We start from the raw sequence: 56,033 nt of genomic DNA, 5'->3' as shown, positions 1-56,033 counted from the left end.
GAACCGCTGTGAGATAGTCTTCACTCATCCCCATACTTAATTCCGTACATGGGGCATGGCGGAGGTTTTTTTCTGCAATTTGCGTCCGCAAAGCACTCAGCTGCGTGAAAATTTCTGTGCATTCTTCCTCACTCGCCCCGTGCGGTGCCATGGTCATCAAACCCACCACCTTAATACGCGGGTAAGCGGCCAGCTGGTCGATAAAGTCCGCCACTCGAGCGGGCGCTAAGCCAGATTTGGAGGCTTCCCCTGAAATATTAACTTGGACAAAACAAGCCACCGTGTGGTTAGCCCGCTTATTAATCTCCTTGGCTATTTTTTGCCGGCTTAGGGCATGGTAGTATGTAATATCATTAATAACCTCTTTTACTTTCCGCGATTGCAAGGGGCCGATCAAATGCCAAATCACATCATCCGGCATGGCTGCTTTTTTCTTCTCGAGCCCTTGAACATAATTTTCCGCAAAGTGGCGCTGGCCAGCCTCATACAAGGCCATGGCTTCACTCACCTCATGGTACTTGGAAACACAAATCAGCGTGACCTTAGAAGAAGACCGCGCTGACTGTTTTTGTGCTTCTTCAATCGCCCCTTGCACTTGGCGCAGGGAGTTTGAAGCTAATTTTGCCATGTTTTACCGACGACGCTTTCTGAAGAAAGGCGGAGTATCTAATTCATCATCATTATTATGCTTGTAGCTCCGGTCTTCATAATTCGTCTCGTTGGCTCCCGAAGGCCCTTGGCCCGCTGACCAATCTTCATAAGGATCAGTTTCTACTGGGCGGCTAGGCCGTTGTTCAACTTGCTTGCTTTCAAATTGCTCGGGACGATTGGTGTACGTCTTGCTTTCTTCAGGAGCCTTGTTAAAGGCCGAAGGACGATTGGCTTTCCGTTTTTCACGACGACGTTCTTCGTCAATCCCCGTAGCAATAACAGTCACAATCACTTCGTCTTCCAGATCTTCATTAATAGTGGTCCCGAAAATAATATTCACTTCGGTCGAGGAAGCAGCAGCCACAATATCAGCCGCATCTTGCGCTTCGAAAAGGGTTAAATCCTCTCCACCGGCAATATTTAAGAGAATTTGCTCGGCCCCATCAATAGAGACTTCAAGTAAAGGCGAAGAGATAGCTTTCTTCGTGGCTTCCACGGTCCGGTCTTCTCCTTGGCCAGAGCCAATCCCCATCAAGGCCGTCCCTTGGTCTTGCATGACCGTTCGCACATCAGCAAAGTCCAAGTTCACAAAACCTGGGGAAGTGATCAAGTCGGAGATCCCTTGCACCCCTTGGCGTAAGACATTGTCTGCTTCGCCAAAGGCTTCCCGCATCGGCGTCTTCTTGTCGACAATTTCTAGCAAGCGGTTGTTGGAAATGGTCACCAAAGTATCCACATGTTCCTTCAAGGCAGCAATCCCTTCCGCTGCTTGCCGGCCACGTTTTGGCCCTTCAAAGGTAAAGGGACGGGTAATGACACCCACCGTAAGGGCACCAAGTTCTTCCTTAGCAATTTGGGCGACAATCGGTGCTGCCCCCGTGCCTGTGCCCCCGCCCATACCAGCGGTCACGAAAATAAGGTCAGCCCCTTCCAAAGCTTCGCGAATTTGGTCTTCGCTCTCTTCAGCCGCCTTACGTCCGACTTCGGGTTGCGCACCAGCCCCTAGGCCGCGTGTGACTTTAGGCCCGAGATGGATCTTGGTATCAGCCGTTGAGTGTTCCAAGGCTTGGGTGTCTGTATTAGCAACAATAAATTGGACACCGGAGACTCCTTCGCGAATCATCCGGTTAACCGCGTTATTCCCACCGCCACCAACACCAATGACCTTAATGTTTGCGCCGTGGATGTAGTCATCTTGCTTGTCAAAATTCAAATCCATGATTTTCCTCCCTGAAATAATCTTTTGAAACTAATTAAAGATGTCCTTGAAAAAATTACTGATGCGTTCAGAGAAGGAGCCTTGCCCTCTCGAATCATCTTTTGCCTGCTGATCTTTTTTGGGTTGGGTTGTTTTTGCCGTTGGTTTAACGGTGGTCGTCTGAGCCGTTTTTGCCTCCGTTGTTTTTTCGACTTGGGGCTCAGGACGCGTCACCGGACGACGGTAGGCACTCTCATCATACCGCTCGCGACTGGAATTGTCATAAGCATTTCCCTTAGTGATGCGGTAAACATCTTCCAGTTCATGAGTATACTGAATCAAGCCAATCGCCGTGGTGAAGATAGGATTTCTCAAGCCCACGTAATCAGGCGTGTAGAAACGAACATCCGTATTAAATATTTCTTGGGCCAATTCTTCCATACGGGGTAAGGCCGCTGCCCCACCGGTGATGACCACACCACCCGGTAAAGCAAAAGCTTCGACTTGGTCCAAAGAACGCTTTAAGGTTTCTAGAATTTGGACACAGCGGGCTTCAATAATCTCAGAGAGATAGTGTTCATCGACGGGGACCGGTTCCTTTTTGCCAATGACATCGACCGGCACCATTTCCTCTTCGCTGGTATTTTTTGAGCTGGCAAAGCCATATTCCAGTTTTAAGCGCTCAGCATTTTCCATGGTGGTATTTAAAACCGTGGAGATATCCTTCGTGACATATTCCCCACCTTCCAAATCTGTGGTGAAGAATTTTAATTCCTGTTCATGAATCACACTGGCACTCGATTGCCCACCCCCGAGGTCGAGGAGAATTGTCCCAAACTGCCGTTCTGATTTCGATAAGGCGGTCGCACCCATGGCTAGGGGGGCTACCACTAAGTCCGCAATATTTAAACCGGCTTCCATAACGCTCCGCTTAATATTGTGAATGATGGTTTTCGCCCCGGTGGCCATATTGGCATACAACTCCAAGCGTACCCCCAACATGTTTCTGGGATCATGAATATCTCCATAGCCGTCGATAATAAATTCTTCAGGCACAATCGAGATAATTTCTCGCTCTTGCGACACCGCTTTAATTTGTGCGGCTTTAAGCACTTGTTCAACATCATAATCCGTAATTTTACCATCTTCGCCAGATACAGCGACCACGCCGTAACAAGGGTCAATATGGACCTGATTGGCAGGCACACCGACAATCACATTGGAAATCTGGCAGTTGGATTTTCGCTCTGCTTGTTCAACCGCCCGCTTGATGGCCGTTACCGTTTTATCGATATCAACAATGACACCCCGGCTAACTCCTTCCGAGGGTTCATTTCCCACACCAATAATGTTCATTTTGTCGTTAACATATTCCGCAACAACAACTTTGATCGAAGTGGTTCCAATATCTAAGCTCGCATAGACTGTTGGTCGTCCCATATGCTTGAAACCTCCATTTTAATCCTATTTTATTTGCAAGATATCGCTTATATTCTATCATAAAAGGATGGATAACAAAAGGCATTCCTAACCTTCCTTAGACTTGCAAATTTATGGTATCAATAAATGACCCTAAGGCGCAACTGTAAGCTTTTTTGTTAGTGTCAAGCAATGCTCGGTCAATCATAAAGAACTCTATCTCGTATCTAATTATTCAAAAGTCACTTCGTTTTTGTGCTAAAGGACGCTGCGTTGAAAAGCAGTGGCACCGGCTTACGCTTCATAGAAGCTTACGCCTGACCGTCCTATTCTGGCTCTATGTCGTTGGATAGGCCTCGCTACGCTCACCCTATCAGCACTCCGAGAGCCAGATATACGGACGGCCTGCTAACACTGCTAACGCAGGTCTTTAGCACGCACTCCGTGTCTTTTGGCGAAGTAGCTAACAAAATGTATGGTATAATTTCCCGACCATACTGCTTGACACTTCACTTGGAATCGTGCCCTGATGGGCACCACAAGAACTTTGTTGCGGCCTGTGACTTAGTATTGCCCTAACAAGCCCTGGATATTCGGGTATAAATGGGCTTGTATTAGCTTCAATATCTGATCGAACAGCTTCTTCAAAACAATGATTAGATTGAGCGGTGATAATGGCAGCCATCGCTGCTGCGCCTTGACGGGTCCAATTTCGTCCTTGCTTTTTCATGCGATAAGTATAAAGCCGATGGCCTGCTTCACAAACGCCACCGGAAAAATGGTTCGGTAAGCCTCGCTGCTCTGCTGGTTTAATGAGTAACCAATTCCGTTGAAGATAAGCTCTTAGAGCTTCAATTTCAGCCAAAAACTCCTGATGATGGTGCCAGCGACTTTCACAGGTCTCCAAAGTAACTTGAACTCCTTCGAAATCATAAGCCTTCACTTTTTTAATGACCAATTGACGTATTTTATGATCAAAAAATAGGCGCGTTCTGATTTTTTGAATGACATGAAATTTATCGCAGAAATGTTCATGCCGAAGGCATACCCCAATCATCTCGTTAAAATCTTCCTCCGTATAACCACTGCCACCATCCGAATTAGAAATCACAATCGTTTGATGTAAATCATAGTAGGAGTTAAGAAATCGGCTAACTTTTTCTCGAAGGGCTGCACTAGATTGAACAGAAGAAAAATAATGAGCTTGAATAAGTTGATGCCGCGAAGTGGATCGATCGACGCCTTCATAGAGAGTCACACGGTGTAGTTGAAGATGTTTTGTCCTTTTCCCTTTTTTCTTCTTCTTAGTGATCAGCACACCATCCCCTTCAATGTACAGAAAAGGAACGGATCGTTTTTGAGAGTAAGCCAGTTCCTTCTCTTCTGCTTTTTTATTCTCAAAGCTTAAAATTTTTTGCCCAATTTCTTGAACAATATGATGTGCGGTCTGATGCGAAATACTAAAAGGCATTAAAGCATTGAAGGCTTCTGCAGTCGCACGAAAAGTTTGCTTCGTACAAAGCTGGGCAATTTTTTCTTTGACCTGAGAAGAAAGATGACTTCTTGCTTCTAGGCCTAAACACAAATCTAGGGGAAGAAAGCTAGAGTGACCTTCTTTTTTCATCCGACAGCGTCTAAAAGTGACGGCACCAAACATAAAACATAGTGTGCGTGGTTCATAGCGAGCAATTTTCCAGCCTTCGGCTTGGTATCTTTGAATTAATTGCTGATCAAGTTGAGTGAAAACCGCTGCAAGACATTCACAGCAAAAATTGCTTAATATCGGATAAACAATATCTTCAAAGTCACCTAAAGATGAGCAATTTTCCGTCTTTTTTAGAATATCTGTGATAATATCATTCATGAGGACATCTTCTTTCTTTTTTTTGATCAACTTAAAGATAGATGTCCTTTTTTTATTTTTCAAGTCTTACCGAGCATAATTTTACACTAAGCTTTTTTACTGGCCTCAGAAAATAAGAAAAACCCAGTTAGTCTGGGTTTTCAGGAGTCTCATTCTCTTTAGGTTGAAGCGTTTCGTCTCTGTCCGCTTCATCCTCTTCCTTTTCCTCCGGCTTGGCGGCCTTTTGGGGTTCTAAAGCTTCCCTTTCGACTTCAGGATCTTGACCCAAGGCTTTCTGCTCGGCTCGATAAGCCTCTTTTTCCTTGCGACTGGCAAAAGGATCGGTCAAAGGTGTTTTCTCAGTAAAGTAAATGCCTGCATCCATATCAATGATGCCTGTCTTGCCATCGAGATCTCGCACCACCGCCTCATAGTACTTCAAATTCTCGCCAATGTGACCTTGGAGGCCGGTCACAATATTACCATCCTTCATCCGACAAGCCAGCCGCTCGGGATAGTCTTGGCTTTCCACGTTTTCTACACTGGCGATTTGCCCTAGGAGACCTTGGGGCAGGCCTCGAAATTGTTGCACCATATCGAGTACTTCCTGGTCACTAAAGCCAATAAATAGAGGGCGATTATCGGGCTGATGAGGGGTGGAACGGTTTAGGATTTGCTGCTCTTCCATGACTGGGTAGAAAAAGTCTTCCTTTTTCACGTAGCCAATCACTTCTTGCTCTTGCACCGTAATCAAAAGGTCGTTGTGCTCATTTAACTTAAAGCTTACCGCCTTAATCTCGGGAAAGGTGTTTTGCAAGCGCCGGGCGGCGACATTTTCTAAACTTTTAGCATAATTTTTACTCATGCCCGGACGAACTTCCGCTACCTGCTTAATGGCCTTAGCGTCGATCACTTCCTGGCCCTTGACAGCGATCGTTTGCACCCGATTCCAAGAGGACAGGAAAAATAAAGCGACTAGGCCTAAGGCGATGAAGGGCAAACTGCATAAAATAAAGAAGGCCTTTCGTTTTGAGGACGAATTTCTTGGGGCGGTTGCTTTTTTCTTCAGCTTATGGGGCCACCAAGTTCTTTTTCTCGGCTTTTTTTTCTCGGCAGTTTTTTGCGGCTGCTCTAAGACTTCAGTTGCCTTAGGCTCCGGGTTAGAAGTGGGTTTATTTTTATTTTTTGCCTTTCTAGCATGCTGGCGTCGGGCTTTTTCCCAATCCATAACTTCCCTCCTCTAATCAATTAGCTGCCTGATTTCTTGGTAAATGCGATCGCCCGCATCGGGAACGCCTAAAGCCTGGCTGGCCTGGGCTAATTCCTGCCGGTAAGCATCATCCGTCATAATATAATCGATCCGCTCCAATAGGGCTTTGGCGGTTAAATCAGCTTCGATCAGCATTTCGGCGGCCCCATGGTTAACCAGACTTTGGGCATTTTTTTCCTGGTGATTGGCCGTCACATTGGGGCTAGGAATCAAAATACTGGGCGTGCCCAAAGCTTCAAGTTCCGTTAAAGTCGTCGCCCCACTCCGGCAAACCACTAAATCAACGGTTTTAAAGTGAGCGGGCATGTCTGGAATATAAGCCACCGCCCGAATATTGTCATACTCATCCAAGCCAGGATAGGCGATTTTAAATTCCTCAAAATAGCGATTGCCGGTGGCCAGTAAGACTTGATAGGGCTTGGTCGCAAAGTCAGGTAGCAGCTCTAACAGGGTTTCATTAATTTTTTGCGCCCCCCGACTGCCCCCAAAAATAAGAACTGTTTTTTTATCGGGATCAAAACCATAACGTGTCAAATCGACGGTCTCTTCTTCACGAGCGACTTCTTGGGCGCGGGGATTGCCGGTAAAAACTACTTTATTTTGGAAGCGGCCAAAACTAGCCTGGCTTTCTGGAAAGCAAACACAAATCCGGTCCACGAAGCGACTCAAAAACTGATTCGTCAAGCCCGCAATGGAATTTTGCTCGTGAATCACGGAGGGAATCCCTAAGCGACTGGCTGCATACAAAACAGGGCCACAAACATAGCCGCCCGTCCCTACGACGACATCCGGCTGAAAGTCTTTGAGAAGTTGCTGGGTACGTCGCACACTCTCCCACATGTAATAAGCGGTTTTGACATTATACCAGGACAGCGAGCGTTTAAGGCCTTGGATTCGAATGGTTTTAAAAGGTAGGCCAGCTTCAGGCACCAGCCGACTTTCCAAGCCTTTTTCCGTCCCAATATAGAGAAATTCGGCTTGGGGCTCCCGGGCTTGAATCACACGAGCTAGGGCAAGGGCTGGGTAGATATGGCCGCCCGTCCCCCCACCGGTTAAGACCACGCGCATTATTTTCCCTCCTCAGTTTGCCGCTTGACGGCGACCATGGCACTCATAAAATGCTCGCCACGCTCTTCAAAATTGAGGTATTGGTCCCAACTCGCACAAGCAGGTGAAAGTAGGATAATATCCCCCGGCTCACTCACAGCGTAAGCTAACGCGACAGCTTCGTCCATATCATCCGCTTTTTTAACATGTTGAATGCCCTCTTCTTCGGCTAGGGCCATAAATTGCGGGGCCTCTTCACCCATGGCAATGCAAGCTTTGACGTGTTTTAAGTAGGGAGCTAGGGGTCTAGGATCCGTGCCCCGGTCTTTACCACCACAAAGCCAAATCGTGGGAGCCTGGAAACTGCTTAAAGCCGTTTGGCAGGCCCGATTATTCGTGGCCTTGGAATCATTGTAGAATTGCCGGCCCAAAACTTCGCCCACAAACTGAATTCGATGCGGCACCCCATGGAAATTATGCATGCCTGTTCGGATGGCCTCTTTGGAAACCCCTAATAGCGAAGCGACGGCGACGGCCACCAGGGCATTAGCTAAATTGTGGTGGCCGGGCAAAAAGAGGTCATCCCGATGCACGACCGCTTCTTCCTGCCACATGAGTTCCTGTGTTTTAGCTTGAAACCAAGCGCCAGGAATATGTTCTTCCTGAATGGAAAAAGGAATGACCTGGGCATTTGTTTGTTCTCGGCGTGCCCATAAAACAGGATCATCTTGGTTTAGCAGGAGAAAATCTTTGGGGATTTGTTGGGCAGTAATTTTCCATTTAGCCGCCAAATAAGCCTCTTCAGTATGATGGAAATCCATATGCGTCGGTGTAAAGTTGGTAAGGGCGGCAATATGAGGGCGGAAACGCTCAGTCCCCAGCAGTTGGAAGCTCGAAAGCTCTAAAACAACAACATCGTCAGGGGCATTGCCGTCACAAACATCGAGGGCGGGGATACCAATATTCCCCCCTAATTTCACCTGGCCGGGTAAGTGTTCATCGGCAGCGAGAATTTCGGCAATAAGGGAAGTGGTGGTGGTTTTCCCATTGGAACCCGTCACGCCGACCAAGGTGCCGCGATTGATCCAACTGGCCAATTCAATATCCGTAAAGACGGGCAGGCCCTTAGCCTCGGCGGCTTGCACCAAGGGATTGTCATAGGGAATGCCTGGGTTTTTCACCATGAAAACAAAATCTTCATCCAACAGGTCCAAGGGATGAAAACCTGTAATAACACGTACCCCTTCTTCCACTAAGGCTTGGGCCCCTTTATTTTCTGCCATTGGCTTATAATCATTGACAGTCACTAAAGCCCCATGCTTTTGTAAATGCCGGGCAACACTCAGCCCGGTTTTAGCTAGGCCTAGGACTAATACTTTTTTATTTTTTAATTGTGCAAAACCCTCACACATGGTAAGCCTCCTAGATTAATAACAGCCCGAGCAAAGCAACTAGCGCTTGCACGCCCCAAAATGTTAGGACAACTCGCCATTCCGACCAACCAAGCATTTCGAAATGATGGTGAATTGGGCTCATTTTAAATATTCTTTTTCCTGTTGTTTGAAATACTGCTACTTGAATAATAACACTTAATGTTTCAACAATATAGAGGAAACCAAATAAAAGTAGAGACCAGGGTCGCTGTAGAAGAATTGAAACGAAGGCCAGGGCAGCGCCAATGGCTAAGGAACCAACATCACCCATGAAAATTTTAGCCGGCTTCACATTAAAGAGTAAGAAACCGAGTAAGCTAGCCAGCATGCCAGCACAAAAAATAGCGACCCCCAGCTGTCCTTGCTTTAGGGCCAAGAGAAAGTAAGCAAAAAAACTGATACTGCCTAAACCTGTGGCCAAGCCATCCAAGCCGTCGGTCAGGTTGTAAGCGTTGGAGAAGCCCACTAGCCAAACGACATTAAATAAGAAAAGAAGTAAGGGTTGGGTGAAGGTCCACTGGCTAAAAAATGGTAGAGATGTCGGTACGCACAAGACCACTAAGAGGAGGGACATTAAGGCAGCAGCCAAAATTTGCAAAAGAAACTTTTGCTTTGAAGTCAGCCCTTCATTTTGCTTCTTAAAAATTTTAATAAAGTCATCACTAAAACCAATTCCTGCAAAGAGTAAGAGGACGAGCATTAAGAGCCAGGCTTCACCCCACCAGCTCCGTTTCATGATGCTGGTTAACAATAAACTTAAAAAGGAAACAGCCACCATGACCGCCCCACCCATCGTAGGAGTACCGGCCTTTTGCTCATGCCAGGCTGGCCCCTCCCCGCGAATGGCTTGGCCAAACTGCTGGCTGTGCATGTAACGGATGAAAATCGGGAGGGTCAGTGTCGTAATGACATAACATAAGATGGCATGAATAAACATGGCTATTTCCTTTCATATCTTGATGCTTTTTTAGATTAAGGTTGCTGTAACTGTAAAACCAAATGGCTATCTTTATTGAGCTTTTGGCCGGGAGCAAGACTTTGGCCAACCACGAGGCCTTCCCCATCAATTTTTAGGTCTACCCCCAACAGACGTCCTAAGTCCTCAGCCTCCGCCCGGTTCAGGCCTGTGAAATCAGGCACTTGCAGGCCGCCCTCTGTTTTTAAATAGACCGTGCCTTGTGGAGAAATTTCAGCGGCCTTTTTAGGCCACTGGGCTTGTACTTGGCCACCCGATCCAAGAACAACCACATTAGTAAGCCCCGTCTTTGCCAGGTATTGCTGGGCATAGCCGACATTATTCCCGACCATATCCGGCATGGCTTTTGGCTCTTGGGCTTGCTCGTCTTCGCTATAAGCTAAGGCGCGTCTCAGCAAAGGAATGAAAACTTCCGCCAGCATTTGATGGGGGCCAACCCCTGCGGGTGCTTCTTTAGGTTTTTCCATGGTTAAGTATAGCACATAACGCGGCGCGTCTGCCGGCGCAAAGCCAACCACGGAGTATTGGTAATTCAAGCCCCCGTGCAAGTAGGAATTCGTTTTCGGATCAAAAATTTCTGCGGTTCCTGTTTTCACCGCCAGCTCTTGGCCATCTATCGCATACATGGTCCCCGTCCCGTGCTCGTCTTCCACCACACGTCGGAGGTAGGCCCTCGTTTTAGCAGCCGTTTCTGGGGAAATGACGCGGCCACGCTCTTCGTGCGGACGCTCGACCACTTCCTTATCCTTATTTTCATAACGGTCAATCAAACGTAAGGCATGCACCACCCCCTGGTCCCCCACCGCGGTAAAGGCCTGCATCATTTGCCAAGGCGAGACCCGCAAGCCTTGCCCAAAGCCGGTGCTAACTTTATCCAATTCATAGTCATAGCTCAGGGAGCCAGCTGTTTCATTTCCTAGGCCAGCTTGTGGTTTTTGGAAGAGACCAAAATTAATCATGTATTCCTTCCATTTATCATAGCCAATTTTACCAACCAGCTGGACAAAAAGCACATTACTGGAACGCGCCACGCCATCTAACTCGCTGATCGTCCCCCAGCCCACGCGGTTATAGTCTCTAATTACGCCGCCACCAATAGAGATGGCTCCGGATTGGTACAGGTTATTGGGATCAAAAACGCCTTCTTCAATCGCCGCTGCTAGGGTTAAAACTTTCATGGTCGAACCCGGTTCATAGGAATCTTCCACCAGCAGATTTTTCCACATGGCGTCCAGGCCCTCCCGCGTTTGCGGGTTGAAGGTTGGCCGCTGGCTAGCGGCTACAATATCTCCAGTCCTAGGATCCACGAGCATGGCCGTCATATTTTCCGGTTCATACGCCTCACAAGTTTGCGTTAGTAAGTTTTCCATATAGGCTTGCAATTTGCTATTTAACGTCAAATAAAGAGCCCGCCCATCTTTGGCTGATGTGCTGGCTTCCCCTTCTTTTTGGTCTTTATCTGCTAAATGTTTTTCAGCTTTAAAGCCATTTTGACCGGCTAAAAGCTCATCCTGACTCTTCTCTAGGCCTAATTGCCCCACCAAGCGACTGTCCAAGGGCTCATTGGCGGTTTGATATTGGGCATAGCCGAGTAAATGCGAAGCAAAGACCCCATTGGGATACGTCCGCCCCGGCTGTTTTTGGAATTGAATGCCAGGGAGTTTCAAGTCTTTAATAGCTTGCATCTCGGCATAAGTCAAAGCTGCCCCAGCATTTCCAAATTCGACTTGATTCACATGAGGCGTTTTTAAGATTTCTAAAATTTTCTTTTCCTTAAGGGGCAGATGCTTGGCCAATTGCTTAGCCACTTGCTTACGATTCGAGTCATTGACGTAGTCATTCTTATCGCTCGCCCAGCGATTTGTTAAAACAGCATAAAGGGAATAAGAGTTGGCATCGAGGGCCAAAGCTTTACCGTCTTGATCGTAGATAGCCCCGCGTTTGGCATTTAAAATACTAGAGCTTTGGTAGAAGGCCTGCGTATTATTAGCTAAATGCACGCCATCCGCTTGCCCCAGCAACATGACCTGGCCCAGACGCAGGAGGAAAACGATAAAAATACCTAAAGTTAAATATAAGAGCCAATGAAAGACGCGCTGACGATTTTGCCGAGCTTCCTGACTCCTTCTCATGATTCCACGTTCCTTAAATTATCTTCGTCTAATTTTAAGCCTTTTTCCTTAGCAATAGCATTGATACGTTCATACTGGCTCAATTCATTGACTTCTTGCTCTTTATTGCTGCGATCAGTCTTCAATTGGCTCACTTCTGCTTCTAAGTGGCTCAGTTCCTGGCTTTTGGCCAGATGATCCGCGCGAATGTACGTCAACCCCCCTAAGAGGGCTAAAATAATTAAGCTCGCCAGCATTAACGGGGCAAAACGTAAATAACGTTTCAAAGTTTGCCCAGTCACTTTGGGCTTGGGTAAGACGTGTAGGGGGAATTGGGTTTCTGTCGGGAAAGGTACTGCTTTTTCCTCAGCAGCACTGTGGTAAGTTTGATGCGTCGGCTTCGTCATAAACGATAACTCCCTTCCGATGACTATGACTCTTTTGGCAAACGTTCGAGGACCCGCAGACGGGCACTGCGCGCCCGCCTATTTTTGGCAATTTCTTCTGCACTGGGACGGATCGCTTTACGAGGTTGCATCCGAAAAGCCGCTTGGGGCAGATCGCCTGGAGCAACCGGCAGATTCTTAGGAACTCGGGGCGGCCGACTCCAAGCTTTAAAACGTCGGGCCACCAGGCTATCCTCCAAAGAATGGAAGGTAATGCAAGCGATGCGTCCGCCGGGACGTAGTAAATCGGCTGCTCCAGCTAGCGAAGTTTCTAAGACAGAAAACTCCTGGTTGACGGCAATCCGAATCGCCTGGAAAGTTTGCTTGGCCGGATGCCCTCCCGTCCGCCGGGCTGCCGCTGGAATCGCCTCCTTAATAATCGCCACCAATTGAAATGTGGTTTCGATAGGGGCCTGCTGGCGGTTTTTTTCAATGGCCCGGGCAATGCCCTTAGCAAAACGCTCCTCGCCGTAGTCGCGAATAATATGATAGAGCTCTTGAAAAGACCACGTATTCACAACGTCTCGCGCCGAAAGCGCTTGGTCCTGATTCATGCGCATATCCAGGGGAGCGTCGTAACGGTAGCTAAAGCCCCGGCCTGCTTGGTCAAATTGCGGCGAGGAAACGCCCAAATCATAGAGCACCCCAGCAACTTCCGAAAACCCTAAGCCTTGGAGCACCTGTTTAATTTGGGAAAAATTTTCTTCGACTAAGAGCAGTTTGCCCTGCTTGATTTCTGTTTTAAAACGTTCTTTAGCGTTGTTGATGGCCCACTGGTCTTGATCAAAAGCAATGAGCTGGCCTTTTTCATCTAGCCGATCCAAAAGCTGGCGACTATGACCGCCTCCGCCTAGGGTACAATCCACATAAGTACCCCGAGGATCAACTTTTAACGCTTTTATACTCTCTTCCAATAAGACACTCTCATGCTGAAAAGTGGCCATGTCGGACTCCTTTATAAACCTAAATCCAAGAGTTCTTCAGCCAAGCCTTCCACACCATCATCAAATTCCTGGGCGAGGGCTTGCCAGCGCTCTTGGCTCCAAATTTCAATACGATCATTCATGCCAATAATTTGGCAGTCTTTTTTTAAGGCAGCAAAAGTAATGAGGGTCTGGGGAATATTAACCCGTCCTTGCTTATCAATGGCCACTAAGGCCGCGGCAGAATAGAAAAAGCGCAGGTAGAAACGCGCTTCCTTTTTCGCGAGGGGCAAAGCCTTTAAGCGAGCCTCAGCCGCTTCCCAAGCGGGCCGGGAATAGCCAGTAATACAGCCATCCAAGCCGCGGGTTAATACAAATTCAGTTCCCAGCCCATCACGAAATTTGGCCGGAACAATCAGCCGACCTTTTTGATCTAAGCTATGCGCATATTCGCCAATGAGCATGGGACACCTCCTTTTCCCCCATTTAATGTCTATTCTACCATATCCCCCCACTATCCTCCACACCTTCCCACGAAGAAAAAATAAAAAAGCCACCCATTAAGGTGACTTTAAAAAATATTTTGAAGCGCCTTATTTAAGCACTTGCACTAACCGCCTGATCACGAGGGCATAATAGCCAACGAAGGTTAAAATAAAGGTAAAATTAGATAAATAACGGCCAAAAATGGGCCATTGCAAGTCGCCGCCCTTGCGGAAGCGGATCGCCAAAAGGCTCAAGCCAATAATACTGATGAGTAAGCCCACATAAGGCAAGGCGGAGTAACCCAAGATCCATAAAGACAAGTAATGCAGGCAGGCCCAAAGAATGGGATGGATCACATCGACCACGGCCAAATGCATGTGTTTATTGACTTTCAGATACGGATGACCGTAGCGATTGACCAGTAAAATACTGGCGACCGGTAAGATATAGAGCAGTAATTCAAACCAAGAAAATTTTATCATACGAGCCTCCCCTGCCATTAAGCCATGCCAGCTTCATGCAAAAAAAAGCCAGCATTAACTGGCTTTTTCCTATTCAGCATCACTCTCGTCACCCATCACATTTTGGCCATTGTAGTAGCCACATGCGGGGCAAACGTGATGTGCTTTACGAAGTTCACCACAATTAGGGCATTCGTTCATGCCTGGAACTTCTAATTTAAAATGCGTACGACGTTTACGTTTTCTTGCTTTGGAAGTTTTTCTCTTTGGAACTGCCATGCTTACACCTCCTAGACTTAGACTTTATTCTTCATCCTCATCATCTTGGATAAGTAAAGTTTTTAGTTTTGCCATTCGGGGATCAATTTGCTCTTCAACATCAGCCTGCTCCTGCTCCCACATCTCTTCGGTCAACACTTGCCAATCATCGCCGGCTGGCAATTCATTCGTCCTAGCCTCTTTTGGGCTTAGACGTTGGACCGGTTTATTTAAGATAATTTGGTCGACAATTGCAGGCCGTAAATCGAGTTCATCACCTTCAAGGCTGAGATGCAAAGTTTCCTTTTCATCAACGAACTCATCCGCTCGTGTTAATAAATAGCGTTCATTTAACGAACAGGCAATGTCAACCCAGACCGGCTCTAGTGACCGAGTCGAGGGCAATTGTAGGGCAGTTGTGATTTGGCACTGCACAAGGATGGAATCGTACTCGTAAAGGAGCACACCTTCGAGCTTGACAGGATGTGCGGCCAAAATTTCTTCATCACGCTGCTTTAAGTTATCTTCCAAATCGATGGTTTGCAGAAGGACGATAGGCTCCTCGGCCATACTCTTCAGTTCATGCAAGGACCATTTCATTTTCTATCACCTTTAGCAAATTTTTCTCCTGAAGCAACAACAGAAATTATATCGTGTTCCCTGACTTTTGTCAATCATCTTTCTTGTTTTTGCGAGCTTTTGCCCTAAGTTTCCGACTTTTCTGCCTTGGAAAAATAAGGGATACGGCCCACCAATTGGGAGGTGGCGCGGGGCGCTAGGAATTCTTCATATAAACGCTCCGCTTGAACCACTGCTGGCCAGCGCTCACTTTCCGACCGTTGCCAGCGACTGATCACTGGCAAAGCCTGCCGCTGCCGCAAATACTTGCGGCCACGTGGTGAGGCCCCCAGCAATAAAAATGGTGGCTTTTCTTGTTCTAATTGCCTCATGTCCCGATCTTTTCGCTGGAGGAAAAGTTGTAATAAAGTCCGCTCGAGTCGACTTTTTGGCCAATTTTTGTTTCGCACGGCTTGGATAAAGGCTTCATAAGACGTTTCGGCTTGGGCTTTTTCCTGCAGGCGGTAGGCGATGCCGCCCTCAAATAAATAAGTCTGGGCCAATTCTCTCGGCGTTTGACTCAGCAGCACATAACGCAAGTAGGGATAGGCCTTTTTTAAACTCGCCCCGGTATTTTGCGTTTTTAACTGGTGTAGGGTTTTTTTGGGGACATAAGGAGCCAGGGTTGACCAAGGGGCTGCTTGGCGAATTTCCTTTCGCAACCAACTGCCAGAGGCAAAGCCGTCACGGCCACCCTGAGTGCGATGACTGGCCTTAAAACGCGGGATGGGATAATAGGGCCAAGCAAGGCCCTGCTCTTCCGCAGCCAAAACATAGCGGAAAGCCAAGAGATTGTTACTTTTCTGGGCAAAATCCAACTCAAGGCCCGCTAAGTCAGCTTCCTGCTGGCAAAGTTCTTGGTAAAAAGCAAAACGAGCTTCGGCATAACTTTGGTAGGGCCTCCCTTTCTGCCAAGCCCGCCAAGCCTTATTGACAAACGCTTGGTGCTGGCTAAGCCAGCGGGCAAATTGAATATATGAAGTGAACGTGGCCGCCTCCGTACCAAAAGCTAAGCCCTGCACCCCTAACTGGTGTAAGAGGGAAACACTCCCCCAGGCAAAGCGATTAGCCGGCTGGGTCGCCCACCAAACAGGTAATTCAAACACTAAATCACAGCCAAAATCAATGGCCACCTCGGCCCGCGCCCATTTGTCTAAAATCGCCGGCTCGCCTCTTTGCGTGAAGTTACCACTCATGACGGCCACCAAAATGTCCGCCTGACTAGCTCGCCGGGCCTCCTTAAGAAAATAGGCATGGCCATGATGAAAAGGATGCCATTCACTCACCAGGCCTAAAGCTTTCATTCCCCTGCCCCTAACTTAGCCAGGGATTAACATTGACAAGTGGGGCCTCATGCCATAATTTTTCCAGCTGATAAGTTTCTCTTTCTTTAGCTAAGAATAAATGCACAATGACATCATAGCAATCCAAGAGCACCCAGTGGCCCTCACCTTTACCCTCTTCATTTTTTAGGGCAAAACCTGCTTTTTCCACAGTTTCGGTAATGGCATCAGCCACAGCTTGGAGTTGCCGTTCGTTTTGGGCCGTCATGATAACGAAATAGTCAGCCAAGGCCGACAATTCTTGGACATTCAAGGCGACAATATCGCTTGCTAAACGATCATCACCCGCGCGAACAATACATTCTAATAAAGCTTCACTCTGATTATTTTTTGCGGTCATTCCTGTTCCTTTCTTTACTAAACCAAGCATTATAGGTTTTAAATGTTTGGGGATGAATTTCTTTTTCCTGATCGAGCAAAAATTTGAGACTGGCCTTCAATTTATAGCCAACCGCTTCATCTAAAGAGCGCCTAGCGGCCTCACGAGCAGCGTGAACTTCCGGAAAATTCCGGCTGGGCTCAATAAAATCAGCCACAAAAAGAATTTTCCCCAAGGGTGTGAATTTTTCAGTGCCTAGGGTATGCCACCAAACTGCTCCCTTAATTTCAGGGTCGGTGAGGCCCCACGCCAACTCGGCGAGTAAAACTGCCAAGGGCCCATGCCAAAAAGCGCTAGGCTGACTTTCCCAAGCCGGATCATAGGCGGGATGAGCGCGAAAAGAATAGAGTTTTTCTCTAGGCATTTCCTTCGCATAATCATGCAGAAGGGCTGCCGTACGGGCCGCTACCACGGAGTAACCTTCCCTCTCGGCGAGGCGAACACTCACTTCCTCAACCCCTAAAATATGTTTAAAGCGCGCGGAGCTAACCTGGGCTTCTAGTTTTTTCAAGAATTCCTTCCGACTTAAAGTCAGGCATAAATCAGTCAAGGTAGAGCCCCTCCTCCTTAATATACTGGCGCACGGCTTCAGGCACTTGGTAGCGAATGGAGCGACCGGCTTGCACTTGCTGACGGATAGCCGTAGAACTGATTTCAATTTGCGGGGTATCCACCATCATCACAGGGTAGGGGGTCTGAACCTGGTAGCCGGGACGTTTGGCCCCTACAAATTGCACTAATTGCATTAAATCATCAATCCGATACCAGTGAGGCAGGTCATTCACCATGTCCCCCCCAATAATAAAATAGTAGGCCGTATCCGGATGCAAGGTCGTCAAAATATCCATCGTTTCATAAGTATAGCTCGTCCCCTGCCGTTCAAGTTCCAGTGTCTCCAGCAAAAAATGGTCGTCATCAGCCAAAGCTAGCTCCAGCATTTTTAGCCGATGCTTGGCTGCTAATTGTGGCTTAGCCTCGCTATGAGGCGACTGGTAAGTCGGCATAAAGGCGACTTCATCCAGGCCCAATTTATCAAGCACCTGTTCGGCTAAAAGCAAATGTCCCCAATGAATCGGGTTAAAGGCGCCACCTAAAAGGCCTACGCGCCGTTTTTTATCGGTAGCGACCTTTAATGTTTCCGTCGTCGTGACCGCTTGTCCCTTCATGCCTATCCCTCTTTTAGTTGCTTGGTGATTTTTTGGTTCTTCTGATCTTCGGCTGGCATATAGAGGACAATGGTATGGCCAATGACCTGCACCGGAGCCATCGGCGAATTTGCCCGCAGCTCAATAGCTAACTCCTCGGCCGTAGCCTCACAATTATTTAAAACACTGACTTTGATCAGTTCTTGGCGGTTGCAAGCTTTGTAGAGTGAATCTAAAACGGCCTCCGTCAAGCCTTGCTTCCCAATCTGTGCCACGGGTTTTAAGGGATGGGCCATTTTTCTCAACATTTTAAGTTTACGATTATTGAGTTTCACCATTTAAATCATCCTTTTTCTCAATGTGACATTAACATTTTCCGGAGTATCTAAGCTGATCACGGCTGGGCCTTTGACACTGATCCAGCCCAAGCCGGCCAGCACCACATCTTGATTTCCGGTGAGTTTCCACTCGCGGTGCTTCATTTTAACCCCAGCCTTAGGGACAAGCGGCAGCAAGTCATTGGCGTGTTGCTGGTAAAATTCTGACGCGCCCACCGTTTTCCGGCGATGCAAGTAAACCTCTTCACTCATGTAGAAGGTAAAGCTATTCTCCTCCCCATGGAGGTAGTCCATTTGGGCTAGGCCATCGATAAAAATCGTCTGCCCCACAGCTAATTGATAGGTTTTTGGTTTTAGACGTTTTTTAACTTCTAAAGCCGAGAGCACCTCATCTGAAACCACAGCTAACATGCTGCCCGCCTTCAACAGACCCGGAGTATCAACCAAGCGCCCCCCATTCGCCAAGGGAAATTCCAAGAGGTCTAAGGTCGTGCCGGGAAAATAGCTCGTGGTAAGGATTTCCTGGCCCAAGCCAGCAGACTGGAGCATTTGGTTCAGCAAGGTTGATTTGCCGACATTGGTCGTTCCGACCACATAAACATCCTGGCCCTTGCGGTAGTGCTCTAATTTTTCCTGAAGTTTCGCTAAGCCTTCCCCTTGCTTGGCACTCACCAGGCACAAGTCCAGCGGCCGTAAGCCCTCTGCTTCCGCCTCCTCGATTAAGCGTTGCTTCAAGCGTTCGCGTTTCACGTCTGCAGGCAAGAGGTCCACCTTATTGACGGCCACCAGCAAGGGCTTATCCCCCACAAAGCGCCCTAAACTTCCTAAGAGGCTTTGGCTCAAGTCGAAGAGATCCACGACCAGTAAAATTAAAGCCCGCTTTTTGCTAATCCCTGTTAAGATATCCCGAAAGTCTGCGGCTGTCACTTGAACTTTTTGATGTTCATTGTAGTGGCGCATGCGAAAGCAGCGTTGGCAGTAAATGTCATCCTCATCCACATTCCGCTTTGCTAGGGCTTGAGGGGGAATAAAGCCCGCCCCTTCTGGGTTTTCGGTTTGAATGGCCGCCCCACAGCCGATGCAAATTAAATCTTCCTCTAATTTAGTCAAGTTGATCCCTCCAGTCCCAATGTAATTTTTCCCTTGCACAATATTCTAAAAATAATTTCTCCAGTCGGCGATTCACACGCGTCCATTTCCCATCCGAAGCCACCACGGGCTTCACTAAAATACTTCTCAGGCCAAAGCGACTCGCCCCTAAAATATCCGTAAAGAGCTGGTCGCCCACCAAAACGGCTTCTTCTTTCTTGCAAGCAAGTTTTTCAAGCGCCTGCCGGTAGCCTTTGCGGCGCGGCTTATAGGCAGGTGCCAGGTAATGAACACCTAGCTGCTCGGCAATATGACGCACGCGCGCGCCATTATTATTGGAAAGAATTAAAACTTCAATATCATGGTCGGCTAAAGCTTGCGCCCAATTGTGGAGGGAAGCCGGGACAACTTCTGAATTCCAAGGAATTAAGGTATTGTCCAAATCTGTTAAGACAGCTTTGATCCCATGTTTTTTGGCCTCCGCAGGTGTAATTTGAAGTACACTCTCCAAAAGCCAAGTCGGCCATAATTTCTTCAACCAGGGGTGCATCCTACCCCTCCTTCCCAAATAGCGAACACGTCCTAAGTTTTGCCTAGCTAGGGTCTGACGCTTTGCTTTTCTTCGCCATTTTTTCATCATATTCCGTTAAAATTTCCTCTGCAAAAACTTTATCCCCAGGGAAAGGCTCATAGACCTCACCCCGTTTAATCGTCGCTTCGTCGCCCTTGCCAGCTAAAATCACCACACTGGGTTCTGGACTCTCGACCGCTTCCTTAACCGCAGCTTTGACAGCTTCTTCTCGGTCCTCAATAATCGTGGCCTGCTTGCCTTGTTTTTTGACTATGGCCTGCATTAAGCCCAGAACTTCCTTAGGATCTGCAGTCCCCATGTCTTCCTCAGTAAGAATCAGGCGGTCGGCATAGCGGCTAGCAACTTCCGGCAGGTCATAGCGGCGGTTAAAGCCTTTTTCCCCCGGCGCACCGAAAACAATCGTCAGCCGTCGGTGCGGGTACATGTCCTGCAGCGCTTGGAAAAGAGTTTCATAACTTAAACGGTTATGGGCAATATCAACAATGACTTCGACCTTCCCATCCTGGCTGGCCAACTCAACCATCCGACCCGGCACGGTGACCTTAGCTAAAGCCTTCTTCGCAACCGCCAAGGAAAGCCCATAATAGCCACTAATCGCCAACGCCATTAAGGCATTTTGCACGTTAAAATAACCTGGCATGGCCAAAGTTAAGGACGCCTCACCGGTAGGCGTATGCACCGTAAAATGCTGGCCGGCTTCATCGACATATAATTTATCAGCATAATAAGTCGCTTTAGGATCTTCTAAACTGATGGTCACGATTTTCTCAACAGAAGCACTGGCTTTTGCGGCGCCTAGGACTTCCTCCCAATGCGCCATGTCTTGATTCAGGACAGCGACTTGGGCTTGATCAAAAATTTTCAACTTGCTTTTTAAGTAATCGGCAAAATCAGGGTGTTCGCCCGGACCAATATGATCTTCTTCAATATTCGTAAAGCCAGCGACCTCAAAACCCAGGCCCCAAACTCGCTCATATTTCAAAGCTTGGCTAGACACTTCCATCGTTAAGTAATCTTCCCCAGCCTGGTAGGCTTTAGCTAAATGCTGATAGAGGGGGATAGCTTCTGGTGTGGTAAGGGCCGACTCCCCCCTCTCCAGCCCATCAAAATAAGTATTCGAGGCCAGATAGGCGGTAGGCTTGCCTAGGGCGGCATCTAAAATAGCCCGCAGGTAATGGGTCACGGTTGTCTTACCTTTCGTCCCCGTCAGTCCGATCAAGTGGAGTTTTTGGTCCGGCTGCCCGTAAAAGCAAGCGGCCATGGCGGCCATAGCGAGGCGAATATCTTGAACTTGAATTCTGGGTAGGTTTACTTCGGGATAAATTTCCTCGCTCACATACGCTAAGGCCCCTGCCTGTTTGGCCTCGCTTAAATACTTCGCTTGGAAATGCTGACCTTTACAAAAAAACAGCGTTCCCGCTTCCACTTCTCTCGAATCATAAGTTAAATGTTCAATATTTAAATCTGCGGGTGCCTGCGTTTCATATGGCGTCACCCCAGTTAAGGATGCGGTTAATTCCGTGAGCTTCATCCCTTCCCTACCTCTCTACATATAAAATATTCTTCATTCCAACGGCATTGAAAACAAAAGAGTCGCCTAAACGACTCCCTTGAAACTATTGAAGTAGTTCAAAAATTTCAATAGCCACAACATCAATATCATCAAAAGGAAAACTCTCATCAATGGTATTGTCATGCAGTTCGAAGCTTTCATTCTCGCGATTGTAGCGCACTAAACAACGTTCTTCGCCAGCAACTTCGAAGCGACGCACTTCAATTTTTGAGTCATCGGTCGTCATCGCCTCTAAACGTTCAATAATGGCTTTTAATTGGGAAGACTTCATGGATATGCACTCCTTTATCGATATGCTGAATTGACTGCTATAGCTATCCTACCCTTTTCGACTTAAGCTTGTAAAGCTTAACGTTCAGTTCTTCCTATTTTAACAAAAGACTACCATAATAAAAAGCCGAGGCTTCCTGCCCCGGCAGCTCCTAGGCGTTAAGCCGATAAGCCTTCATTCACCATGGTTTCCTTAATGGCCGCCATGGCTTCATCCTCATCGTCGCCTTCCACAGTAATGGTCACATCTGACCCCTTACTGACACCCAGGGACATCACACCCATAATTGATTTCAAGTTGACCGCCTTATCATTATAGATTAATTCAATTTCAGACTGAAATTTGCTAGCGGTTTGTACTAAGAGCGTGGCGGGACGAGCATGAATGCCGGTGTCTGCCGTTACATGAAAATCTGCTTTTTGCATTTCCTAATCTCCTTTTTCCTAATCAGCCCTTGCTGTTAATCCAGTCGTAGTTTTGACTATTACTCCTTAATCATACCGACAAAAGCGCATTTATGCAAACATTTTCTTGCATAATTCCACGAATTAGAGGCTTTTCATTGGCGGTCTGATCAGCTTGTTAAAAAACTTCATTTATTTTCGTAAAAAGCTTGAAAGTCAGTAAAGGTCAATGTACAATAGAAGCATAGTCAATATTAGTCAAACAAAAAAGGAGTGATCTTATGCTATGTCAACGTTGTAAGCAGCGCGATGCTGTGATTCATATGTATGCCAACGTGAATGGCAAACGGCAAGCGATCAATCTCTGTGAGAATTGCTACCGTGAAATCACTAATGAACAAAATAATAATTTCGATCAATTTGCATTTAATTCTGGTTTAGGTAACCTCGATCAAATTTTCCGGCAATTGCAAAATCGCCAGCAAGGCAGTCAACCCCAAGCTGGGGGTGGCGATGGCCAAGGTGGCTTTGGCGGAAGGAAAGGTCAAGGGGGCGGCTTATTGGACCAATTCGGGACCGACATGACCCAGTTGGCCCAAGATAATGTTTTTGACCCCATTGTGGGCCGCGATGACGAGATCCAACGCGTCATTGAAATTCTTAACCGGCGGAACAAAAATAACCCTGTTTTAATTGGGGAACCCGGGGTCGGGAAGACGGCTGTCGTCGAGGGTCTGGCTCAAAAAATTATTGAGCAAACCGTACCCGAAAAACTCCAACACAAACGGGTTATCAGCCTTGACGTGTCCTCCCTCGTGCAAGGGACAGGTGTCCGTGGGCAATTCGAAGAAAAAATGCAGCAACTCATTGAAGAAGTCACTAATGATGAAAATATCATTCTCTTCATTGATGAGATCCACGAAATCGTCGGCGCTGGTTCGGCAGAAGGCTCACTTGATGCAGGGAACATCTTAAAACCGGCCCTCGCCCGCGGGGAATTACAACTTGTGGGGGCAACCACACTCAATGAATTCCGTCAAATTGAAAAAGACGGCGCCCTAGCCCGCCGCTTGCAGCCTGTTTTTGTCGATGAACCCACTGTCGAGGAGACCTTAGCGATCATTGAAGGAATTGCGGATAAATATGCCCAATACCACAATGTCAAATATACGCCGGAAGCTCTGGAAGCGACCGTCCGCCTCTCCGACCGCTATATTACGGACCGGCAATTGCCCGACAAGGCGATTGACCTGCTCGACGAATCTGGGTCGAAGAAAAACTTAACCCTGTCCTTCGTTGATAAGAAATCCCTCGAAGAGAAAGTTCAGCAATTGGAAGACTTGAAGGTCATGGCCACCGAAGCTGAAGACTATGAAAAAGCAGCCTACTACCGTGACCAATTGAATAAATACCAAAAAATGCTTGACGAGGACAAGCAAGTCCCCGAAGAACGGCCAGTGGTTAACCTTGCTGATATCCAACATATCATTGAGCAAAAAACGGGTATTCCAGTCACCGAATTGCAAGAAAAAGAACAAAATAACTTGAAAAACTTGGACCAAGCCCTCAAAAGTCGGGTTATTGGTCAAGATGAAGCCGTTGATGTGATTAGTCGTGCCATTCGGCGCAATCGGGTCGGCTTTAGCAAAGGGTCCCGCCCTATCGGCAGCTTCCTCTTTGTCGGTCCGACCGGTGTCGGGAAAACCGAACTCGCTCGGCAATTAGCCCGTGAACTGTTTGGGGATCAAGAAGCTATGGTACGCTTCGATATGAGTGAGTACATGGAAAAACACACGGTCAGTAAATTGATCGGTTCCCCTCCAGGCTACGTCGGCTATGAAGAAGCGGGCCGCTTAACGGAGCAAGTTCGGCGCCGGCCCTACTCTCTCATCCTGCTCGATGAAGTGGAGAAGGCCCACCCCGATGTCTTGAACATTTTCCTGCAAATTATGGAAGATGGCCGTCTCACCGACTCCCAAGGTCGCACGGTCTCCTTCAAGGACAGCCTCATTATCATGACGTCCAATGCTGGTAGCGGTGGTGTGGAATCCAGTGTCGGCTTTGGTGCCAGCCAGCAAGGAAAAACGAAGTCCATTATCGATAAATTAGATAAATTCTTCAAGCCAGAATTCCTCAACCGCTTCGATGCGATCGTTGAATTCGAACCGCTCACCAAAGAAGAGCTCATGGTCATCACGAGACTCATGCTCAAAGAAATTAATGATCTCATCGCGGGGCAAAATATCCATATTGCTGTGAGTGATGCGGTAATTGAAAAACTGGTGGAAATTGGCTACAATCCTAAGCTCGGGGCCAGGCCTTTACGTCGAGTCATTCAAGAGCAAATTGAAGACCAAGTGGCCGACGCCTTCCTAAACGAGCCGGAACTTGAAGACGTCCACTTTGATGTGAGCGATGGGCAAATAAAAATTGCTGCTACCACCGTCCATAATGAAGAAGCCAAGAAAACCGAAGAATAAGAAAAATAGCGCAAAAGCTCGGTGAAGCTTTTGCGCTTTTTTGCTGCCTTAAATGAGACTGGTGAGTTGAACATCAGGATGGTGTTCTTGAAACCAGCGTAAGGCAAAATCATTTTCAAACAAGAAGACCGGCTTAGCAAAGCGATCCTTGCAGAGGAGATTACGCTTTGAGGACCAATCCGTATTCAATTCATCTGGGTCTACCCAACGAGCCGTCTTTTTACCCAAGGGCGTCATATTCACTTCCGCATGGTATTCTTTCAGGAGGCGGTGCTCAAAAACCTCAAACTGCAATTGACCCACGGCACCAATAATATACTCGCCGGTAAACCAAGTCCGGTAGAGCTGAATGGCTCCTTCTTGTACTAATTGCTGCATGCCCTTATGGAAGGATTTCTGCTTCATCACATTCTTCGGGGCCACTTGCATAAAAAGCTCCGGCGTAAACTGTGGCAGCGGTGGGTATTCGATAGTATCCTTGCCTGTGTACAGGGAATCCCCGATCTGGAAATTTCCCGTATCATACAAGCCGATAATATCACCAGCTACGGCCGCGGCCACCTTTTCCCGGTCATCCGCCACAAAGCGGGTGGTGTTATTCAAGCGCAGGGGCTTCCCTGTCCTGGCTAACTTCACTTCTAAGCCCTCATGGAAGGAGCCAGAACAAAGCCGTAAGAAGGCAATCCGATCCCGGTGACGGGGGTCCATATTGGCTTGAATTTTAAAAATAAAACCCGAAAAATCCTCATTGTTAGGAGCGATCGCCTGGCCATCGACCGTTTCCTGGGCGGTGGGTGCGGGCGCAAAGTCCACAAAGGCCTTCAAAAAGGCCTCCACGCCAAAGCCCGTTAGAGCCGAGCCAAAGAAAACGGGCGTTAGCTCCCCAGACGCCACCTTTTCCCGGTCAAAAGGCACGCCGGCCTCCTGAACTAATTCCACATTCAGCATGGCATCCTCATAAAACAGGGAATTGGCCACCGGATGATGCGCCGCCTCTGCCAAGCTAATGCGCTCTTCGGTGTAGTGATCGGGGTTCAATTCAATTTCTTCCTCAGGCAAAGCGACTAAGCCGGCCAAATTTTTCCCCATGCCAATCGGCCAATTCATAGGGCAGCCATCAATACCCAAAATATCTTCCAATTCTTGCAGCAAATCGAGCGGCTCACGGCCATCACGGTCGAGTTTATTCATGAAGGTAAAAATTGGAATCCCCCGCATGCGGCAAACTTTAAAGAGTTTTTTCGTTTGCGGCTCAATCCCGCGGCTGGAATCAATCACCATCACCGCACTGTCAACGGCCATTAACGTCCGGTAGGTATCCTCGGAAAAATCCTCGTGGCCTGGGGTATCGACAATATTAATTTTAAAGCCATCAAACTCCACCTCGAGCACGGAACTGGTGACCGAAATGCCCCGTTGCTTTTCAATTTCCATCCAGTCGGATTTCGCAAATTGCCCACTCTTTTTGCCCTTGACTGTTCCAGCTTGGCGAATGGCGCCCGAGTAAAGCAATAATTGTTCTGTGATCGTCGTCTTACCAGCATCCGGGTGGGAAATAATCGCAAAAGTCCGCCGCCGGTCGACCTCATTTTTTATGCTCATGATGTCCTCCTATGTTACACTTAAAAAAAATCAAAAGAAAGGTTGTGACGTATGAAAATTAAACGAACCACTGATACCGACTCCAAAATCTACCACGATGGCCTAGACATTCGCATGGAAGTTTTTGTCGAGGAGCAAGGGGTTCCCGAAGCTTCAGAAATCGATGCCCAAGAAGAGGAATGCCTCTATCTCGTCGGTTACGAAGGTAATATCCCTGTGGCTTGTGGCCGGCTCTGGTTCGCTAAGGAAGAGGAAGGCGTCCTCCAAAGAGTCGCCGTCAGAAAAGCCTACCGCAAACGCGGTTATGGGCAGGCTATGATTGAACATTTACTCCAGGCCGCCAAGGAACAAGGCCACATCACAGTCCGCCTTCACGCCCAGTTACCTGCTATTCCCCTCTATGAACGCCTAGGTTTTAAAACCCAAGGCCCCATTTTTGAGGAAGCAGGACTGGCTCACCAGCTCATGGTGCAAAGCTTTTAAAGCCTGATCATGGCTGCAAATACAAATTATTCCCCCACGCCCAGGCGTGGGTTTTCTTCTAGCGGGCTTGGGCCTTTTGCCCTGCGGCCAGGAAGTTTTTTAAATCAGCAGGCAAGGGAGCCTTTAAGCTTAAGGTGTCGCCCGTCAGGGGATGGGTAAATTTTAGCTTGGCACAGTGCAAGGCTTGCCGGCCAAGCCAAGGCGAGGGGGGACCCCCATACAAGTCATCCGCGATTAAAGGCGCGCCAGCATGGCTAAAATGCACGCGAATTTGGTGCGTCCGGCCTGTATGCAGCCAAACATCATAGGCCATATACAAAGGCGTCTCTTCCCGTAAGGCATAAGAAGTAATCGCTCGTTTCCCCGTTTCACTCACACAGCGCTCAATGATTGACCCCGGTTTTCTGGCAATGGGTGCCGCAATTTGCCCAGTCTTGGCCGCTAAGGAGACTTTAGTTAAGGCCAAGTAGCGTTTTTCAATGGCCTGATGCGTCACCACATGGTCAATCAGACTATGGGCATAGCGGTGCTTGGCAAATAGCATGGCCCCACTCGTGTCGCGGTCCAGGCGCGTCACCACATGAATAACTTGGTTGTCATAGCCTTGCTCCATGTAATAGGCTTTCAGCATATTCGCTAAGGAACCCTGGGGATTGTAGGATGAGGGGAGCGAGGTATAGCCAGCTGGTTTATTCACAACAATATAATGCTCATCTTCAAATAAGATATCCAAGGGGTAGGAAATCGGCAAAATATCCGGCTGCTTGCCTTCTGGCGGCAGAACAACCGTCACCTCGTCCCCCACGGCTAATTGGTAGTTCACCGGGGTTAATTGGCCATTCACTAAAATTTTGCCCTTATGAAATTTTAGCTGGGCTAATAGCCGACGCGAGACCCCTTGCTGTTTGAGAAATTTCTTCAGCAACAAAGGGTATTCCGCAGTCCAATGCAGTTTAAGCATCGTCCACCTCCCAGGTATCCGCAATAAAGCTGTCACGCACCCGCCGCCAAAAAGGTATATGCCGGTAATTGGCGAAATGCATGCGTGCCTTAGCTATTTGAAACGTGATCGCATCCCAGTCGCCTAAAGGCTCGTGCAGGTGATCCACAAATAGATGTGTGCCAGAACGCTCATGCTTCTTAAAACGCACCGTCAATTCCTCCTCAGGGGACAAGAGGATAGAGCTTGCTAGGGAGCGATAGACTCGGTTGTTGATCGAAGCAATTTCCGTTAGCTGCATACTATTTAAAGAGGGATGAACCACCGCCCCACCGAGCGATTTATTGAGGCCGGTAGAACCAGTGGGCGTCGCAATACTTAGTCCATCGCCCTTGAACAGTTCAAAAAATTGGCCCTGGAGGTAAATTTCACACGTCATCGTTCCCTCTAAACGCCGCAAGCTACTCTCGTTGAGGGCTAATTCTTGGTGCTCGATGTGCCCCCCCCGATAGCAAGCCACGTGCAGTAAGGGGTAACTCACACTCTCGCCGGCATCTTGCTTGATCATTTGCACTAAGGTTGGCCATTCATCGGCCTGCCAATCGGCATAAAAACCCAAGTGTCCCGTATGCACGCCCACAAAGCGCAAGTCATTAAGCAAGGCCTGGTAGCGATGGAAAGCATGCAGCATGGTCCCATCGCCACCAATACTAATGACGAGCTCTGGCTTCTCTTCGGTGAAAGTAAAAGCCTCCTGGCCCAACGCCTGGCGCATTTTTTCTTCCAGCTCTTTTGAAATATTAGATTGCTTCGTCTGAAAGGCGATTCTCACTGGCCAATAACCTCCTTAAACTCTAATAACTCATCTATTGTAGCACAAGGACCTTCTTTTCCTCAAAAGTATCCGTTACCAATGCGCAATGTTTTACTTTCCCGAGCGGCTTGCTATAATTAAATTGTAGGGAGCTTCGGAAAGCCTGAAAAAGGAGAAGCGTTAGCCCAAGCTCCAAAACTCGTGGTCACCAAGGCATGACCTCGCCCTGTAGACCCAAGCCAGAGTTCATGCTAAGATATAAGAGGTCTTTGACCTCATGCGATGGGCACCAGGACTAAGTGACCCTTAGGAATCAGCCGGTCGCTATTTGCCATGCCCAAATCTAATAACTAACCCATGTTAGTCGTACGGAGAGGAGTGAGTCCGATGAAGCCAGAAAACAAGCAGCCGCAACACCGAACTGTTTTAGCGGCCGAAAAAGAATGCTTCTACGAGGGTTTTCTCTTTGTCAATCCAATCTGTAGTCGGTCATATCATTGTGAGCAGGAAGTTTTTCGTTTCATGCAAGAAACCGATAAACGCTTCTACCTGCGCGTCATTGCCGTGACAAATTTAGGACTCTGCCAGAAATTCTTTACCCATATGCTGGGACCTAAAATGACCCTCGCTGAGAAAAACAAGCTCTACCAAGCCGTGCAAGCCATTGCCATGGGCTATAAAGCTGCGCTCTTGCAAGGGAAAAAATGTGGCCGCGAATACTTGTTAGCCATGCAGAAATACTTTGGCGAAGAAAAGCAGCCCTACAGCAAGGAAGCCATGGCCCAGCAATTAGAGCATTTAAAAATGGACACGGAAATATTCTGGGAAGACATTGCCTCGGGAGAAGCCAAGGCTTCGCTCGCCCAAGATATGCATTTGGCTAATCAAATGGAAATTACGTGTACTCCTTCCCTGGTCTTATTCAATAATATTAATTGCCAGTATGGCATTAAAATTGATGGTGGCCTGACCACGGAAGAATTAGAGCGCGTGATCGCCCGGACGGAAAAAAGCCACCAACGCCATTATCCGACCCTCACCAGCACAGGGCAAAAAACGAAGCAAGGAAAAACGCTCAGTAAGCATCATGGCAGCATTAAACCCTTCCAATTGCAAAATTAAATGCGGCCATAAGAAAACCGTATGAGATCATGTTTATCAGTCATGATGTCATACGGTTTTTTCTTAGGCTCTTTTATTGTTCTTCATGAAGCAAGTCTTGGAATTCTTTGAGGCGGCGTTTAAATTGCGCCATCGTTTTTTCCAAATACGTGGTATTGGTCATATCAACACCAGCCCGCTTCATGACGTCAATTGGATAGGCACTTGAACCAGAGGCAAGGTAATTCAGGTAGGCTTGTACCTTCTCCTCTTCACCAGTTAGAATCCGTTCTGCCAGCATCGTCGCAGCCGAGAAGCCGGTCGAATACTGGTAAACATAGTAATTATAGTAAAAATGCGGAATACGTGACCATTCATAGGCAATTTCATCATCGTAAACGAGGTCATCCCCGTAGTATTTAGCATTCAAATCGAAATACGTTTGATTCAAGAAATCTGCACTGAGGGTCGTTCCCTTCGCATCCGCTTCGTGAATGATATGTTCAAACTCAGCAAATTGCGTTTGACGGAAAATCGTGCCTTTGAAACCATCCAAGTACTTGTTCAGGATGTAAATTTGCGCCGCTGGATCCTTGATGGTTTTTAAGAGGTAATCGGTCAGCAAGTTCTCGTTTGTGGTCGAAGCAATCTCTGCCACAAAAATCGAGTAATCCCCGTAAAGGTAAGGCTGGTGCTTCCGGGTGTAGTAGGAGTGCATGCTGTGGCCCAGTTCATGGACGAGCGTATACAAATCTCCCAGGGAGTCCTGCCAATTGAGGAGAATGTAAGGTTTTGAATCATAGGCACCCGAAGAATAAGCACCCGAGCGCTTGCCTTTATTTTCGTAAACATCAATCCAAGACTCTGCAAAAGCCTTCTTCAAGTCATTAATGTAAGTATCCCCTAAAGGACTGAGCGCTTCTAAGACCACTTCCTTGGCTTCTTCAAAAGTATAGCGAAGGGGCGCTTCACCCGCAATAGGCGTGTATAAGTCATACATATGCAGTTCATCTAAGCCCAGGCGTTCCTTCCGCGTGGCGAGATACTCTTGGAAGCTAGGCAAGTATTCGTGCACGACGTACAGTAAGCTATCGTATACTTCCTCAGGAATATGATTTGTCGCTAAGGCTTGGGCCCGCGCACTCTTAAAGCCACGTAATTTCGCCGTGTAATTGTGGCCTTTAATGTTATTTCTCATCGTAGAGGCTAGCGTATGATTAACGCCCTTGAAGCCCTTGTACATATTCATGAAGGCTTCCTTCCGCACCTCACGATCCGTGCTCTCTAACAGCACCCCATAAGTCCCGTGGGTTAAGGAAATTTCCTTGCCATCCTCCCCCTTAACAGGGTCAAAGGTCAAGTCCGCATTGTTCAACATGCTGAATGTTTCTTCGGAAGCATCGAAAATTTCGCCCGCTCCTGCTAAAACGGCTTCGACCTCAGGGCTTAAAACATGGGGCTTCCGTTCCAGTAATTGCTCGAAATAATGGCCGTAATGCTCATCCTGAGCCAAGGCTTTTAAGTCCGCTTCCGAACAGGTCAATAACTCGGGATCAAACCAGGCCAATTTCTCGTTAGTCTCTGCAAAAAGCCCACTGGCCTTCCCATATAATTCCAAGTACCGGCTGTTACCTGTATCTTGGTCTTGCTTCAAATGGGCATAGACAATGATCATTTCCAAGTCCCGGTAAACCGCAAGGATCGCCTCCAAAGCTTTAATAATCGTCTCCTTGCCTTCTTTTAACCGGCCTTTGTAAGTTAGCGCTTCGTCCACTTTCTTAGGCAAAGCTTCCATTAATTCATAGCAAGCCTCGTCAGAAGGAAACATCGTGGTAAGATCCCATTGGGTTTCCTTGGGCATTTCCTCTCTGGCTTTGGCTTCTTTAATTTCTGCCATGTTACCAACTCCTTTTCTACATGACTATTCTACCACAAATATAGCGTTTGCAGTAGAGCTAAGTCTAATTTTCATAAGTCCAAAGGGCGTTTAGGCAAGCCTTCTGCTGGGACGGTGGGCAGAGGAGCCCAGGCCTTGGCGTCAGGTAGGCCGCTAAGCTTGAAGGGGCCTTTTCACCTTGCTCTTTTAAGAGAAGCACATAGGCCAGGGCCACCCAGAGTGGCTCTTCATAGAGCAGGAGCGCGCGTTTTTCTAATAATAAAGGGGTGGGAAATTGCTGGAGCGGGTAAGAGGCCTCATAGCAATGCTTGAGCAAGCGATTTTCAGCCTGGTTCGGCCGCAAGCGCAGGCGTGATAATAGCCGCTCTCGCGCCTGCCTAGTCAATGCAGGGACTAGGGGCTTGACCGGTGCTTGATGAGTAGCCGGCCAAGTTAGCCGGCAGGCTTGGCCTTTTTGCTTAGCAGAAAAGTAATGCAAGTAATTGGGAAGGCTTAAGGACAAGCGCTTTTCGACTGCGCCAAATGGATCCAACTGCCAAAGTTCCACCCGCCTGGCAGCTGCTTCATAATAAGGCAGGAAAAAGCCAATTTCTGGCTGGTAAGAAAGAAAAGGCGCCAGCCGATTCAAACGCTGGCTCTTATAAGCGAGGGGCGAAGCTTTCTGTGCTAACAGCCAAAGCACAGCCCCGCCGGCCTTTTGATGATCCGCCTCGCGTTTTCTAACGTCAGGCCACGCTAAATAGGAATACTGGAGCTCAATCGCCAAATAGCCCTCCTCCATAGGCACATAGACATCAGCTCGCCGCTCACCAACACCAGCGCCCACCACCACCTCACAAGCTGCTGGGTAGCCTGTTTCCCTTAACGCCCCGCAAATACTCGCCTTGCTTTTCTGGTGCCAAGCACTTTCTCGGGGATCGACTTTGCTTTCCACCCCATGGCGAAAATAAGGTCGCGCCCCACTCCGCTTCACCCAGAGCACTTCTTTCTGACAACGTGGGCAGTAGTAAACGTCCGCGTAAGCCTCCTGACGGGTTAAATGGCTCGCATAAATCAATTCTCCAGCTTTATTTTTAGCATAATGCACAAATATCTCCCCCTTAAAAGGTTATAGGGGAAGACGGCTGATGTTCACGAAAAAAACCTGGGCTCACCCAGGTTTTTTTCTTATCATTCTTATAAATGGTAATCAAAGCCCACTGCGGCTTCCATTTTAGCGAGCGTTTTTTCGGCTTCTGCCTGAGCGGCTTCTGCTCCCGCCCGTAAAATATCATCTAACTCGGAACTGTTAACTAATTTTTCATAGCGAGCCTGCATCGGACTCAAGAATTCTGCCACACATTCCGCCAAGTCCCCTTTTAAGTCACCATAAGAAGCATTGGCGTAAGCCGCGGCGACTTCCTTGGAACTTTGCCCGTTAAGGGTCGCGTAAATATCAATTAAATTACTGATCCCTGGCTTCTTCTCGGGATCATAGTAAATTTCACGCTCGGAATCAGTCACCGCCGACTTAATTTTCTTCATCGCCTGCTTGGGCGTATCCAGAAGCGAAATATAGGCCTTCGCATTTTGATCAGACTTACTCATTTTACGGGTCGGATCTTGCAAGCTCATCACCCGTCCGCCTTGTTTAGGATGGTAGTGTTCGGGCTTCGTTAGAAGTTTCTCCTTCTTCCCAAAACGCTTGTTGAAACGGTCCACAAAATTGCGGGTCAATTCCAGGTGTTGCTTTTGATCCTCACCGACAGGCACCAAATTAGCCTGGTAAAGGACAATATCTGCCACCATCAAAGGAGGATACGTCAATAAGCCTGCCATGACCGATTCTTGCTTTTGGGCTTTATCCTTGTATTGCGTCATCCGCTCCAGTTCGCCTAGGGGGGTGAGGCATTGGATCAACCAAGCCGCCTCCGTGTGGGCCGGCACGTCACTTTGCACAAAGATCGTTGCTTTCTCAGGGTTTAAGCCCAAAGCCAAATACAAGGCTGCCAGACGCCGCGTATTTTCCCGTAAGGCTGCCGGCTCTTGAGGCACCGTAATGGCGTGTTCATTGGCTACACAATAGAAGGCCTCGTATTCGTCTTGAAAATTAACAAATTGTCTTAGCGCACCTACGTAGTTCCCAATGGTTGGAATGCCGCTCGGTTGTACGCCAGAAAATATTCTTTCCATTATTTAACCCCCAAATCAAATCGTTTCTTCTATTGTAGCATGCTTTCCCTTTCTGCACAGCTTGCTTTTTCTAACAGCATTTTTACGTAAATTTTACTTACAATACATAAGTTTTATTTGGAAAAAGCCTTTATTTATTATTTCAAAACTGATATAATAGGGTTGTACGATGTTATGGCGCCTTTTAGAGGAGAGATGAATAATGGTTAAATTATTTACATCACCAAGTTGTACCTCATGCCGTAAAGCGCGTGCATGGTTAGAAGAACAAGAAATTCCTTTTACTGAAAGAAACATTTTCTCTGACCCACTCGACACCAACGAAATCAAAGAAATTCTACGTATGACCGAAAACGGAACGGAAGAAATTATCTCCACCCGTTCCAAAGCCTTCCAAGAATTGGATGTTGATTTAAACACTGTCGGGCTGAATGAACTTTTTAGCTTAATTCAAGAAAATCCTGGGCTCATGCGCCGGCCTATTATTATGGATGACAAACGACTACAAGTCGGTTATAACGAAGATGAAATTCGTCGTTTCCTGCCACGCGAAGTCCGGCAATTCGAATTACATCAAGCTTTAATCAAGATGGGCTAAAAACGGAGAGTGCTTAGGCACTCTTTTTTTATTGATTTACTATTTACCTGAACTTTAGTACACTGAAGGGTAGATAGTGAGGTGAGTATTATGGAAATGGAATATTTAAATGAACATACCATGCGCGTCTTCATTGGCACGGAAGATTTGAAGGATCGCGGCATTACCTTCAGCGATATGGTGGGGGACCAGGAAGCAGTCGAGAATTTTTTCCTGAACATTTTAGAGGAAGTTGATGTTTCCAATAAATTTCAAAATTCAGATGCCATTACCTTTCAAGTTTTACCCAAAAAAGACGGCATCGATCTCTACATTAGTAAGGCCAATGATAACATCGCCGCAATCACCGAAGAGAGAGCCGCCTTTCAAAATTTGATGGACACCGTCGACCACATGCTCGAAGATGAGGAAGAATTGGAAGACGAATTGCAGAGCCAGATCAATGAATTGGACGAAGGCGCTGTTTTTTCCTTCCCAAAAGTTGATGATTTACTTAATCTAGCGGCTGATTTCGATTCGTCCGCCCTCAAATCTAGCCTCTACTACCATGATGAGGCCTATGTCCTGCTGGTTGAATTAACGGATCCCAAATTCAGCGCCGAAGAAAAAACTGACCTGCTCTACCAACTCGCCGAATATGGTCATTTTGAGCCCCAGCGCGCCGGTTTTTACCGTGAATACGCCAAGCCTCTCCTAGGCAAAGATGCCTTAGCCTTTTTAAAACAACATTTTTACGCATAAAAACACCCAGCCCCGGCCGAATCGGCAGGAAGCTGGGTGCTTTATTATTTTCTAGTAGATTAAGTCAACCAATTCATCCACGGTAATATTACCGAAGTATTTATTGATGTCGACTTTGCTGAACGTTTCGCGCAAGCCTTCTTCCGTATAGTCACTCCCCCGTAAGAGATCTTCCACATCGGAAATTTCTCCCATGCCGAAGAAGTCCCCGTAAATGGTAATGTCTCGAATTTTACCCTTGGAAATGTCAAATTGGAATTCAATTTGGCCAGCAGGCGTACGGGCTTCCCGAATCAATTCATAATCTGGGTCCTTACCGAAGTTCCAGTCATCATTGCCCGTGTATTTATCACGGAAGGCAAAGATATTTTCCCAGTCTTCGTCGGTCAGTTTATATTCCTTAACATCCTTCACATCATCCACGTTAAAGATATTCTTCAAAAGAATTTCGCGGAATTGGTGAATGGAAATGCTTTGATATTGTTCAGAAAGGAATGGACGAATATTGGTGACCCGGCTGCGAATGGATTTGATCCCTTTCGAAGATAATTTTTCCTTCTTCGGTTTCAAAACATTCATCGTTTCCTGGATATCCACGTCAAACATCAACGTCCCATGAGCCGTCATCCGACCATTGTGGGTGTACATGGCATTTCCGGAGAATTTCTTATCATCAATCACTAAGTCATTCCGGCCTTTCAAACGGGCACCTTCAACCCCCATCCGGTGCAAGGCATCGATCACAGGGTCCGTAAACCGCTTGAAGTTACGGAAGGAGTCACCGTCATCTTCGGTAATAAAGCAGAAGCAAATGTTACCAAGGTCGTGGTAAACCGCCCCACCACCCGAGAAGCGCCGCACCACATGGACGCCATGTTCACGGACATAAGGCCCATTGATTTCTGCCCGGGTATTTTGGTTCTTACCAATAATGATGGATGGCTCATTAATGTAAAATAGAAGAATGGGCTCGTCCAATTTTTTCTCATTGAGCAAGTAATACTCAATCGCAAGGTTTAACCGCGGATCGTAAATTTCCTCTCCTTGGTATTCATTTTTAACGTAATACACGCTATCCCTCTTTCTTCAAACCCTAGGAATATTAAACTGACTAATAAACGCTGTTAGTAGTCACAGCTTTATTATACCCCTTCTGGCAAGGATTGTAAACAAAACTTGTGCGGTGTTTGGGTACAATTATTGTACACAAAAATAGAGCGGCCTAGCGACTCTTTTTTATTAATGCTCGATCCGTTTCACATACCAATCTGCAATGGACTGGGAAATAAAGACGAGGATCAAAATAATTAAGGTTGAGACGAGAGTGACGTCGGTTTGATAGCGGTTATAGCCCCGGGTAATAGCTAAATTACCCAAGCCTCCGCCCCCAACAGTACCGGCCATGGCTGTTAAGGCAATCACGTTAATAATGGAAAGGGCTGAAACCCGAATGATGCTTGGCAGGGCTTCCTTTAGGTAAACTTGGCTGGTAATTTGCCAAGTGGATAAGCCCATGGCCTGGGCCGCTTCAATAATACCGGGGCTCACTTCCACCAAGGCATTCTGCACTTGCCGAGCATAGAAAGGCACGGTCGCTGCCACCATGGGCACAACCACCGCCGTGGTCCCGATGGAGGTGCCCACAATAAAACGAGTCACCTTAACCAAAATAGCAATCATAATCACAAAGGGAATGGAACGGAAAATATTAACAATTTTATCCAAAACCCCATAAAGGGTATGGTTTTCCTTCAGCCCCCCTGGCATAGTCAAAACCAAAATCACGCCTAAAATAATCCCCAGGGTAAAGCCCACCACGCAGGTTAAAACCGTCATGTAAATGGTCTCTAAAGTGGCATCAAAGAAAGCATCAGGAATTTGGATAACATTCTCAAAAAAATCTGCTAGAAAATTCATTACTGAACCTCCTCAGGTAGCTCGTATTCCTTCCAGTTGATCTCTGTTTCATCCATGTATTTTAAGGCCGCTGCCAATTCTTCTTCCGGACCAGAAATTTTCAAAAAGAAAATGCCCGTCGGCCGGTCTTGTAGGACTTCCATGTAGGCATATAAAATACTGGGCAGGATATCAAAATCCCGTGCCAATTGGGCTACCAAGGGGGTCGCCGTATTTTGGCTGGAGAAATTGACCCGAATGAGGCGGTCAGTGGGCTGAATGCCTAAAATATCGGCATGTTTTAAAATACGCTGGATCCCTTTTTCAACGGGACTGGCCGATTCAATAAAAGATTGGGTGAGTTTTTCTTTGGGGTTGGTAAAAATTTCAAAGATACTCCCCTGCTCGACCACATAGCCCGAATCCATAACCGCTACCCGATCGCAAATCTCCTTAATCACACTCATTTCATGGGTGATGATGACCACCGTAAGGGACAATTCCTCATTCAATTTCTTGAGGAGGGCTAAAATCGCTTCTGTCGTTTTGGGGTCCAAGGCACTCGTGGCCTCGTCGCAGAGTAAAACATCCGGATTGTTGGCTAGGGCCCGCGCAATAGCGACCCGTTGCTTTTGCCCCCCGGAAAGTTGTGACGGATAGGCATCCGCCCGGTCGGCTAGGCCCACCAGCTCCAGCAATTCCTTCACCTTGGCATCCTTTTCTTCGGCGGTGCGCTCACTCCCTAACATCGCAAAGCGAATATTACCCGCCACCGTCCGCGCATTCATTAAATTAAAATGCTGGAAAATCATGCCAATTTTCCGCCGGGCCTGGCTTAAGGCAGCCTGATCTAAGGTATTCATTTGTAAATCATTCACATAAACTTGCCCATTAGTAGGCTTCTGCAACATATTTATGGTTCTCACCAGCGTACTTTTGCCCGCACCAGAATAGCCAATCACACCAAAAATTTCGCCGTCATTGATTGTCATATTAACATCAGAAACGGCTTTGACCTGGCCTCCAGGCGTATCAAAAGTAACGCCCACATCCTCTAAACGAATCATACGACCATCCTTTCCATATCTCCTCTTACAATATAGCAGGCCTAGGATAATACTGCCACTTTCCTGTTTAGGATGCTAGCTTTTTTCCCATTTTTGGTGTAAAAATTCGTGGCCCAAGCCAATGATTAAGCCCAAACCCGCCGGTAGCAGCCAACCAAAGCCCTGGCTAAAGCCCGGCAGTGAGTTCTCCAGCACCTTAATCGTTTGCGGCAGAAGGTCAATGGGCAAGGCCTCAAGGAAGTCAAAAACCGCCGCCATAAAAGTTAAAGCCGTCACCCAGCCCTCCAAACGCCGCCACTTTTGAATATTGGGCCATAAGGAAAGCAAAATTAAAACAATGCACAAGGGATAAAGGAAAAGTAAAAGCGGCATCGTCCACTTTAGTAAACTCTCTAAGCCAAGATTAGCAAAGAAAAAAGACAGGAGGCTAAGCAAGGCGAGCCACTGGTGAAAATGCAGACGTTGGGGGTAAAGTTCTGCCAAGGTTTCAGCCCCTGCGGCTAAGAGGCCCACAGCGGTTTTGAGGCAGGCGAGAAACATAACCAAAAAAACTAAAAAGACGCCCCCACCACCAAAATGCTGTAAAACTAAGGCTGACATTATTGCTCCACCATTTTCACCCCTGGGCAATTGCCCCAAGCTCAAGACCCCCAATAGTGTTAAGCTCAAATATAAAATAGCCATCAAGCTCACCGTCAGTACCCCACTCTTTAAAGTCCCTAAGGCCACTTGCCGAGGCTCCTTGATATGCAGCTGGTGCAAGGCACGAATCACCAAGACACCGAAGGCCAAGCCCGCGGGGGCATCGAGAGTTTGGTAGCCGGCCAAGAGTCCTGGCAAGAAGCCTGACGCCTGAAAAGCTCCCGCAGGTTGTAATTGTGTGGCGGTGGGCCAAGGTGTTCGGCTAAAGACGACCACCAGAATAAGCCCTAATAAGCCTAGGAAAATGGGATTAAGCAGGCCGCCAATTCGTTCGAGCAAGCCTTGGGGCCGGCGGGCTAGCCCATAAGCACAAGCAAAAAAAGCGGCCGAATAGGCCAGTAGTTGGCCTGGGCTTGGCTGTAAGCGAGAAAAACCCACCGCAAAGGAAACGGTCGCTAAGCGCGGAATAGCGACCAAGGGACCGATCGTTAGGTAAAGTAAGGTCACCAAGAAATAGCCATAAGGCCGATTCACCCTTTTCGCGAGGAGAAATAAATGCGGGCTTTGCGCCTGGCCCAAGGCTAAAACAGCTAAAAGGGAGAGTCCAACAGCGGTCAAAATAAAGCCCAAACTGGCCGGCAACCAGTGGCTAGCGGCTTCCTGGCCCATTTGAATCGGAAAAATAATATTCCCCGCACCAAAAAACAAGCCAAATAACATGGAAGCGACCGTCAAGGCCCCTCGCCACGTGAGAGAATGTGTACGTTTCATAAGCTCCTCCTGTAAATAATAATATAATGAGATTTTTCTCATATTACCACAATAGAAGCCTAAAAGCTATTCCTTTTTGTTCATATGAAAAAAAGCATAAAAAAAGAGAGCCAAGCTCCCTTTAAGATTTCGTTTGCTTTTCAGGCTGCTCATTCGCATAGAGATGGTAGCCGCCTAAAACATAAAGCCAGTATTTTAAGAATTCCTGCTGGCCAAATTTTTTAACCGGCAGGCCCGCCTCCTGCCAGGTCACCAAACGACCGTTTCTTTTGTGGTAGGCCGCGACATAGTGCAAAGTAAAATGATATTTTTGATTGACACGTTCAAAAACCAGGCGGGTGCGGCGCATGTGGTAGTCCGAAGACACCACTAAGGCAGATTTAAAACCTTTAGCCTTCATCAGCGCCAGGCTATTCCGGGCATTTTCATAGGTACTCGTGGCATAGGCTTCATTAATAATTTGCTCACGCTGGATGCCATTTTTCTCATAGTAGGTGGCATTAATATGATCGAGTGGCGAAACGATAAACTGATGGCTTCGATTGTAGCCCGCCTGATCCAATAAACTGGCCTTACGGGCACGTTCCTCGGTAATCATACCCTCAGGGACGACGATGACATCGGCTTTTTCCGGCTTCTCATCGACAATTAAATTATCCATAATTAAAAAATAAGACAAGCCGAATAATAAGATACCACCAAGAAGAATGCCAAGTCCCCACCAAAGAAATTTCATCAAAGCCTCCAAATTGCTAACCACTCCCTAAGAACGTCCCGAACGCATCATCGAAATAATTAAAACGATGGCTAGTAAGCCAGAAATCACAAAAAAAGCAATCCCAAAAATACTGATTGATGTGGAACTGGAATTAATGATAATCAAGGCACTCGTTAAAATCAAGGCGGCTAAAATAACGGCCATGATGATGCGGTTGATCATGCGGTTAATATCTCCCCAGCGCGCCACTAAGTCCTCCATACGGAAGCGAATGGAAAAGCGCCCCGCATTCATATTATCTAATAGTTCCGTTAATTGCCCGGGTAAACGAGCTGACTGCAAGCCAGCGCGCAAAAGCTGCCGGCGCAAGTGCAAGTCCTTCAAAACCTCTTCCCAAGTATCCCGATTCTCATGCAGCATGTAATGCTTTAAAATCGCTGGTAAATTAATATTGGGATCCAAGTCCGACAATAGCCCTTCTAATGTGATTAAGGCCTTGCCTAGCATGCTGTATTCGCTCCGAATAATTAACTGATGCCGCCGGGTCACATGCATCAAATCGATCATCGCTTCACTGATATCCACTTCCTCCAGCGAGCGGTGAATATAGGCAGAAAAAAGCCATTTGATATCGTGGTAGAGGGCCACTTGGTCCACGCCCCAGGGGTGGCTGGTCATCAGTAAAACAAGTTCCATAATTTCGTCAATATCTTCCATGTAGATGGCCTGCATCAGTTTCCTTAGGCGGGTTTGCGTGCCTGGGGTAAATTCACCTACGATGCCAAAATCCAACCAGCAGATTTTCCCGTCACTAATTAAAATATTCCCCGGATGCGGGTCAGCGTGGTAGAAGCCATCTTCAAAAATCTGCGTAAACATACTGAGAGCTATTTTTTCAGCCACTTCAGTGAGTTGGTAGCCAGCCGCCTGCAAATCAGCATATTGATTGGCCGAAACTCCCGCCACATAACTTTGCACCATAATTTTCTTCCCGAGGTAAGCTTGGTAAACTTCAGGCGCGATGATGCTCGTCCGCTCTTCATTTAAGCTCTTAAATTTCATAATATTAGCCGCTTCTACCCGGAAATCAAGCTCCTGCTTGGCTGAACGCTCTACTTCCTTTAACACTTGCAAGGGATCGAGGAAGATTTCCCGCCAGGCCTTGGGCAAAAGCTCTAAAATGCGCATGAAAATATGAATATCACGCAATAATTCCTGGTCCACTTCGGGGCGTTGGACTTTTAAGATCACTTCTTCCCCACTCTGCAGCTGGCCACGATGTACCTGGGCAATAGAGGCACAGGCCAGGGGCTCTTCCTCCACCCAAGCGAAAACATCAACCAACCGCTCTCCAAAACTTGCCAAAAATATGTCCTCAACAAAGGAGAATTCAAAAGGAGGAACCTGACTTTGTAATTTCTCAAGTTCCTCAATATATTCTGTCGCCAATAAGTCACGACGTGTCGAAAGAATTTGGCCAATTTTCACAAAACTGGGGCCTAATTCTTCAAAAGCCAAGCGCAAATTCACGGCATCTTTTTCAATATCTTGATGATTCAACTGCGTGCGGTAAAAATGGCCAAAGCCGTAGGAAGTGAGCACGCTCACTATTTCTAAAAATCTTTCGCGACTTGACCGCATTAAAATCGACCCACTTCTGTCTTAACGATTAGCTTTCATTTCCGTCACTTGAGCTTCCAACTCAGCCACCCGCTCTTCCAAGGCTTTTACATCATCAATATAGGCTACTTTTTGCTCGGTTAGGAGGGTTTTTAATTCCTCACCGGACAAATTTTGCCCTTGGCCGAACTGACTGACCCGTTGCTTTAAGTCTTGGCTCAGGGAGCGACCTTCCTCGACAGTAATCCGTCCGCGTTTCACGAGTTCTTTAATAGTGGCTTCCGCTTTGTCATATGTTAAAACGGCACCGCCAATGGCAGCTAAAAACAATTGTTTGATTTCATCCATTTTTGCCAGCTCCTTTTGACATTGACTTCTGTGTTGCCATTATTATAGCACGCGAAAGCCTGAATTGAAATTTAAGACACCCTTGATCCAAAAACACAGGTCCTGAAATTAGCTCGATCCTGGGAGGTTTCTTCTTGTAAAAAATATTAGACATTCCTTAAGAGTCATGATATAACATGATTAGGTCAAACGACTTACTTAGGGAAATAGAAAGGCAGGCTATCATGCTTGAAACAATCAAAATCAATAATGAAGTGATTGAATTGCTACAATTCCTCTGGCAGACGGTTGCCCAAGGGAGTAAGGTCACGGAAGACTATTTAGTGGATATTTTAGATAAACCCGCCATGGATGTGGTTTATACCGACGACTTCACCAAACAGTCCGCGCAAACGGCCCTCTCTGCTGTCGTCAACAAAGAACCCTTAAACAATGCTTCAAAAAAAGACGAAGAGTTTTTCCAATTTAACTTCTTCAATGCCGACGACCCAGGCAACTGCGAAATGCTCTTACCGGTTGTTAAGCAATTAAATGTGGATGAACTCAAAGAAGAATTCAGCGGTGATACCGCCTTTACTGATGTGAAAATTAATTTCGTGGGTGCCTATGACCAAAGCTACTGGATCAATGATAATGTGCTCACCTTAAACTTCTTCAAATTAGGGGTGGATTGGTCAGATATGGACAATGTCCTTCTCGACGGTACCCCGCTTAAAACCTACATCAAAGAACGCCTCCAAGAAATGCTAGAAAAATAAAAGAGCCAGCAACCGCTGGCCCTAAACCCCAGGGCGCAAGTTCTGGGCTTTTTTATTTAATTTTTAGGGGTCCACCTTAAGTTTTCGTCGTCGGGGTGAGAATGCCTTCTTTTACCATATCAGCAAGGAGAAATTCAATTTCTCGCTTAAAAGCTGCCATGGCTTCATTTTTATAAATATTAACGGCCTTTAAGCCTTTTTCATTGGTAACTTGCATTTTAAGGCCCGCCAAGTCACCCGCCACCAAAACCTTAAAGCGCACAGAACGTGGCTCTCTAAAATCCGGTTGGACGCGGCGGTCAAACTCAAAATTGCCGGCCTTCGTCATTTGGAAGCTATAATCCCGCAAGGTATAAGCTTTGCAAGCTTCGTTCACTTGGTAGTAGTCATCACTGCCGGGCAAATGAGCCGATTGGGGAAATGCCATCGTTAATTCTCCTTTTTCTGTAATTTTTCTTGTAAATCCACCATCACCGTGAGCAGGTGATCCAATTCTTCCTTTGTTGTTTGGGGGCCAAAGGAAATCCTCAAGCTTTCCCTAAGCCGCGGACTATCCTCGCCATACATAGCCAACAGAACACGACTCGGCTTAATACTACCGGCGTTGCATGCCGATCCGGCTGAGAGATAGATGTCATGCAAGTCCATTTGAATGAGGACTTGATCATTGGGGTGATTGGGCCAATAGACATTGAGAATATTAGCTAATTCAGGCTTTTGTGGGCCATTGATTTTTAAATGGAGGCCCCGCTCTTTGGCCTGCGTGAGGAAGTATTCGCGCAGGGCCACGTTTTCACTCTCTTCTTCACTGAGCTGGTCTTCCTTCAAGCGCACCGCCTCGTCTAAACCAGCAATGAGAGGCCAACTTTCCGTACTAGCACGGCGGCCATTTTCCTGGCCACCACCCGGTAGGAAGGAAGTGAAGTTTTCCTTGCTGTTTCGATAATAGAGGAAGCCGATCCCCTTCGGCCCAAAAATTTTATGAGCGGAGAGAGCCATGGCATCGATATGCATAGCTTCCACATCAATCGGAATCTTCATATAAGTTTGGACGGTGTCCGTATGAAAGAAAATATCTTGTTCTGCACAAATTTGGCCAATTTCCTCAATAGGTTGTAGGGAACCCACCTCATTATTTCCATGCATCAGGGAGATGAGAATGGTGTCTGGGCGAATGGCCGCCTTTAATTCTGACAAGGAAATATGGCCCGTTTCATCATAAGTGAGTTGCGTGACGTCATAGCCTTCCGCTGCTAATTTCTCCATCGTTTTATGAACACTCGAATGTTCAGCCACTGACGTAATAATATGCTTGCCCTTCGAATTCAATCGTTTGACTGTCGATAAAATGGCCGTATCATTGGCTTCTGTTCCAGAGCTGGTAAAGGTAATATCTTGGGGTTTGGCATTGAGGGTACGCGCAATATGTTCACGTGCAGCTTCAATTTTACTTTTCACTGCTTTCCCAATGCGGTAAGTGCTCGAAGGATTTCCAAAGTCATGCGCAAAGGCTTCAGCCAATGCATCTTGCACTTCAGGAGCAACAGGAGTAGTCGCAGCGTAATCGAGGTAAATTCCTTTCATTTTATTATCCTTTCCATGAACTTAAATTGGGATGCTTAGGGAATAAAGCTTTCAGTAAATACTTAGTGAGACGCACACCTGACCCTTGGGCAGGGAAGATGTGCATCATCATCATTGGATTATAATTGGCCTCTATGAAGGCATAATTATCAGCTTGGGCAGGCTCTTTAGCATTGGGGATCAATAGATCAATACCCGTCACCTGAACTTCCAATGCTGCAGCCATTTCTTCTGCTAGTTTAAGGTAAGAAGGATCGATAGTCTCAGTAACGGCAATGGATTCTCCTCCCGTACTAATATTGGAGTTCTCACGGAGGTAAACGGTCTGACCCGCCGCCGGCACACTATTGAAGGTGAAGCCTTGATCAGCTAGCGTCAAAGCCTCTGCTTCACCGCATTGAATTTTCTCTAAAGGTGTTCGGTGATCTTCGCCCCGCTTAGGATCTTTATTTTTGGCGGCAACTAATTCTTGAATAGTCTGCTCACCATCCCCTTCGACGTTAGCCGGCACGCGTTTTAATACCGCCAAGGTCTTACCTTGAAGGACAAAGAAGCGGTATTCTTCGCCAGGCACAAAGTCCTCCAAGAGAACCGTATCATCATGGCGGAAAGCTTCTTTTAGGGCACGGTTCAAGGTTTCTTCATCTTGGCCATGGGGAAAAGCGGCAATGCCTAAGCCCATATTGGTTGATTTTGGCTTAACCACTAGCGGCCGGTCCACAAAATGCAGGATATCCTTTTGGGCTGCCGCTAAGCTCTGGTAGGACACACTACTGGGCACCGTAAAGCCAGCTTCCTCAACGATCTCCTTAGCCACTTCCTTATTTCCCATAACATCATAGGAAATCATAGAGTCTAAGCGCGTGATATTGCCTAAATGAATAATCTCCTGCTGGCTGTCATAGGTGAGACGAATTAATTGCTCTTGCCGGTCCAAAAGATCAATATGGAAGCCTTGCTGAATGGCATCAAAAAGAAGAATTTGTGTCGATAATTCCATATCCTTAAAGCCTTCCAACTGATAAGGTTTTGCCCATAGCTTTTGGCGATTTTCTAAGGCGCGATCACGGCCTAGCCGAAGCCAGGAAGCAATATCCGGCGTCTCTTTTAGAACTTGGCCAGCTGGAGTTTTCTTTGGATCCAGTAGGCGAGCACGCATCTCCTGTAAAATCGGCCGGAGTAATTCCTCTTCCCCAATGGCTACCATCATGTCTTCCATCTCGTCAATAATGCCCAAACCTTCATCTTGGTAGGCGGTCACTTCTAAGGTTGGCTCTTCGGCGACCTCAGTCTTCCGCTCGTTCCCCAGACGCACGCCAGCCATATCCGTATCCTTCCCAGACCAAAGCAAATACAAAATGAAATACTTCATGAAAGTAATGTCCGTTTCACTCAGGCCATAAGGGGCAAAAGGCTGGATATCTAAGAGGCGAAATTCCAAATACTGAATGCCCTGGTCGATTAATTCCCGTGCCTTACCGGCTCCCCGCAAACGCACATTGGAGTAAAATTCCTTCTCGGCAATAAGGCGCCCACTTTGCACGTTAGCCTCCAATTCCGCCACATAATCCTCTAAATTATCATATGTATAGGTGACGTCAGGATGATTCACATAGCCAAAGCGGGAGTTTCGTATACTGCGAACGGGATAGGGGAAAGGCTCCTCATTGGCCTCAAAAAAACTCGGGTCGGCCAAGGGGGTTGCCCCAAACAGGTAGACGATGAGCCACTGGTAGCGGAGGAAATTCCTCGCCAAACGCAGGTAGAAATCCGAAGTATAACTCACCAAATCGGGGAAGTCATGCTCTTGATGCTTGTAAATTTCTTCGATAAAAACTGGTGAAATTTGCATATTATAGTGAATGCCGCTCACCATCTGCAACTTTTTCCCATAAGCTTTTACCAGATATTCCCGGTAAGCAATGGCTTCGGGGCGGTCTAATTGCGCCACATGAATATCGTCATCACCGGGCAATTGCGGCGGCATACTGTAAGGCCAAAATGCCTCCCCCTCCGGCAGGGAACGAATAGCGACATCATGGATCGCCCCTAACCAATCTAAGACTTCCCTAGCCGTATAGACCGGCGGGGTTACCAATTCCATTTGCGTATCCGCAAAATCCCGTTGAATATATTGGTTATGACTACTGCCATCCACCGTGGTCGGGTGCGGCGTTTTAGCTAGGTGTCCATCTTCGGTAATGCGATGGCCTTCACGTTCGATACCAATTGAGGTATGCTTGAAGGTAGGCAAGAGCTTAGGGCACTTCGCTAAGCAATTTTTAATTTCTCTCATTGATATACTCCCATCTAATAAGTAGAAATCCGACACTACTTATTTTAGTACTAAGCATGTCTATTCTATCACGATCCAACAATTTTCTCATGTTAAACGATACTTTAGGAGGTTATGATGACACAAACTGAACCTTTAGCCTATCGCATGCGGCCTCGTACTATTGAAGAAGTCGTCGGCCAAGAGCATCTCCTGGGCAAGGGAGAAATCCTCTACCGTATGGTCAAAAGTAAACGCCTCTTCTCCATGATCCTCTATGGACCACCGGGCATTGGAAAAACTAGTATTGCCCATGCCCTATCCGGTTCGACGGGCATTCCTTTACGGCAATTGAACGCCGCCACGGATAGTAAAAAAGACCTAACTGCGGTGGTCGAAGAGGCCAAATTTAGTGGCCAGTTGCTGCTTTTACTCGATGAAATTCACCGTCTTGACAAGCCCAAGCAAGATTTTCTCTTGCCGCATTTAGAAAAAGGCCAGCTCATTTTACTTGGCGCGACCACGGAAAACCCTTATATTGCCATCAACCCTGCCATTCGGAGTCGCACGCAAATTTTTGCCTTAAAACCCCTACAAGAAAAAGATATTCTCCAAGGGCTCAACCTAGCCCTCACTGACAAAGAACGCGGCCTCGGTGACTTGCCCATTCAAATGAGTGAAGACGCTCAGCATTTTCTAGCCCAAAAATGTCAGGGGGACTTGCGTACTGCCTTGAATGCCCTGGAATTAGCTGCCCTCTCTACGGAGGCAAATGGCGAAAAACAAATTGTGATCGATATCAAAACCATTGAAACTTGCCTCAAGCAAAAAGCCCTCGTCCATGATAATGATGGAGATGCTCATTACAATGTCATTTCCGCCTTCCAAAAAAGTATTCGTGGCAGTGACGTCGATGCTGCCTTGCTCTATGCTGCCCAATTGATTGAGGCAGGCGATCTGCCGGTCTTAATTCGGCGCTTATTAGTCACAGCCTATGAAGATGTAGGTTTGGCTAATCCGGAAGCTGTCAGCCGGACGACACAAGCTGTGACGGCAGCGGAAAAAATTGGCCTGCCTGAAGCGCGTATTCCACTCGCCACAGCCATTATCGACTTAGCCCTCTCCCCCAAATCCAATTCCAGTATCCAAAGCATTGACAATGCTTTAAAAATCGTGCGCCAAGGGAAAAGTGGCCAAGTTCCTGAGCATCTGCGAGACGCCCACTACAGTGGTGCCAAAAAACTGGGCCATGGCATCGGCTACCAAAATCCGCATCAAAATGCGAAGCACTGGGTCCGTCAAGATTACTTGCCTGAAACCCTTCGTAATGAGCACTTTTATGAACCTTGTTTCACCGGCAAATACGAGGCCGCTTTAAACCATTACCGCCAAGAGAGAGAAAAATAAAATCGCTAGTCCTCACCACAAAGATAAGCTTATTCTTTTCGATCGCTCATTGTTTTGTTATAATATACCCAAGTATTTTTAAAGGAGGAAGAAACCATGAGTGATCGACGCGCTTTCTGGCGTTTTGTGGTCTACAGTTTGATCGGGCTCATGATGTTTTTTGTCCCGATCACGATCGGTGGGCAAACGACTATCCCGATTGACCACTTGCTAACGCTAATTCATCAAATCCCTTATTTCAATCAAGTCTACCCTTTACTATTAGTTTTTGTGGGAATCTTTTTACCCTTCACGACCGGCAGTTTCAAAGAATCTTGGCTAAATAAGTTCTTTGCCTTTTTAAACCTTTTTGCGGTGCCTTTTGTGCTCTTTGGTATTTTCAATTTTGGACCGCCTGCCCTACTTGAAGAGAATATGATTCCCTTTATTTTAAACAAGGTCGTCCTTTCCGTTTGTACCATTGTCCCCGTGGGTTCCATTTTCCTTGCCTTCATGGTGTCCTATGGTCTGATGGAATTTGTTGGCGTCTTCATGCGCCCGGTCATGAAGCCAATCTTCAAAACCCCCGGCCGCTCGGCGATTGATGCGGTAGCCTCTTTTGTTGGTTCCTATTCCCTAGCTCTCCTCATTACCAACCGGGTTTATGAGGAGGGAAAATATACGGATAAGGAAGCCTGCATCATCGCGACCGGTTTTTCCACCGTCTCAGCGACTTTTATGATTGTGGCTGCTAAGGCGTTGGGCTTCTTTGAGACCCACTGGCTCCTCTATTTCTTCATCACCCTAATTATTACCTTCCTCGTCACCGCCATTACCACCCGGATTCCACCGCTCTCTACCAAGGCGGATACCTACTACCAAAACCAAGCCGGTGATGTGGAGGAAGACGTGCCCACCGATAAGCTGAAGGTGGCGACACAAATCGCGATTGAAAAAGCCAAAGCGGCTCCTGATCTGTGGACAAATATTAAGGATAATTTAAAAGACGGGCTCCTCCTCGCCTTAAAAATGGCCCCTTCTCTCATGTCCATTGGGGTATTGGGTTTAATTCTGGCGAAATACACGCCTATTTTTGACTATTTAGGCTATATTTTCCTCCCCTTTACCTGGGTCGCCGGCCTCAAAGAACCCCTCCTCGCTGGCCAAGGCCTCTCCATGAGTATTGCGGAAATGTTTTTACCCGTAGTCCCTGTGACAGCAGCCAGTTTTGTCACCCGCTTCACGGTTGGCATTGTGATTATTTCTGAAATTCTTTTCTTCAGTGCCTCCATCCCATGCATGATGGCGACTAATATTCCCTTAAGTATTAAGGATTATGTGGTCATCTGGTTTGAACGAGTTGCGATTAGTATCCTGATTGCTGGGCCGGTTTGCTATCTTTTATTCAGTGTGTTGGGAATTTAATATCGGCAAACGTTTGCACCTCCGGAAGAAATGTGCTATATTATAGGTAAGAACTCTGAAGTGTTCGTGCATTACATTTAATGTGTTGACCGAACAAATTTTACTATCTAGGGACCCATGAACTTCAGTGGAAGTCAAGCCCCAGCACGGGGAAGGCAGAAGCTGAATAGTGGGGCCCACCTGCACTTAAATGAGCGGGTTCAATACAGATAGTAACACGGCACATATCGGAGTTCTTTTTTCTTAACTCATCATTAAAAGCCTTTCATTAGTATGAATTTAGGCTTCTTGTTATAATGATAAAAAGGAGTGAGGGAAATGTATCAAGAATATCATCGCATTCTAGCCCCTATTGACGGTTCTGAAGAAGCAGAACTAGCCTTTAAAAAGGCGGTACATGTCGCCAAACGGAACCAGGCCAAGTTAATTATCACTCATGTCATTGATACCCGGGCTCTACAAACCATGAACGGGCCGGATAATCACTACGATGATGAATTAGTCCAGCAAGCCAAACGCGTACTCGGTGAATACGAAAATTATGCAAGCCAAGTGGGCTTAAAGGATGTTGAGACGGTGATTGATTACGGCTCCCCCAAAGTCCAAATTGCCAAGGAACTAGCGGAAAAATATCACATTGATCTGATCATGGTCGGAGCCACGGGCTTGAATGCCGTGGAACGCTTATTCATTGGTTCTGTTTCAGAATATGTCATTCGGAATTCCCCTTGTGATGTCTTAGTGGTTCGAACTGATCTTGACAACCAATGCTATGGAGAAAAAAAAGACGAAAAGAAATAGAAAACACACAAAAAAGCCAGCTCCCGCTGGCTTTTTTATATGTCAAGCGTATATTATTTAATATCGCCGAGTTCAACGGTGTCTCTAACGATCATCAATTCTTCATCCGTAGGAATCGCATAGACAGCAATGGAAGAATCTTCGGTAGAAATCTTCGCTTCTTTGCGCGTATCATTCTTCTCATGATCAATTTTCACGCCTGCCCAGTCGAAAGCCTCCATGACCCCTTGGCGGAATTCCTTGGAGTTTTCACCGACACCGGCCGTGAAGACAATGGCATCGGCGCCACCTAAAACGGCGAGGTATTGGCCGACATATTTAATGACCCGATCATAGTAAATTTCAAGGGCCACTTTAGCATTTTCATCCCCATTGGCTTCAGCTTCTTCCACGTCACGCATATCAGAAGAGATGCCGGAGAGGCCGAGTAAACCAGATTCATTATTTAAGATATGAATCATTTCGCTCATGGATAAGCCTTCCTTGTCCATGATGTATTGTAATAGGGAAGGATCCACATCACCAGACCGAGTCCCCATCGTTACCCCCGCTAGAGGCGTGAAGCCCATGGACGTGTCCACTGATTTACCGTGATCAACAGCGGTAATGGAGGCCCCGTTCCCAATGTGGCAAGTGATAATTTTTAAATCTTCAAAAGGCTTGCCCATCAGTTCTGCGGCACGCATAGCGACATATTTATGGGAAGTGCCGTGCGCCCCATAACGGCGAGCTTGGTGTTTTTCATAGTATTTAAGCGGTACGGAGTAGAGGTATGCTTTTTTTGGCATGGAGGTGTGGAAAGAAGTATCAAAAACGCCGACAGTTGGCTTCCCAGGTAAAACTTTTTGGAAGGCCCGGATCACTTTGGCCTCGGCAGGATTGTGCAGAGGAGCAAATTCGGCAAGTTTTTCCACCATCTGAATATCGTCTTCATTGAGCAAGGTGCTGTCCTTGAAGTGTTCACCGCCTGCCACAATCCGGTGGCCGGAACCGGCAATTTCATCGAAGGATTCAATAATTTTTAATTCCTTCAATTTGTCAAGCAAGTGACTGGTGGCCACTTCATGGTCGGGGATGTCTAGGGTTTCTTGAACTTTTTCACCCTGGTATTTAATGGTAATCACACCATTATCAATCCCAATACGTTCGACCAAGCCGGAAGCAATGACTGTTTCTTCAGGAACTTCATAGATTGAGAATTTCAAGCTTGATGAACCTGCATTAATCGCAAATACTTTTGACATCTTTCTCTCCTTTTAATTTTCATAAAATACTTGTACAGCTTTATTATACCATGTCTTCGGCCCAGGTGCTAAAGCTCTTGGCAAAATCTGCCATGCCTTGGGCGTCTTGTAGTTCCGGAATATCACCGGTTAGAATCGGCTTGGCTTGCTGGGCCTGTGCACCCTGCTTTTGGAGCAGTAGCAGGCTCTTTTGATAGTCCCAAGCCTGGAACAAATTACCAGGAAGCGCCATAATCGCCTGCAAGTAAGCTTCTTTCTTGATGAAATCTAAGAGAATTTCGTGATGAGGACCATTGAAAAGCTGGCTGGGGATAATGAATAAGGCCAAGCCACCCGGTTTCAGATAATGTAAGGCTTGTTCAATTAATAAATAATGAGCAAAAGGCAAGCCAGTCGGGGTCTCAAAGCAAGCCGTTTTAAATTTTTGGGCTCCCTCTTTATTCGGATAATAGCCGATGGGTAAATCAGCGACGACCCCATCCACCGGTTCAAGGAGTAAAGGGTTCAGGACATCGCCAAAAAACAGCTCCAGCGGCGCACCAATCAAGCGACTGGTTTGCTCAGTTAAGCCTAAAAGTAATTCATCACTATCATAGCCCACCGCGCGGACAGGGATAGCAGCTTCTTTTAGAGTGTCCTGCACCGTAAGGAGTAAATTCCCCATTCCCACCACCGGGTCAAACAAATGAAAGTTCTCAAGGCCTTGCTTTTGCGCCAACGTATTGAGCATAAAACCCACTAAAACGGCGACCGCAGTAGGCGTCATTTGCATATTGACTGGTAAGTGAGCGTCACGCTGGCCTTCCAAAAGTAGCAAGCGAATCGCTTCCCAGCGCTCTCTGGGCGGGGCCTCTTCCCAGGCTAGCTTAGAATAAATATGAGTTAATTGTTCTCTGGTTTTGGCGTCAGGCTGGCCATCGCGCACTAAAATTTCCTGATTGGCTAGGTTTTGTAAATTCTCATAAGACGCTTCAAAGAAAGTAATCCCCAAAGCCTGACTGAGGGCTAAATTAGCTTCCTTCAGATGAGTATAGCAATGTTCCATTGTTTTCGGGTCCAAACTGACCTCCTTTTAGACATGCAAAAAAAGCAAGAATAAATCTTGCTTTTTTTAACTTAAGCTTCAACTGGATAAACAGAAACTTGTTTTTTACGTTTGCCTTTACGTTCAAAGCGAACGATGCCATCGATTTTCGCGAATAAGGTGTCATCTCCACCACGGCCCACGTTCATCCCAGGATGAATGTGCGTACCGCGTTGACGGTAGAGAATGGAGCCGCCGCTAACGAATTGGCCGTCCGCCCGCTTAGCACCTAAACGTTTTGCTTGGGAGTCACGGCCGTTAGCTGTCGAACCGCCGCCCTTTTTCGTTGCGAAAAATTGCAAATTTAATTTAAGCATTGCGCTACCTCCTAATTAGTATATTTTATTTGAGCACGAGTTCAACTTGTACAAAATCAGGATTTAAAGCTGCCACATCATCACGCATAGCCAGGAAAGTATGCCAAAACAAAGTTTGAATGACTTCCTCATCGTCTTGCGCTAAATCATCCGCTAAATGAAGCCAGAGATAACCCGCTTCTTCATCGGTTTTTACCGCAGGAACGATCCCCGTCATGCGCTCAATATTATTCACCAGCGCAAAAGATAAAATGGACATCGCTGCGCAAATGATATCTTCGCCAGCTTGGCCAGCTTCAGCATGGCCCTTCATTTCTAAAGCCACAAAGCGATCGGCTTTTTTATCCCTTGTAAATTGAACCTTTAACATATTAAGCTTTGATGCTTTCGATCGTCACTTTCGTGTAAGGTTGACGATGACCTTGTTTACGGTGGTAGCCTTTTTTAGGTTTGTATTTCATGACGTGGAGCTTTTTAGCTCGGCCTTGCTTTTCAACCTTCGCCGTAACTTTGGCACCATCCACTAATGGAGCGCCAACTTTAACTGATTCGCCACCAACAAAAACGACTTCGTCAAATTCAACCGTTTCGCCAGTTTCCTGAGCAAGTTTTTCAATGTAGAGGGTTTGCCCTTCTTCTACTTTGTATTGCTTGCCACCTGTTTTAATAATTGCGTACATGTCACGCACCTCCTTATTTCACTTAGACTCGCCATGTGAAGTGGACTAGGTCACTTAAACTTCACGATGTGCGGTTGCAGTTCTGGTGCTTACAGAAATACAACACTGCTATTATACTGATTTAACGGCCGCTTGTCAATCTTCAATAGCATTTTTTACCCCTAAGCCCCCGCTAGCCAATTATTAAAGCGACGAATGAAGCCGTTCAATACAAAGGCCACCAGCATATTGAAAATCAAGGAGGGCAGTAAATTCTGCCAGAAGAAGAGAGCCCCACTTTGACCTGCTAGGCCCAGTAAATTGTAGATCAGAAATACTAAACTGCTATACAAGCCGTAGAGGACCAGGGCTAAAAACCATCGATTAAAGAAATTGAATCGCAAAGGCTTAAAGAGATTTTGAATGATAAAAACAAGGAAAGGGAATAAAAACAGGCAAAGTCCAAAAAGTCTAGAGTAGTAGATATCATATAAGAAGCCAAAAAATAAGGCTAACAGGTAGAGTTGTCCTAGGTGCTGGCGGTCGGCAGCTAAGAAAAATAGGGCCAGCAAGAAGATCGCCGGCGTAATTTCATATTGGGCGCCCCCCAAAGCATAGAATAAAAGTAATTCCATACTGCCATCCAGTAGAAAGCAAAAGAGTAAGAGCAAGAGCAGGGTCCACCAAGCTTTTCTGGGCCTAAGCATTGTTTTGATCGGCATCCGCTTCGCCCTCCTCGAAGTCATCGTCTTCCGTTTTAGCCTTGCCAGCCGTCGCATCATCCTCTTCATGCTCTTGGTAGGTGCTCGTCTGGAGCACCACCAAAACATGGCGGATATCATCAAAGTTGCCGGCTGCTTTAACCCGCACCGTTTGAGACAGGCCAAATTCATCGGGCTTGGCGGAGACGACTTTACCAATAATTAAGCCTTCGGGAGAGACGCCGCCCAAACCACTCGTGACGACCTGCCGGCCTTTCTTAATCTCGAAATCCTTGGAAACTTGCGTCAGTAATAATTCACCCGTGCGCTTGTCATAACTTTTAATAATACCATGGACAATCGCATCATCTAACTGGACATTAGCAGCCACCTCAACATTATTTTCCATGGCGGCTGTCAGCAATTCGACTTTAGAACTGGTCGGGCTAGCTTCCACCACCCGGCCAATTAAACCATTACCGGCTAAAACAGACATGCCCGGCTTCAAACCATGCCGACTGCCCAAGTTAATGATTAAGTAATCATTCCAATAATCTGGTGAGCGACTAATCACCGAGCCGGCTAGCACCTTTTTACCATGTAGGGTTGGTTTCATATCCAGCAAATTGGACATTTCACGATTATCAGCTTTCAAAATTTGATTTTGTGCCTTGAGTTCTTGAAGGGAGCCGATTTGCTTCTTCAGACGCATATTTTCCTCATAAGTATTTTGTAACATACCGACAGAATCTGTAAAGTTCATCAGCATATTACCCGGCTGGGAAATGACACGCGCAAACATACTCGTAAAATCATTAATCCAAGTCACCGGTGTCAACGTTTTTGCCGGGCCAAAAGCAGAATAGCAAACCAGACTCAATGAAGTGATCAAGCCCAACAACAATATAATCAGTTTTCGCTTTTCAAAAAACTTCCTCAATAGAACCCTTCCCTTCCTCAATAGCCGCTATACTAAGAACTATTATATAATAGCTTATTCCATCCTTCAACGAGCAAATGCGGCAAGGAAAACTCCACCATCTTAATTTAAGTAAAATAAAAAGAAGGCTAAAAGGTAGCCTTCTTCCTGATGACCCGTACGGGAATCGAACCCGTGATACCGCCGTGAAAGGGCGATGTCTTAACCGCTTGACCAACGGGCCAAAATGGAGAATAAGGGATTCGAACCCTTGCGCGGGGTAAACCGCCTAACGATTTAGCAAACCGTCCTCTTCAGCCTCTTGAGTAATTCTCCAATTTATAATAATGGGCCTGAGTGGACTCGAACCACCGACCTCACCCTTATCAGGGGTGCGCTCTAACCAGCTGAGCTACAGGCCCTTAATTTCTATAAAAAGCGGGTGACGAGAATCGAACTCGCGACAACAGCTTGGAAGGCTGTGGTTTTACCACTAAACTACACCCGCAATGTAACGGTCCCGACGGGAATTGAACCCGCGATCTCCTGCGTGACAGGCAGGCGTGATAACCCCTACACCACGGGACCAATAAATTGCGGAGGCAGGATTCGAACCTGCGACCTCCGGGTTATGAGCCCGACGAGCTGCCAGCTGCTCTACTCCGCGATAATAATATTATAAGCCAAAAATTAAATGAACAAAACTAAACGTTTCA

General features: G+C 46.9%; 57 protein-coding genes, 6 tRNA genes, 1 other RNA gene and 1 other annotated feature (1 of these 65 only partly in view). Of the genes, 10 read left to right on the top strand and 54 right to left on the bottom strand.

Annotated features, from left to right (window positions below):
* The 25 genes from WF803_RS07145 to WF803_RS07025 form a co-directional block, all read right to left on the bottom strand.
* Positions 1–628, bottom strand: the 5' portion of a protein-coding gene (locus WF803_RS07145; protein WP_489610817.1) for a YggS family pyridoxal phosphate-dependent enzyme. The gene continues 83 nt to the left of window position 1, outside the view; 628 of the gene's 711 nt are visible here — the first part of the coding sequence; it begins with the start codon at positions 626–628; its stop codon lies beyond the left edge, outside the window.
* Positions 629–631: 3 nt separating this feature from the next.
* Positions 632–1,870, bottom strand: coding sequence for a cell division protein FtsZ (gene ftsZ / locus WF803_RS07140; RefSeq protein ID WP_489610816.1), 1,239 nt, complete (start codon positions 1,868–1,870; stop codon positions 632–634).
* A 30-nt stretch (positions 1,871–1,900) separates the two neighbouring features.
* Positions 1,901–3,289, bottom strand: coding sequence for a cell division protein FtsA (gene ftsA, locus WF803_RS07135; protein WP_489610815.1), 1,389 nt, complete (start codon positions 3,287–3,289; stop codon positions 1,901–1,903).
* Between the two features lie 442 nt (positions 3,290–3,731).
* Positions 3,732–5,162, bottom strand: a complete 1,431-nt coding sequence (locus WF803_RS07130) for an ISLre2 family transposase (protein ID WP_489610814.1) — start codon at positions 5,160–5,162, stop codon at positions 3,732–3,734.
* Between the two features lie 97 nt (positions 5,163–5,259).
* Entirely contained in the window at positions 5,260–6,339 is a 1,080-nt protein-coding gene (locus WF803_RS07125; RefSeq protein WP_489610813.1) for a cell division protein FtsQ/DivIB, read from the bottom strand.
* Positions 6,340–6,351: 12 nt separating this feature from the next.
* Positions 6,352–7,449 (bottom strand): undecaprenyldiphospho-muramoylpentapeptide beta-N-acetylglucosaminyltransferase, encoded by a 1,098-nt coding sequence (gene murG / locus WF803_RS07120; RefSeq protein ID WP_489610812.1) that lies wholly within the window; start codon positions 7,447–7,449, stop codon positions 6,352–6,354.
* The gene (gene murD, locus WF803_RS07115) at positions 7,449–8,840 is read right to left on the bottom strand and encodes a UDP-N-acetylmuramoyl-L-alanine--D-glutamate ligase (RefSeq protein ID WP_489610811.1); all 1,392 of its coding nucleotides are present in this window, start codon (positions 8,838–8,840) and stop codon (positions 7,449–7,451) included. The genes murG and murD overlap by 1 nt, the downstream gene beginning before the upstream one ends.
* Positions 8,841–8,850: 10 nt before the next feature.
* The gene (mraY, locus tag WF803_RS07110) at positions 8,851–9,798 is read right to left on the bottom strand and encodes a phospho-N-acetylmuramoyl-pentapeptide-transferase (protein ID WP_489610810.1); all 948 of its coding nucleotides are present in this window, start codon (positions 9,796–9,798) and stop codon (positions 8,851–8,853) included.
* Between the two features lie 35 nt (positions 9,799–9,833).
* Complete coding sequence (locus WF803_RS07105) at positions 9,834–11,969, bottom strand: penicillin-binding protein (RefSeq protein WP_489610809.1); 2,136 nt, start codon at positions 11,967–11,969, stop codon at positions 9,834–9,836.
* Positions 11,966–12,355 (bottom strand): cell division protein FtsL, encoded by a 390-nt coding sequence (gene ftsL / locus WF803_RS07100; protein WP_489610808.1) that lies wholly within the window; start codon positions 12,353–12,355, stop codon positions 11,966–11,968. Before ftsL ends, WF803_RS07105 begins: the two co-directional genes overlap by 4 nt.
* A 23-nt stretch (positions 12,356–12,378) precedes the next feature.
* Positions 12,379–13,338 carry a 16S rRNA (cytosine(1402)-N(4))-methyltransferase RsmH gene (gene rsmH, locus WF803_RS07095; protein WP_489610807.1) on the bottom strand — a complete coding sequence of 320 codons (960 nt, stop codon included), beginning with the start codon at positions 13,336–13,338 and terminating at the stop codon, positions 12,379–12,381.
* Positions 13,339–13,349: 11 nt separating this feature from the next.
* The gene (gene mraZ / locus WF803_RS07090; RefSeq protein ID WP_489610806.1) at positions 13,350–13,781 is read right to left on the bottom strand and encodes a division/cell wall cluster transcriptional repressor MraZ; all 432 of its coding nucleotides are present in this window, start codon (positions 13,779–13,781) and stop codon (positions 13,350–13,352) included.
* A 129-nt stretch (positions 13,782–13,910) separates the two neighbouring features.
* The gene (locus tag WF803_RS07085; RefSeq protein ID WP_489610805.1) at positions 13,911–14,285 is read right to left on the bottom strand and encodes a DUF3397 family protein; all 375 of its coding nucleotides are present in this window, start codon (positions 14,283–14,285) and stop codon (positions 13,911–13,913) included.
* Positions 14,286–14,354: 69 nt separating this feature from the next.
* A complete protein-coding gene (gene rpmF, locus WF803_RS07080) occupies positions 14,355–14,543 on the bottom strand; it encodes a 50S ribosomal protein L32 (protein WP_489610804.1) in 189 nt (62 codons plus the stop codon).
* A 24-nt stretch (positions 14,544–14,567) separates the two neighbouring features.
* Positions 14,568–15,122, bottom strand: coding sequence for a YceD family protein (locus tag WF803_RS07075; protein WP_489610803.1), 555 nt, complete (start codon positions 15,120–15,122; stop codon positions 14,568–14,570).
* A gap of 104 nt (positions 15,123–15,226) precedes the next feature.
* A complete protein-coding gene (locus WF803_RS07070) occupies positions 15,227–16,444 on the bottom strand; it encodes a tRNA(Met) cytidine acetate ligase (protein ID WP_489610802.1) in 1,218 nt (405 codons plus the stop codon).
* Between the two features lie 10 nt (positions 16,445–16,454).
* On the bottom strand, positions 16,455–16,823 hold the full coding sequence (rsfS, locus tag WF803_RS07065; protein WP_489610801.1) for a ribosome silencing factor: 369 nt from the start codon (positions 16,821–16,823) through the stop codon (positions 16,455–16,457).
* Positions 16,807–17,412 carry a bis(5'-nucleosyl)-tetraphosphatase (symmetrical) YqeK gene (gene yqeK / locus WF803_RS07060; protein WP_489610800.1) on the bottom strand — a complete coding sequence of 202 codons (606 nt, stop codon included), beginning with the start codon at positions 17,410–17,412 and terminating at the stop codon, positions 16,807–16,809. The genes rsfS and yqeK overlap by 17 nt, the downstream gene beginning before the upstream one ends.
* Positions 17,405–18,028 carry a nicotinate-nucleotide adenylyltransferase gene (locus WF803_RS07055; RefSeq protein WP_489610799.1) on the bottom strand — a complete coding sequence of 208 codons (624 nt, stop codon included), beginning with the start codon at positions 18,026–18,028 and terminating at the stop codon, positions 17,405–17,407. The genes yqeK and WF803_RS07055 overlap by 8 nt, the downstream gene beginning before the upstream one ends.
* 2 nt (positions 18,029–18,030) lie before the next feature.
* Positions 18,031–18,345, bottom strand: coding sequence for a ribosome assembly RNA-binding protein YhbY (gene yhbY, locus WF803_RS07050; protein WP_489610798.1), 315 nt, complete (start codon positions 18,343–18,345; stop codon positions 18,031–18,033).
* Positions 18,346–19,455 carry a ribosome biogenesis GTPase YqeH gene (gene yqeH / locus WF803_RS07045; protein ID WP_489610797.1) on the bottom strand — a complete coding sequence of 370 codons (1,110 nt, stop codon included), beginning with the start codon at positions 19,453–19,455 and terminating at the stop codon, positions 18,346–18,348.
* Entirely contained in the window at positions 19,448–19,984 is a 537-nt protein-coding gene (locus WF803_RS07040; protein ID WP_489610796.1) for a YqeG family HAD IIIA-type phosphatase, read from the bottom strand. Before WF803_RS07040 ends, yqeH begins: the two co-directional genes overlap by 8 nt.
* A 43-nt stretch (positions 19,985–20,027) precedes the next feature.
* Positions 20,028–21,557: a Mur ligase family protein gene (locus tag WF803_RS07035; RefSeq protein WP_489610795.1), complete on the bottom strand. Its 1,530-nt coding sequence runs from the start codon at positions 21,555–21,557 to the stop codon at positions 20,028–20,030.
* A gap of 85 nt (positions 21,558–21,642) precedes the next feature.
* Positions 21,643–21,870: a YkuJ family protein gene (locus tag WF803_RS07030; protein WP_489610794.1), complete on the bottom strand. Its 228-nt coding sequence runs from the start codon at positions 21,868–21,870 to the stop codon at positions 21,643–21,645.
* A gap of 158 nt (positions 21,871–22,028) precedes the next feature.
* Positions 22,029–22,295, bottom strand: a complete 267-nt coding sequence (locus tag WF803_RS07025; protein ID WP_489610793.1) for a phosphocarrier protein HPr — start codon at positions 22,293–22,295, stop codon at positions 22,029–22,031.
* 260 nt (positions 22,296–22,555) lie between these two features.
* Here WF803_RS07025 and WF803_RS07020 point away from each other — a divergent pair, with 260 nt between their 5' ends.
* Positions 22,556–24,754: an ATP-dependent Clp protease ATP-binding subunit gene (locus WF803_RS07020; RefSeq protein WP_489610792.1), complete on the top strand. Its 2,199-nt coding sequence runs from the start codon at positions 22,556–22,558 to the stop codon at positions 24,752–24,754.
* Positions 24,755–24,802: 48 nt separating this feature from the next.
* Here WF803_RS07020 and WF803_RS07015 read toward each other — a convergent pair whose 3' ends face one another.
* On the bottom strand, positions 24,803–26,356 hold the full coding sequence (locus WF803_RS07015; protein WP_489610791.1) for a peptide chain release factor 3: 1,554 nt from the start codon (positions 26,354–26,356) through the stop codon (positions 24,803–24,805).
* Positions 26,357–26,407: 51 nt separating this feature from the next.
* Between WF803_RS07015 and WF803_RS07010 the strand changes: the two genes are divergently transcribed.
* Positions 26,408–26,839 (top strand): GNAT family N-acetyltransferase, encoded by a 432-nt coding sequence (locus WF803_RS07010; protein WP_489610790.1) that lies wholly within the window; start codon positions 26,408–26,410, stop codon positions 26,837–26,839.
* A 58-nt stretch (positions 26,840–26,897) separates the two neighbouring features.
* On the opposite strand, the gene WF803_RS07005 is transcribed toward WF803_RS07010, so the two are convergent.
* Together WF803_RS07005 and WF803_RS07000 are read right to left on the bottom strand one after the other, a co-directional pair.
* Positions 26,898–27,800: an RluA family pseudouridine synthase gene (locus WF803_RS07005; RefSeq protein WP_489610789.1), complete on the bottom strand. Its 903-nt coding sequence runs from the start codon at positions 27,798–27,800 to the stop codon at positions 26,898–26,900.
* Positions 27,793–28,611, bottom strand: coding sequence for an NAD kinase (locus WF803_RS07000; RefSeq protein WP_489610788.1), 819 nt, complete (start codon positions 28,609–28,611; stop codon positions 27,793–27,795). Before WF803_RS07000 ends, WF803_RS07005 begins: the two co-directional genes overlap by 8 nt.
* Before the next feature lie 369 nt (positions 28,612–28,980).
* Here WF803_RS07000 and WF803_RS06995 point away from each other — a divergent pair, with 369 nt between their 5' ends.
* Positions 28,981–29,715, top strand: coding sequence for a DsbA family protein (locus WF803_RS06995; RefSeq protein WP_489610787.1), 735 nt, complete (start codon positions 28,981–28,983; stop codon positions 29,713–29,715).
* 73 nt (positions 29,716–29,788) lie between these two features.
* On the opposite strand, the gene pepF is transcribed toward WF803_RS06995, so the two are convergent.
* The 3 genes from pepF to trpS form a co-directional block, all read right to left on the bottom strand.
* A complete protein-coding gene (gene pepF, locus WF803_RS06990) occupies positions 29,789–31,591 on the bottom strand; it encodes an oligoendopeptidase F (protein ID WP_489610786.1) in 1,803 nt (600 codons plus the stop codon).
* Between the two features lie 64 nt (positions 31,592–31,655).
* Entirely contained in the window at positions 31,656–32,678 is a 1,023-nt protein-coding gene (locus WF803_RS06985) for a competence protein CoiA family protein (protein ID WP_489610785.1), read from the bottom strand.
* An 89-nt stretch (positions 32,679–32,767) separates the two neighbouring features.
* Positions 32,768–33,763 carry a tryptophan--tRNA ligase gene (gene trpS / locus WF803_RS06980; RefSeq protein WP_489610784.1) on the bottom strand — a complete coding sequence of 332 codons (996 nt, stop codon included), beginning with the start codon at positions 33,761–33,763 and terminating at the stop codon, positions 32,768–32,770.
* Between the two features lie 202 nt (positions 33,764–33,965).
* Here trpS and spxA point away from each other — a divergent pair, with 202 nt between their 5' ends.
* Both spxA and WF803_RS06970 read left to right on the top strand, forming a co-directional pair.
* Positions 33,966–34,361, top strand: coding sequence for a transcriptional regulator SpxA (gene spxA / locus WF803_RS06975; protein ID WP_489610783.1), 396 nt, complete (start codon positions 33,966–33,968; stop codon positions 34,359–34,361).
* A gap of 90 nt (positions 34,362–34,451) precedes the next feature.
* Positions 34,452–35,102 carry an adaptor protein MecA gene (locus WF803_RS06970; RefSeq protein WP_489610782.1) on the top strand — a complete coding sequence of 217 codons (651 nt, stop codon included), beginning with the start codon at positions 34,452–34,454 and terminating at the stop codon, positions 35,100–35,102.
* A gap of 51 nt (positions 35,103–35,153) precedes the next feature.
* Here WF803_RS06970 and lplA read toward each other — a convergent pair whose 3' ends face one another.
* The 7 genes from lplA to WF803_RS06935 all read right to left on the bottom strand — a co-directional run bounded on the left by lplA (position 35,154) and on the right by WF803_RS06935 (position 42,164).
* A complete protein-coding gene (gene lplA, locus WF803_RS06965; RefSeq protein WP_489610781.1) occupies positions 35,154–36,173 on the bottom strand; it encodes a lipoate--protein ligase in 1,020 nt (339 codons plus the stop codon).
* Between the two features lie 168 nt (positions 36,174–36,341).
* Entirely contained in the window at positions 36,342–37,019 is a 678-nt protein-coding gene (locus WF803_RS06960) for a methionine ABC transporter permease (protein WP_489610780.1), read from the bottom strand.
* Positions 37,019–38,065, bottom strand: a complete 1,047-nt coding sequence (locus WF803_RS06955) for a methionine ABC transporter ATP-binding protein (RefSeq protein ID WP_489610779.1) — start codon at positions 38,063–38,065, stop codon at positions 37,019–37,021. Before WF803_RS06955 ends, WF803_RS06960 begins: the two co-directional genes overlap by 1 nt.
* A 75-nt stretch (positions 38,066–38,140) precedes the next feature.
* On the bottom strand, positions 38,141–39,478 hold the full coding sequence (brnQ, locus tag WF803_RS06950; protein WP_489610778.1) for a branched-chain amino acid transport system II carrier protein: 1,338 nt from the start codon (positions 39,476–39,478) through the stop codon (positions 38,141–38,143).
* A 121-nt stretch (positions 39,479–39,599) separates the two neighbouring features.
* Positions 39,600–40,214: a YdcF family protein gene (locus WF803_RS06945; protein ID WP_489610777.1), complete on the bottom strand. Its 615-nt coding sequence runs from the start codon at positions 40,212–40,214 to the stop codon at positions 39,600–39,602.
* 27 nt (positions 40,215–40,241) lie between these two features.
* Positions 40,242–41,798 carry an ABC1 kinase family protein gene (locus WF803_RS06940; protein WP_489610776.1) on the bottom strand — a complete coding sequence of 519 codons (1,557 nt, stop codon included), beginning with the start codon at positions 41,796–41,798 and terminating at the stop codon, positions 40,242–40,244.
* A 60-nt stretch (positions 41,799–41,858) separates the two neighbouring features.
* Positions 41,859–42,164: a phasin family protein gene (locus WF803_RS06935; RefSeq protein ID WP_489610775.1), complete on the bottom strand. Its 306-nt coding sequence runs from the start codon at positions 42,162–42,164 to the stop codon at positions 41,859–41,861.
* A gap of 224 nt (positions 42,165–42,388) precedes the next feature.
* Here WF803_RS06935 and WF803_RS06930 point away from each other — a divergent pair, with 224 nt between their 5' ends.
* On the top strand, positions 42,389–42,922 hold the full coding sequence (locus tag WF803_RS06930) for a TDE2712 family protein (RefSeq protein ID WP_489610774.1): 534 nt from the start codon (positions 42,389–42,391) through the stop codon (positions 42,920–42,922).
* Between the two features lie 76 nt (positions 42,923–42,998).
* Here the strand turns inward: WF803_RS06930 and WF803_RS06925 are convergent, their stop codons facing one another.
* Genes WF803_RS06925 through gshAB form a run of 3 tightly spaced genes read right to left on the bottom strand, consistent with a single transcriptional unit; the run spans position 42,999 to position 46,802 of the window.
* Positions 42,999–43,349, bottom strand: a complete 351-nt coding sequence (locus tag WF803_RS06925) for a hypothetical protein (protein WP_489610773.1) — start codon at positions 43,347–43,349, stop codon at positions 42,999–43,001.
* A gap of 2 nt (positions 43,350–43,351) precedes the next feature.
* Positions 43,352–44,506 (bottom strand): cysteine desulfurase family protein, encoded by a 1,155-nt coding sequence (locus tag WF803_RS06920; protein WP_489610772.1) that lies wholly within the window; start codon positions 44,504–44,506, stop codon positions 43,352–43,354.
* A 4-nt stretch (positions 44,507–44,510) separates the two neighbouring features.
* On the bottom strand, positions 44,511–46,802 hold the full coding sequence (gene gshAB, locus WF803_RS06915) for a bifunctional glutamate--cysteine ligase GshA/glutathione synthetase GshB (RefSeq protein ID WP_489610771.1): 2,292 nt from the start codon (positions 46,800–46,802) through the stop codon (positions 44,511–44,513).
* A gap of 117 nt (positions 46,803–46,919) precedes the next feature.
* Between gshAB and WF803_RS06910 the strand changes: the two genes are divergently transcribed.
* The 4 genes from WF803_RS06910 (at position 46,920) to WF803_RS06895 (ending at position 50,393) form a co-directional block, all read left to right on the top strand.
* Positions 46,920–48,188, top strand: coding sequence for a replication-associated recombination protein A (locus WF803_RS06910; RefSeq protein WP_489610770.1), 1,269 nt, complete (start codon positions 46,920–46,922; stop codon positions 48,186–48,188).
* Positions 48,189–48,284: 96 nt separating this feature from the next.
* Complete coding sequence (locus WF803_RS06905; RefSeq protein ID WP_489610769.1) at positions 48,285–49,592, top strand: YjiH family protein; 1,308 nt, start codon at positions 48,285–48,287, stop codon at positions 49,590–49,592.
* Between the two features lie 49 nt (positions 49,593–49,641).
* Positions 49,642–49,830, top strand: a non-coding RNA gene (gene ssrS / locus WF803_RS06900) — 6S RNA.
* 80 nt (positions 49,831–49,910) lie between these two features.
* Positions 49,911–50,393: a universal stress protein gene (locus tag WF803_RS06895; RefSeq protein WP_489610768.1), complete on the top strand. Its 483-nt coding sequence runs from the start codon at positions 49,911–49,913 to the stop codon at positions 50,391–50,393.
* Positions 50,394–50,446: 53 nt separating this feature from the next.
* On the opposite strand, the gene WF803_RS06890 is transcribed toward WF803_RS06895, so the two are convergent.
* From WF803_RS06890 to WF803_RS06830, 13 genes are all read right to left on the bottom strand, one after another.
* Complete coding sequence (locus WF803_RS06890; RefSeq protein WP_489610767.1) at positions 50,447–51,637, bottom strand: acetate/propionate family kinase; 1,191 nt, start codon at positions 51,635–51,637, stop codon at positions 50,447–50,449.
* Positions 51,638–51,680: 43 nt separating this feature from the next.
* A complete protein-coding gene (locus WF803_RS06885; protein WP_489610766.1) occupies positions 51,681–52,697 on the bottom strand; it encodes a class I SAM-dependent methyltransferase in 1,017 nt (338 codons plus the stop codon).
* 56 nt (positions 52,698–52,753) lie between these two features.
* Entirely contained in the window at positions 52,754–53,038 is a 285-nt protein-coding gene (gene rpmA, locus WF803_RS06880; RefSeq protein ID WP_489610765.1) for a 50S ribosomal protein L27, read from the bottom strand.
* A gap of 25 nt (positions 53,039–53,063) precedes the next feature.
* Positions 53,064–53,408, bottom strand: coding sequence for a ribosomal-processing cysteine protease Prp (locus tag WF803_RS06875; RefSeq protein WP_489610764.1), 345 nt, complete (start codon positions 53,406–53,408; stop codon positions 53,064–53,066).
* Position 53,409: 1 nt separating this feature from the next.
* Entirely contained in the window at positions 53,410–53,718 is a 309-nt protein-coding gene (gene rplU, locus WF803_RS06870) for a 50S ribosomal protein L21 (RefSeq protein WP_489610763.1), read from the bottom strand.
* A 14-nt stretch (positions 53,719–53,732) separates the two neighbouring features.
* Positions 53,733–53,804 (bottom strand) — a sequence feature (ribosomal protein L21 leader region).
* 75 nt (positions 53,805–53,879) lie between these two features.
* On the bottom strand, positions 53,880–54,419 hold the full coding sequence (gene mreD / locus WF803_RS06865) for a rod shape-determining protein MreD (protein WP_489610762.1): 540 nt from the start codon (positions 54,417–54,419) through the stop codon (positions 53,880–53,882).
* Positions 54,397–55,302: a rod shape-determining protein MreC gene (mreC, locus tag WF803_RS06860; RefSeq protein WP_489611909.1), complete on the bottom strand. Its 906-nt coding sequence runs from the start codon at positions 55,300–55,302 to the stop codon at positions 54,397–54,399. The genes mreD and mreC overlap by 23 nt, the downstream gene beginning before the upstream one ends.
* 187 nt (positions 55,303–55,489) lie before the next feature.
* Positions 55,490–55,561: transfer RNA gene (locus tag WF803_RS06855), tRNA-Glu, on the bottom strand.
* Between the two features lie 4 nt (positions 55,562–55,565).
* A tRNA-Ser gene (locus tag WF803_RS06850) sits at positions 55,566–55,653 on the bottom strand.
* A gap of 12 nt (positions 55,654–55,665) precedes the next feature.
* Positions 55,666–55,739: transfer RNA gene (locus WF803_RS06845), tRNA-Ile, on the bottom strand.
* Between the two features lie 15 nt (positions 55,740–55,754).
* A tRNA-Gly gene (locus WF803_RS06840) sits at positions 55,755–55,825 on the bottom strand.
* Positions 55,826–55,832: 7 nt separating this feature from the next.
* Positions 55,833–55,905: transfer RNA gene (locus WF803_RS06835), tRNA-Asp, on the bottom strand.
* Between the two features lie 6 nt (positions 55,906–55,911).
* Positions 55,912–55,984, bottom strand: a tRNA-Met gene (locus tag WF803_RS06830).
* Positions 55,985–56,033 lie beyond the last annotated feature (49 nt).

The sequence above is a fragment of the Aerococcus sp. BD502 genome, from assembly GCF_057919555.1.
This window is presented reverse-complemented; position numbering and strand designations above follow the sequence as displayed.

What these genes read in the sequence shown, in the direction of transcription:
- WF803_RS06930 (WP_489610774.1), top strand. Translation starts at nt 42,389, where the DNA reads ATGCTTGAAACAATCAAAATCAATAATGAAGTGATTGAATTGCTACAA.
- rplU (WP_489610763.1), bottom strand. Translation starts at nt 53,718, where the DNA reads ATGTACGCAATTATTAAAACAGGTGGCAAGCAATACAAAGTAGAAGAA.
- WF803_RS07070 (WP_489610802.1), bottom strand. Translation starts at nt 16,444, where the DNA reads ATGAAAGCTTTAGGCCTGGTGAGTGAATGGCATCCTTTTCATCATGGC.
- trpS (WP_489610784.1), bottom strand. Translation starts at nt 33,763, where the DNA reads ATGGAAAGAATATTTTCTGGCGTACAACCGAGCGGCATTCCAACCATT.
- WF803_RS07015 (WP_489610791.1), bottom strand. Translation starts at nt 26,356, where the DNA reads ATGAGCATAAAAAATGAGGTCGACCGGCGGCGGACTTTTGCGATTATT.
- WF803_RS06945 (WP_489610777.1), bottom strand. Translation starts at nt 40,214, where the DNA reads ATGAAATTTCTTTGGTGGGGACTTGGCATTCTTCTTGGTGGTATCTTA.
- WF803_RS06875 (WP_489610764.1), bottom strand. Translation starts at nt 53,408, where the DNA reads ATGTTAAAGGTTCAATTTACAAGGGATAAAAAAGCCGATCGCTTTGTG.
- rsmH (WP_489610807.1), bottom strand. Translation starts at nt 13,338, where the DNA reads ATGGCCACTTTTCAGCATGAGAGTGTCTTATTGGAAGAGAGTATAAAA.
- WF803_RS06895 (WP_489610768.1), top strand. Translation starts at nt 49,911, where the DNA reads ATGTATCAAGAATATCATCGCATTCTAGCCCCTATTGACGGTTCTGAA.
- pepF (WP_489610786.1), bottom strand. Translation starts at nt 31,591, where the DNA reads ATGGCAGAAATTAAAGAAGCCAAAGCCAGAGAGGAAATGCCCAAGGAA.
- WF803_RS06960 (WP_489610780.1), bottom strand. Translation starts at nt 37,019, where the DNA reads ATGAATTTTCTAGCAGATTTTTTTGAGAATGTTATCCAAATTCCTGAT.
- WF803_RS07055 (WP_489610799.1), bottom strand. Translation starts at nt 18,028, where the DNA reads ATGAAGGGACAAGCGGTCACGACGACGGAAACATTAAAGGTCGCTACC.
- WF803_RS06925 (WP_489610773.1), bottom strand. Translation starts at nt 43,349, where the DNA reads ATGGCATTTCCCCAATCGGCTCATTTGCCCGGCAGTGATGACTACTAC.
- WF803_RS07040 (WP_489610796.1), bottom strand. Translation starts at nt 19,984, where the DNA reads ATGCACCCCTGGTTGAAGAAATTATGGCCGACTTGGCTTTTGGAGAGT.
- spxA (WP_489610783.1), top strand. Translation starts at nt 33,966, where the DNA reads ATGGTTAAATTATTTACATCACCAAGTTGTACCTCATGCCGTAAAGCG.
- WF803_RS07010 (WP_489610790.1), top strand. Translation starts at nt 26,408, where the DNA reads ATGAAAATTAAACGAACCACTGATACCGACTCCAAAATCTACCACGAT.
- rpmA (WP_489610765.1), bottom strand. Translation starts at nt 53,038, where the DNA reads ATGCTTAAATTAAATTTGCAATTTTTCGCAACGAAAAAGGGCGGCGGT.
- WF803_RS07125 (WP_489610813.1), bottom strand. Translation starts at nt 6,339, where the DNA reads ATGGATTGGGAAAAAGCCCGACGCCAGCATGCTAGAAAGGCAAAAAAT.
- brnQ (WP_489610778.1), bottom strand. Translation starts at nt 39,478, where the DNA reads ATGAAACGTACACATTCTCTCACGTGGCGAGGGGCCTTGACGGTCGCT.
- ftsL (WP_489610808.1), bottom strand. Translation starts at nt 12,355, where the DNA reads ATGACGAAGCCGACGCATCAAACTTACCACAGTGCTGCTGAGGAAAAA.
- WF803_RS07025 (WP_489610793.1), bottom strand. Translation starts at nt 22,295, where the DNA reads ATGCAAAAAGCAGATTTTCATGTAACGGCAGACACCGGCATTCATGCT.
- WF803_RS06970 (WP_489610782.1), top strand. Translation starts at nt 34,452, where the DNA reads ATGGAAATGGAATATTTAAATGAACATACCATGCGCGTCTTCATTGGC.
- WF803_RS07105 (WP_489610809.1), bottom strand. Translation starts at nt 11,969, where the DNA reads ATGAGAAGGAGTCAGGAAGCTCGGCAAAATCGTCAGCGCGTCTTTCAT.
- mraZ (WP_489610806.1), bottom strand. Translation starts at nt 13,781, where the DNA reads ATGCTCATTGGCGAATATGCGCATAGCTTAGATCAAAAAGGTCGGCTG.
- mraY (WP_489610810.1), bottom strand. Translation starts at nt 9,798, where the DNA reads ATGTTTATTCATGCCATCTTATGTTATGTCATTACGACACTGACCCTC.
- yhbY (WP_489610798.1), bottom strand. Translation starts at nt 18,345, where the DNA reads ATGGTGAAACTCAATAATCGTAAACTTAAAATGTTGAGAAAAATGGCC.
- WF803_RS06995 (WP_489610787.1), top strand. Translation starts at nt 28,981, where the DNA reads ATGAAGCCAGAAAACAAGCAGCCGCAACACCGAACTGTTTTAGCGGCC.
- ftsA (WP_489610815.1), bottom strand. Translation starts at nt 3,289, where the DNA reads ATGGGACGACCAACAGTCTATGCGAGCTTAGATATTGGAACCACTTCG.
- WF803_RS07035 (WP_489610795.1), bottom strand. Translation starts at nt 21,557, where the DNA reads ATGAAGCTCACGGAATTAACCGCATCCTTAACTGGGGTGACGCCATAT.
- WF803_RS07085 (WP_489610805.1), bottom strand. Translation starts at nt 14,285, where the DNA reads ATGATAAAATTTTCTTGGTTTGAATTACTGCTCTATATCTTACCGGTC.
- WF803_RS06955 (WP_489610779.1), bottom strand. Translation starts at nt 38,065, where the DNA reads ATGATTCGTTTAGAGGATGTGGGCGTTACTTTTGATACGCCTGGAGGC.
- murG (WP_489610812.1), bottom strand. Translation starts at nt 7,449, where the DNA reads ATGCGCGTGGTCTTAACCGGTGGGGGGACGGGCGGCCATATCTACCCA.
- WF803_RS07020 (WP_489610792.1), top strand. Translation starts at nt 22,556, where the DNA reads ATGCTATGTCAACGTTGTAAGCAGCGCGATGCTGTGATTCATATGTAT.
- WF803_RS06935 (WP_489610775.1), bottom strand. Translation starts at nt 42,164, where the DNA reads ATGGATGAAATCAAACAATTGTTTTTAGCTGCCATTGGCGGTGCCGTT.
- WF803_RS07030 (WP_489610794.1), bottom strand. Translation starts at nt 21,870, where the DNA reads ATGAAGTCTTCCCAATTAAAAGCCATTATTGAACGTTTAGAGGCGATG.
- WF803_RS07005 (WP_489610789.1), bottom strand. Translation starts at nt 27,800, where the DNA reads ATGCTTAAACTGCATTGGACTGCGGAATACCCTTTGTTGCTGAAGAAA.
- mreD (WP_489610762.1), bottom strand. Translation starts at nt 54,419, where the DNA reads ATGCCGATCAAAACAATGCTTAGGCCCAGAAAAGCTTGGTGGACCCTG.
- WF803_RS07075 (WP_489610803.1), bottom strand. Translation starts at nt 15,122, where the DNA reads ATGAAATGGTCCTTGCATGAACTGAAGAGTATGGCCGAGGAGCCTATC.
- murD (WP_489610811.1), bottom strand. Translation starts at nt 8,840, where the DNA reads ATGTGTGAGGGTTTTGCACAATTAAAAAATAAAAAAGTATTAGTCCTA.
- rsfS (WP_489610801.1), bottom strand. Translation starts at nt 16,823, where the DNA reads ATGACCGCAAAAAATAATCAGAGTGAAGCTTTATTAGAATGTATTGTT.
- WF803_RS06920 (WP_489610772.1), bottom strand. Translation starts at nt 44,506, where the DNA reads ATGAAAGGAATTTACCTCGATTACGCTGCGACTACTCCTGTTGCTCCT.
- rpmF (WP_489610804.1), bottom strand. Translation starts at nt 14,543, where the DNA reads ATGGCAGTTCCAAAGAGAAAAACTTCCAAAGCAAGAAAACGTAAACGT.
- WF803_RS06910 (WP_489610770.1), top strand. Translation starts at nt 46,920, where the DNA reads ATGACACAAACTGAACCTTTAGCCTATCGCATGCGGCCTCGTACTATT.
- ftsZ (WP_489610816.1), bottom strand. Translation starts at nt 1,870, where the DNA reads ATGGATTTGAATTTTGACAAGCAAGATGACTACATCCACGGCGCAAAC.
- WF803_RS06890 (WP_489610767.1), bottom strand. Translation starts at nt 51,637, where the DNA reads ATGTCAAAAGTATTTGCGATTAATGCAGGTTCATCAAGCTTGAAATTC.
- WF803_RS06905 (WP_489610769.1), top strand. Translation starts at nt 48,285, where the DNA reads ATGAGTGATCGACGCGCTTTCTGGCGTTTTGTGGTCTACAGTTTGATC.
- gshAB (WP_489610771.1), bottom strand. Translation starts at nt 46,802, where the DNA reads ATGAGAGAAATTAAAAATTGCTTAGCGAAGTGCCCTAAGCTCTTGCCT.